The sequence below is a fragment of the Nocardia sp. NPDC050799 genome, from assembly GCF_040654015.1.
Lineage (GTDB): Bacteria > Actinomycetota > Actinomycetes > Mycobacteriales > Mycobacteriaceae > Nocardia.
Map to the genome: position 1 here is coordinate 318 of NZ_JBFAHF010000011.1, position 55754 is coordinate 56071.

General features: G+C 68.7%; 57 protein-coding genes (1 of these 57 only partly in view). 40 read left to right on the forward strand and 17 right to left on the reverse strand.

The window, feature by feature from the left end:
- Nucleotides 1-259: 259 nt before the first annotated feature.
- The 3 genes from AB0H42_RS13460 to AB0H42_RS13470 all read right to left on the reverse strand — a co-directional run bounded on the left by AB0H42_RS13460 (nt 260) and on the right by AB0H42_RS13470 (nt 3060).
- The gene (locus AB0H42_RS13460) at nt 260-754 is read right to left on the reverse strand and encodes a DUF3830 family protein (RefSeq protein ID WP_357054563.1); all 495 of its coding nucleotides are present in this window, start codon (nt 752-754) and stop codon (nt 260-262) included.
- A 63-nt stretch (nt 755-817) separates the two neighbouring features.
- Nucleotides 818-2065 (reverse strand): aminotransferase class III-fold pyridoxal phosphate-dependent enzyme, encoded by a 1248-nt coding sequence (locus AB0H42_RS13465; RefSeq protein WP_357054566.1) that lies wholly within the window; start codon nt 2063-2065, stop codon nt 818-820.
- A gap of 251 nt (nt 2066-2316) precedes the next feature.
- Nucleotides 2317-3060: a metal-dependent transcriptional regulator gene (locus AB0H42_RS13470; RefSeq protein ID WP_357054570.1), complete on the reverse strand. Its 744-nt coding sequence runs from the start codon at nt 3058-3060 to the stop codon at nt 2317-2319.
- A gap of 272 nt (nt 3061-3332) precedes the next feature.
- Between AB0H42_RS13470 and AB0H42_RS13475 the strand changes: the two genes are divergently transcribed.
- From AB0H42_RS13475 to AB0H42_RS13490, 4 genes are all read left to right on the forward strand, one after another.
- Nucleotides 3333-4298, forward strand: a complete 966-nt coding sequence (locus AB0H42_RS13475) for a bifunctional riboflavin kinase/FAD synthetase (protein ID WP_357054573.1) — start codon at nt 3333-3335, stop codon at nt 4296-4298.
- Nucleotides 4299-4484: 186 nt separating this feature from the next.
- Nucleotides 4485-4754 carry a 30S ribosomal protein S15 gene (gene rpsO / locus AB0H42_RS13480; RefSeq protein WP_030521700.1) on the forward strand — a complete coding sequence of 90 codons (270 nt, stop codon included), beginning with the start codon at nt 4485-4487 and terminating at the stop codon, nt 4752-4754.
- A gap of 399 nt (nt 4755-5153) precedes the next feature.
- A complete protein-coding gene (locus AB0H42_RS13485) occupies nt 5154-7451 on the forward strand; it encodes a polyribonucleotide nucleotidyltransferase (RefSeq protein WP_357054576.1) in 2298 nt (765 codons plus the stop codon).
- A gap of 79 nt (nt 7452-7530) precedes the next feature.
- Nucleotides 7531-8841: a pitrilysin family protein gene (locus tag AB0H42_RS13490; RefSeq protein WP_357055089.1), complete on the forward strand. Its 1311-nt coding sequence runs from the start codon at nt 7531-7533 to the stop codon at nt 8839-8841.
- A gap of 99 nt (nt 8842-8940) precedes the next feature.
- Here AB0H42_RS13490 and AB0H42_RS13495 read toward each other — a convergent pair whose 3' ends face one another.
- Nucleotides 8941-9279, reverse strand: a complete 339-nt coding sequence (locus tag AB0H42_RS13495) for a helix-turn-helix domain-containing protein (RefSeq protein ID WP_357054579.1) — start codon at nt 9277-9279, stop codon at nt 8941-8943.
- A gap of 91 nt (nt 9280-9370) precedes the next feature.
- On the opposite strand from AB0H42_RS13495, the gene AB0H42_RS13500 reads away from it, so the two are divergent.
- The gene (locus tag AB0H42_RS13500; RefSeq protein WP_357054582.1) at nt 9371-10570 is read left to right on the forward strand and encodes an MFS transporter; all 1200 of its coding nucleotides are present in this window, start codon (nt 9371-9373) and stop codon (nt 10568-10570) included.
- Nucleotides 10571-10572: 2 nt separating this feature from the next.
- Here AB0H42_RS13500 and AB0H42_RS13505 read toward each other — a convergent pair whose 3' ends face one another.
- Nucleotides 10573-10968, reverse strand: coding sequence for a VOC family protein (locus AB0H42_RS13505; RefSeq protein WP_357054585.1), 396 nt, complete (start codon nt 10966-10968; stop codon nt 10573-10575).
- Nucleotides 10969-11106: 138 nt separating this feature from the next.
- Between AB0H42_RS13505 and AB0H42_RS13510 the strand changes: the two genes are divergently transcribed.
- The 7 genes from AB0H42_RS13510 (at nt 11107) to AB0H42_RS13540 (ending at nt 17672) form a co-directional block, all read left to right on the forward strand.
- Entirely contained in the window at nt 11107-12207 is a 1101-nt protein-coding gene (locus AB0H42_RS13510; protein ID WP_357054588.1) for an alcohol dehydrogenase catalytic domain-containing protein, read from the forward strand.
- A gap of 595 nt (nt 12208-12802) precedes the next feature.
- Nucleotides 12803-13555 carry a 4-hydroxy-tetrahydrodipicolinate reductase gene (dapB, locus tag AB0H42_RS13515; protein ID WP_357054591.1) on the forward strand — a complete coding sequence of 251 codons (753 nt, stop codon included), beginning with the start codon at nt 12803-12805 and terminating at the stop codon, nt 13553-13555.
- Nucleotides 13556-13602: 47 nt separating this feature from the next.
- Nucleotides 13603-14046: a hypothetical protein gene (locus AB0H42_RS13520; protein WP_357055092.1), complete on the forward strand. Its 444-nt coding sequence runs from the start codon at nt 13603-13605 to the stop codon at nt 14044-14046.
- Nucleotides 14047-14077: 31 nt separating this feature from the next.
- A complete protein-coding gene (locus AB0H42_RS13525) occupies nt 14078-14530 on the forward strand; it encodes a flavodoxin family protein (protein ID WP_357054594.1) in 453 nt (150 codons plus the stop codon).
- A 100-nt stretch (nt 14531-14630) separates the two neighbouring features.
- Nucleotides 14631-15323: a LuxR C-terminal-related transcriptional regulator gene (locus AB0H42_RS13530; RefSeq protein WP_357054597.1), complete on the forward strand. Its 693-nt coding sequence runs from the start codon at nt 14631-14633 to the stop codon at nt 15321-15323.
- Nucleotides 15320-16633 carry an ATP-binding protein gene (locus AB0H42_RS13535; protein WP_357054600.1) on the forward strand — a complete coding sequence of 438 codons (1314 nt, stop codon included), beginning with the start codon at nt 15320-15322 and terminating at the stop codon, nt 16631-16633. Before AB0H42_RS13530 ends, AB0H42_RS13535 begins: the two co-directional genes overlap by 4 nt.
- Complete coding sequence (locus AB0H42_RS13540) at nt 16614-17672, forward strand: hypothetical protein (protein WP_357054603.1); 1059 nt, start codon at nt 16614-16616, stop codon at nt 17670-17672. Before AB0H42_RS13535 ends, AB0H42_RS13540 begins: the two co-directional genes overlap by 20 nt.
- Here AB0H42_RS13540 and AB0H42_RS13545 read toward each other — a convergent pair.
- Entirely contained in the window at nt 17642-18091 is a 450-nt protein-coding gene (locus AB0H42_RS13545) for a hypothetical protein (RefSeq protein WP_357054606.1), read from the reverse strand. The two genes, AB0H42_RS13540 and AB0H42_RS13545, sit on opposite strands and share 31 nt — an antisense overlap.
- A 148-nt stretch (nt 18092-18239) precedes the next feature.
- Between AB0H42_RS13545 and dapA the strand changes: the two genes are divergently transcribed.
- Nucleotides 18240-19148 carry a 4-hydroxy-tetrahydrodipicolinate synthase gene (dapA, locus tag AB0H42_RS13550; RefSeq protein WP_357054609.1) on the forward strand — a complete coding sequence of 303 codons (909 nt, stop codon included), beginning with the start codon at nt 18240-18242 and terminating at the stop codon, nt 19146-19148.
- Entirely contained in the window at nt 19145-21121 is a 1977-nt protein-coding gene (locus AB0H42_RS13555) for an RNase J family beta-CASP ribonuclease (protein ID WP_357054612.1), read from the forward strand. The genes dapA and AB0H42_RS13555 overlap by 4 nt, the downstream gene beginning before the upstream one ends.
- Before the next feature lie 71 nt (nt 21122-21192).
- Here AB0H42_RS13555 and AB0H42_RS13560 read toward each other — a convergent pair whose 3' ends face one another.
- Both AB0H42_RS13560 and AB0H42_RS13565 read right to left on the reverse strand, forming a co-directional pair.
- The gene (locus tag AB0H42_RS13560) at nt 21193-21753 is read right to left on the reverse strand and encodes a hypothetical protein (protein ID WP_357054615.1); all 561 of its coding nucleotides are present in this window, start codon (nt 21751-21753) and stop codon (nt 21193-21195) included.
- Nucleotides 21754-21820: 67 nt separating this feature from the next.
- Entirely contained in the window at nt 21821-22204 is a 384-nt protein-coding gene (locus AB0H42_RS13565) for a DUF4189 domain-containing protein (protein ID WP_357054618.1), read from the reverse strand.
- Between the two features lie 135 nt (nt 22205-22339).
- Here AB0H42_RS13565 and AB0H42_RS13570 point away from each other — a divergent pair, with 135 nt between their 5' ends.
- From AB0H42_RS13570 to AB0H42_RS13580, 3 genes are all read left to right on the forward strand, one after another.
- Nucleotides 22340-22963, forward strand: a complete 624-nt coding sequence (locus AB0H42_RS13570) for a TIGR03085 family metal-binding protein (protein WP_357054621.1) — start codon at nt 22340-22342, stop codon at nt 22961-22963.
- Nucleotides 22964-23176: 213 nt separating this feature from the next.
- Nucleotides 23177-25801: a DNA translocase FtsK gene (locus AB0H42_RS13575; protein WP_357054624.1), complete on the forward strand. Its 2625-nt coding sequence runs from the start codon at nt 23177-23179 to the stop codon at nt 25799-25801.
- A gap of 127 nt (nt 25802-25928) precedes the next feature.
- Nucleotides 25929-26933 (forward strand): TerC family protein, encoded by a 1005-nt coding sequence (locus AB0H42_RS13580; RefSeq protein WP_357054627.1) that lies wholly within the window; start codon nt 25929-25931, stop codon nt 26931-26933.
- Between the two features lie 48 nt (nt 26934-26981).
- On the opposite strand, the gene AB0H42_RS13585 is transcribed toward AB0H42_RS13580, so the two are convergent.
- Nucleotides 26982-27266 carry a YciI family protein gene (locus AB0H42_RS13585; protein WP_357054630.1) on the reverse strand — a complete coding sequence of 95 codons (285 nt, stop codon included), beginning with the start codon at nt 27264-27266 and terminating at the stop codon, nt 26982-26984.
- Between the two features lie 80 nt (nt 27267-27346).
- Nucleotides 27347-27898 (reverse strand): amino-acid N-acetyltransferase, encoded by a 552-nt coding sequence (locus AB0H42_RS13590; protein WP_357054633.1) that lies wholly within the window; start codon nt 27896-27898, stop codon nt 27347-27349.
- 131 nt (nt 27899-28029) lie between these two features.
- Between AB0H42_RS13590 and pgsA the strand changes: the two genes are divergently transcribed.
- From pgsA to AB0H42_RS13635, 9 genes are all read left to right on the forward strand, one after another.
- Complete coding sequence (gene pgsA / locus AB0H42_RS13595) at nt 28030-28662, forward strand: CDP-diacylglycerol--glycerol-3-phosphate 3-phosphatidyltransferase (protein WP_245713173.1); 633 nt, start codon at nt 28030-28032, stop codon at nt 28660-28662.
- Nucleotides 28659-29174, forward strand: coding sequence for a CinA family protein (locus tag AB0H42_RS13600; RefSeq protein WP_357054636.1), 516 nt, complete (start codon nt 28659-28661; stop codon nt 29172-29174). Before pgsA ends, AB0H42_RS13600 begins: the two co-directional genes overlap by 4 nt.
- Before the next feature lie 107 nt (nt 29175-29281).
- Nucleotides 29282-29716: a helix-turn-helix transcriptional regulator gene (locus AB0H42_RS13605; RefSeq protein WP_357055095.1), complete on the forward strand. Its 435-nt coding sequence runs from the start codon at nt 29282-29284 to the stop codon at nt 29714-29716.
- A 221-nt stretch (nt 29717-29937) separates the two neighbouring features.
- Entirely contained in the window at nt 29938-30771 is an 834-nt protein-coding gene (gene pspA, locus AB0H42_RS13610) for a phage shock protein PspA (protein ID WP_357054639.1), read from the forward strand.
- Between the two features lie 29 nt (nt 30772-30800).
- Nucleotides 30801-31742 (forward strand): hypothetical protein, encoded by a 942-nt coding sequence (locus AB0H42_RS13615; protein WP_357054642.1) that lies wholly within the window; start codon nt 30801-30803, stop codon nt 31740-31742.
- Between the two features lie 109 nt (nt 31743-31851).
- Nucleotides 31852-32025, forward strand: coding sequence for a hypothetical protein (locus AB0H42_RS13620; protein WP_030521672.1), 174 nt, complete (start codon nt 31852-31854; stop codon nt 32023-32025).
- Nucleotides 32026-32121: 96 nt separating this feature from the next.
- Nucleotides 32122-32835, forward strand: a complete 714-nt coding sequence (locus tag AB0H42_RS13625; RefSeq protein ID WP_357054645.1) for a PIG-L deacetylase family protein — start codon at nt 32122-32124, stop codon at nt 32833-32835.
- A 128-nt stretch (nt 32836-32963) separates the two neighbouring features.
- Nucleotides 32964-34127 (forward strand): nucleotide disphospho-sugar-binding domain-containing protein, encoded by a 1164-nt coding sequence (locus AB0H42_RS13630; RefSeq protein WP_357054648.1) that lies wholly within the window; start codon nt 32964-32966, stop codon nt 34125-34127.
- Between the two features lie 43 nt (nt 34128-34170).
- Nucleotides 34171-34365 carry a DUF3046 domain-containing protein gene (locus AB0H42_RS13635; RefSeq protein WP_063126610.1) on the forward strand — a complete coding sequence of 65 codons (195 nt, stop codon included), beginning with the start codon at nt 34171-34173 and terminating at the stop codon, nt 34363-34365.
- 19 nt (nt 34366-34384) lie between these two features.
- Here AB0H42_RS13635 and AB0H42_RS13640 read toward each other — a convergent pair whose 3' ends face one another.
- Entirely contained in the window at nt 34385-34900 is a 516-nt protein-coding gene (locus tag AB0H42_RS13640) for a CGNR zinc finger domain-containing protein (RefSeq protein WP_357054652.1), read from the reverse strand.
- A gap of 150 nt (nt 34901-35050) precedes the next feature.
- On the opposite strand from AB0H42_RS13640, the gene AB0H42_RS13645 reads away from it, so the two are divergent.
- The 5 genes from AB0H42_RS13645 (at nt 35051) to AB0H42_RS13665 (ending at nt 39844) form a co-directional block, all read left to right on the forward strand.
- Complete coding sequence (locus tag AB0H42_RS13645; RefSeq protein WP_357054655.1) at nt 35051-35512, forward strand: VOC family protein; 462 nt, start codon at nt 35051-35053, stop codon at nt 35510-35512.
- A 12-nt stretch (nt 35513-35524) separates the two neighbouring features.
- Nucleotides 35525-36394 (forward strand): pyridoxamine 5'-phosphate oxidase family protein, encoded by an 870-nt coding sequence (locus AB0H42_RS13650; protein WP_357054658.1) that lies wholly within the window; start codon nt 35525-35527, stop codon nt 36392-36394.
- A gap of 12 nt (nt 36395-36406) precedes the next feature.
- Nucleotides 36407-36856 carry a nuclear transport factor 2 family protein gene (locus AB0H42_RS13655; protein WP_357054661.1) on the forward strand — a complete coding sequence of 150 codons (450 nt, stop codon included), beginning with the start codon at nt 36407-36409 and terminating at the stop codon, nt 36854-36856.
- A gap of 152 nt (nt 36857-37008) precedes the next feature.
- A complete protein-coding gene (gene recA / locus AB0H42_RS13660; RefSeq protein ID WP_357054664.1) occupies nt 37009-39138 on the forward strand; it encodes an intein-containing recombinase RecA in 2130 nt (709 codons plus the stop codon).
- Nucleotides 39139-39142: 4 nt separating this feature from the next.
- On the forward strand, nt 39143-39844 hold the full coding sequence (locus AB0H42_RS13665; RefSeq protein ID WP_357054667.1) for a regulatory protein RecX: 702 nt from the start codon (nt 39143-39145) through the stop codon (nt 39842-39844).
- Between the two features lie 376 nt (nt 39845-40220).
- Here AB0H42_RS13665 and AB0H42_RS13670 read toward each other — a convergent pair whose 3' ends face one another.
- The 4 genes from AB0H42_RS13670 to AB0H42_RS13685 all read right to left on the reverse strand — a co-directional run bounded on the left by AB0H42_RS13670 (nt 40221) and on the right by AB0H42_RS13685 (nt 43583).
- Nucleotides 40221-41114, reverse strand: a complete 894-nt coding sequence (locus AB0H42_RS13670) for an amino acid ABC transporter permease (protein WP_357054670.1) — start codon at nt 41112-41114, stop codon at nt 40221-40223.
- 64 nt (nt 41115-41178) lie between these two features.
- Complete coding sequence (locus AB0H42_RS13675; protein ID WP_357054673.1) at nt 41179-41859, reverse strand: amino acid ABC transporter permease; 681 nt, start codon at nt 41857-41859, stop codon at nt 41179-41181.
- Nucleotides 41860-41943: 84 nt separating this feature from the next.
- The gene (locus AB0H42_RS13680; protein ID WP_030521659.1) at nt 41944-42783 is read right to left on the reverse strand and encodes a glutamate ABC transporter substrate-binding protein; all 840 of its coding nucleotides are present in this window, start codon (nt 42781-42783) and stop codon (nt 41944-41946) included.
- A gap of 71 nt (nt 42784-42854) precedes the next feature.
- Nucleotides 42855-43583: an amino acid ABC transporter ATP-binding protein gene (locus tag AB0H42_RS13685; protein WP_085995427.1), complete on the reverse strand. Its 729-nt coding sequence runs from the start codon at nt 43581-43583 to the stop codon at nt 42855-42857.
- A gap of 366 nt (nt 43584-43949) precedes the next feature.
- Between AB0H42_RS13685 and miaB the strand changes: the two genes are divergently transcribed.
- Both miaB and AB0H42_RS13695 read left to right on the forward strand, forming a co-directional pair.
- Nucleotides 43950-45503 carry a tRNA (N6-isopentenyl adenosine(37)-C2)-methylthiotransferase MiaB gene (miaB, locus tag AB0H42_RS13690; protein WP_357054676.1) on the forward strand — a complete coding sequence of 518 codons (1554 nt, stop codon included), beginning with the start codon at nt 43950-43952 and terminating at the stop codon, nt 45501-45503.
- Nucleotides 45500-46207, forward strand: coding sequence for a hypothetical protein (locus AB0H42_RS13695; protein ID WP_357054679.1), 708 nt, complete (start codon nt 45500-45502; stop codon nt 46205-46207). Before miaB ends, AB0H42_RS13695 begins: the two co-directional genes overlap by 4 nt.
- Nucleotides 46208-46275: 68 nt before the next feature.
- On the opposite strand, the gene AB0H42_RS13700 is transcribed toward AB0H42_RS13695, so the two are convergent.
- On the reverse strand, nt 46276-47664 hold the full coding sequence (locus AB0H42_RS13700; RefSeq protein ID WP_357054682.1) for a DUF349 domain-containing protein: 1389 nt from the start codon (nt 47662-47664) through the stop codon (nt 46276-46278).
- 384 nt (nt 47665-48048) lie between these two features.
- On the opposite strand from AB0H42_RS13700, the gene AB0H42_RS13705 reads away from it, so the two are divergent.
- The 7 genes from AB0H42_RS13705 (at nt 48049) to AB0H42_RS13735 (ending at nt 55608) form a co-directional block, all read left to right on the forward strand.
- Complete coding sequence (locus AB0H42_RS13705) at nt 48049-48849, forward strand: hypothetical protein (RefSeq protein ID WP_357054685.1); 801 nt, start codon at nt 48049-48051, stop codon at nt 48847-48849.
- Nucleotides 48846-49829, forward strand: a complete 984-nt coding sequence (miaA, locus tag AB0H42_RS13710) for a tRNA (adenosine(37)-N6)-dimethylallyltransferase MiaA (protein WP_357054688.1) — start codon at nt 48846-48848, stop codon at nt 49827-49829. Before AB0H42_RS13705 ends, miaA begins: the two co-directional genes overlap by 4 nt.
- Nucleotides 49826-50662, forward strand: coding sequence for a TrmH family RNA methyltransferase (locus tag AB0H42_RS13715; RefSeq protein ID WP_357054692.1), 837 nt, complete (start codon nt 49826-49828; stop codon nt 50660-50662). Before miaA ends, AB0H42_RS13715 begins: the two co-directional genes overlap by 4 nt.
- Nucleotides 50663-50772: 110 nt before the next feature.
- Nucleotides 50773-51651, forward strand: coding sequence for a diaminopimelate epimerase (gene dapF / locus AB0H42_RS13720; protein ID WP_357055099.1), 879 nt, complete (start codon nt 50773-50775; stop codon nt 51649-51651).
- Between the two features lie 62 nt (nt 51652-51713).
- Nucleotides 51714-53270, forward strand: coding sequence for a GTPase HflX (gene hflX / locus AB0H42_RS13725; RefSeq protein ID WP_357054695.1), 1557 nt, complete (start codon nt 51714-51716; stop codon nt 53268-53270).
- 123 nt (nt 53271-53393) lie between these two features.
- A complete protein-coding gene (locus AB0H42_RS13730; protein WP_357054698.1) occupies nt 53394-54296 on the forward strand; it encodes a lysophospholipid acyltransferase family protein in 903 nt (300 codons plus the stop codon).
- A 166-nt stretch (nt 54297-54462) separates the two neighbouring features.
- Complete coding sequence (locus AB0H42_RS13735) at nt 54463-55608, forward strand: acyl-CoA dehydrogenase family protein (RefSeq protein ID WP_357054701.1); 1146 nt, start codon at nt 54463-54465, stop codon at nt 55606-55608.
- A gap of 106 nt (nt 55609-55714) precedes the next feature.
- On the opposite strand, the gene AB0H42_RS13740 is transcribed toward AB0H42_RS13735, so the two are convergent.
- A protein-coding gene (locus AB0H42_RS13740; protein ID WP_357054704.1) for a diacylglycerol kinase crosses the window boundary here: on the reverse strand, nt 55715-55754 show its end. The gene runs 1031 nt beyond the window's last position; the window shows 40 of its 1071 coding nt (coding positions 1032-1071); the start codon falls outside the window, past its right edge; the stop codon is at nt 55715-55717.

Below are 55754 nucleotides of genomic sequence, written 5' to 3' on the forward strand. Positions count from 1 at the left end.
CCGTTTCGGCCTCGAAAGCGCATGCGCCGAAGGCGCGAGTCTCGAGGCCGAAACGGCGAGACCAAGGGGGCCTCAACCCCGCGCGCCGAAGGCGCGCAAATAAACACAGCACCTTCACGAGCAGGCCCGCATCTCGGCTATCGCGCGCCGGTGTCGTGTACCCACCTCATGGGGCCCGGTTCGCCTTTTCGCTGTCGTGAGCCGGCCTGCTTTTCGCCGTCGCGGGCCGGCCCACTTTCACCGACCGTGTGTGCTGTTTTCAGGCCCGGGCGAAGGCGAGCGTTTCCCCGGCGACGCCGTGCAGCCACAGCGTGTTGCAGGCGGCGGCCAGTTCCGGCAGCCCCTCCTCGATGGTGGCGAAGACATTGCCGGGCACCCAGCCCAGATCGCCGTTGATGAGCAGGTTGTTGCGGCCGTAGAACAGTGCGAGATCGGTGGCGCCCTGTTCGTGGTGGGCGGTCGACCCCGATTCGTACCCGTAGGCGGGATTGCCGATCTCCCAGGGTTCGAAATCGAACAGGCAGACGTCACCCGGGATCGGGGTGACCGTGGGGTTCTCCCGGTGCGGGGCGCCGGGGATCCGGGGCACCAGCGTGTACAGCTCGTTGCGGGCGTACTTGGCGTGGAAGGCATCCCCTTCCTGGGGGAGGGCCTCCCATACCGCGGCGCAGGTGCGCGGCGCTTCGTCGTCGAGCAGGCGGGCGCGGCAGGTGAGTCCGGTCTTGGTGAGGGTGATCGTGAGGTAGCGGGCCATCGATCCGTCCTGGCGTCGTACGGGTGGGGTCCGGCGACGTTGCCGGGGATTTCGCGAGCGGGGTCAGCCGCCCAGTTCGGCGAGGACCTCGGACCAGATGGTCAGGGCGTCGGCGATCTGGGCCTCGGAGACGATGAGCGGCGGGATCATCCGCACCACGTTCATATGGGCGCCGCAGGTCAGTAGCAACAGGCCCTTGGTAGCGGCCAGCTGCTGTGCGGCGGTGGCGGTTTCCCGGTCCGGGGTGCCGTCGGGGGTGATGAACTCCGAGCCCACCAGCAGGCCGAGACCCCGGACGTCGCCGACGGCTTTCGTTTCGGCCGCGCGCACACCGGCCAGCAGCTGTTCGCCGCGGACCGCCGCGTTCTCGACCAGCCCTTCCGATTCGATCACGTCGAGGGTGGCCAGGGCGGCCGCGCAGGCCACGGCGTTACCGCCGTAGGTGCCGCCCTGCGATCCGGGCCACGCCTTGCTCATCAACTCTGCGGAAGCGGCGATCCCGGAGATGGGGAAGCCACTGGCCAGACCTTTCGCCATGGTGATCACATCGGGGCGGACGTCGAAATGCTGGTGGCCGAAGAACTTCCCGGTGCGGCCGAAGCCGGTCTGGATCTCGTCGAAGATCAGCAGGATGCCGTAGCGGTCGGCGCGCTCGCGCAGGCCCTGGAAGAACTCGCGGTTGCCCGGGATGTAGCCGCCTTCGCCGAGTACGGGCTCCACGATGAACGCGGCGGTTTCCGCGGGGGAGGTGAGGGTGGCGAAGAGGTAGTCGAGTTCGCGCAGCGCGAAGGCGGTGGCCTCGGCCTCGGTCCAGCCGTACCGGAAGGCGGTGGGGAAGGGCGCTACGTGCACGCCCGACATCAGGGGGCCGAAACCGGCGGAGAAGCGGGTGCCGGAGGTGGTCATGGTGGCGGCGGCGACGGTGCGGCCGTGGAAACCACCGTGGAAGACGATCACATTGGGCCGGCCGGTGGCCTGGCGGGCCAGCCGCAGTGCCGCTTCGACGGCTTCGCTGCCGGAGTTGGCGTAGAACACCGAGTCGAGTCCCGCGGGCAGCACGCTGCCCAGGCGTTCGGTCAGTTCCAGCATCGGCCGGTGCATCACGGTGGTGTACTGGCCGTGGATCAGCTTGCCGACCTGCTCCTGCGCCGCTGCGACGACCCGGGGATGGCAGTGGCCGGTGCTGGTGACGCCGATACCGGCGGTGAAGTCGAGAAACCGGCGGCCGTCGACATCGTAGAGGTAGCAGCCGGCGCCGTGATCGACGGTGACCGGTGTGGCCTGCTTCAGGATCGGAGAAAGTTCGGCCATGGTGTTCCGCCTCCCGGGACAGTCGGTGCGGCGCGCCGGACCGACGGGTGTGCGAGGCCGAGTGGAAGCCACTCGGAAATTGTCGGATTGTTGACAATATGAATAGCACGGCGGCACTGCCCGCGGCAATGGTTCACGCCGGGTGGGTTGGCGGTGGATCCGTTCGGCCGGCCGGTCGTCGCCCGCGTGTCGCGCGGCGGTGCGCTATGTGCGCGCCCCGGCCGTCCGCTCCGGTCGCGGCGGGTCCGGGATCATTCCCGCAGCCAGATGGCCTCGGCGGCGATACTGCCCAGATCGGTGAGGGATTTCTCGCGCCCGATCCGCACCGCGATGGTGCCCGCGAAATCTCGCCGCTCCACCACGACGATCACCGTGTCCAGGGCGATTCCCACCGAATCGAAGTACCGCAGCATCTCCGGATCGGCATCGGAGATACGGGCCACCCGGCCCGACTCACCGGCCTCGAAATCGCTCAACCGGCGCGCGTGCGGCGTGGGTACCGCACCGTCCACCGACGGGATCGGGTCACCGTGTGGATCCCGATCGGGGAACCCGAGTTTCGCGTCGATCCGGGCCATCAGCAGATCCGAGACCGCGTGTTCGAGGATCTCCGCCTCGTCGTGCACCTCGTCCCAGCCGTAACCCAGCTCGCTCACCAGGAAGGTTTCGATCAAGCGGTGCCTGCGCACCATATCGATGGCGGCGCGGCGGCCGTCCTCGGTCAGGGTGATGGAGCCGTACCGGGCGTGCTCGACCAGGCCCTGGTCCGATAATTTGCGCACGGCCTCCGACACCGTGGAGGCGGAGACGCCGATCCGCTCGGCGAGCAGTTTGGTACTCACCCGCTCCTGCGACCACTCCTGGGCGGTCCAGATGACTTTCAGATAGTCCTGGGCCACCGACGACAGTCCCGGAGTGACCGATTCCCCGGCGTCGGCGAGGTCCCGTCGGGTGGCGATATCTCGTTTTCCGGGCACAATCACGAGCTTAAGCATTTCCGTGGCACAACACCTAGATGGCGCTGGTGGGCGTAGCCCACCCGCAGTACGCGCACGGCCGGAGCGGATGCGGAGGTACGCCGAGGTTTCGTTCGGGTGGGTGGTTGTGTGCGGTCGTCGGCATGTGGATGCGCACGGCCGGAGCGGATGCGGAGGTACGCATATTGCGCAGTCTCCGGGAAACCCGGTGTTCGCCCGGGCGTTGCGCAGGAGAACACCGGCCGCACCCGAATACGGTACGGCCGCATGTTTGCGTAGGCTTGGCGTCTGTGCAGAGGTGGCGAAGTCTCGACGACGTACCCGCGGACTGGGGGCGGTGCGTTCTCACGATCGGCGTGTTCGACGGTGTTCATCGCGGACACGCGCAGTTGATCAGCCGGGCGGTGAAGTCCGCTGCCGCCCGTGGTGTCCCGGCGGTACTGATGACTTTCGATCCGCACCCCATGGAGGTGATCCGGCCCGGTTCCCATCCGGCGCAGCTCACCACGCTCACCCGGCGCGCCGAACTCGCCGAGGAGCTGGGCGTCGACGTCTTCTGCGTCATGCCCTTCACCCACGACTTCATGAAGCTCACCCCCGGCGAGTACGTGCACGATCTGCTTGTGGAGCGGTTGCATGTCAGCGAAGTGGTGGTCGGCGACAATTTCACCTTCGGCAAGAAGGCCGCGGGCACCGTGGAGACCATGCGCGAACTCGGCGGCCGGTTCGGGTTCGAGGTCGACGGCGTGACCTTGCTGGGCGAGCATGCCGTCACCTTCTCCTCCACCTATATCCGCGCCTGTGTCGACGCCGGCGATATGGCCGCCGCCGCCGACGCGCTGGGCCGCCCGCACCGGGTCGAGGGTGTGGTGGTGCGCGGCGACGGCCGCGGCCGCACGCTGGGTTTTCCCACGGCCAATGTCGCACCCCCCATGCATGCCGCCATCCCGGCCGACGGGGTCTACGCGGGATGGTTCACCGTGCTGGGCCCCGGGCCGACCATCGGCACCGTGACTCCCGGCGAGCCCGTGATGGCCGCGATCTCGGTCGGCACCAACCCGACCTTCTCCGGCCGGGCCCGGACGGTCGAGGCCTACGTCCTGGACCGCGAGGCCGATCTCTACGGGCAGCATGTGGCCGTGGATTTCGTGGACCATCTGCGCGGGATGCGGAAATTCGATTCGGTCGACGAACTGGTCGCGGTCATGGGCCGGGATGTGGACGCGACCCGCAAGGTGCTCGGTTCCGGAAGCTGAACCCGGCCCGGTGCGGGCGGGTGGTGACGGCTCGGGTAGGGTGGCCCGTCGGGTCTGCTGCGGTCCGCGGCGGCACCCATCCCGGATATCCGGCCGGATCATCACGATATGCGCTGTCGGTGAATATCGAGTGCTGCGGTCCCCGGGCCTTGTGCGCGGAACTGAGAAAACAGGAGTGGATGCCCCATGGCGCTGACCACCGAGCAGAAGAAGACCATTCTCGCGGAGTACGGTCTGCATGAGACGGACACCGGTTCGCCGGAGGCCCAGATCGCGCTGCTGACCAAGCGTATCTCCGATATCACCGAGCACCTGAAGGTGCACAAGCACGATCACCACACCCGCCACGGGTTGATGGCGCTGATCGGCCGCCGCAAGCGGCTGTCGAAGTATCTGCAGAACAACGACATCAACCGCTACCGCAGCCTGATCGAACGCCTCGGCCTGCGGCGCTGATCGATCTTGAACACGCCCGGTTCCTTGAGCCGGGCGGTACGTATGCCGACGGGGCGCATACAATCGCCTCGTCGGCATTTTCGTGTACCGGGGGTCTCCCGGGCACGGAACGACAGAACCAGCCGTGCACACCCGCGCTCGTGGCGTCGGTCTTCGGTAGTGGCTTTTCGGCCCGGACGTGATATGCCGGAGAGCTTCGATCGATGACCGCCTCCGCGTCGCCGGCTCCAAGGGGAGCCCGGCCGGGTGTACGCGCCGCAGCACGAATACGGCCACCGCTGACCCCGACGGTCACCGCGGTTCCGCCGACGCGCCGCGTTCGAACCTGGTACGGCTGACACAGCCGGATCGCGCCACCGGGCGCTGTATCCGGCGAGACGAGAGGTTGAGAACAGAGAAATGCCAGAAACGATTGAACGCTCGAAGAGCTCGGCCATCGAGGTCGAACCGGGTGTTTTCGAATCCGTCGCGCTGATCGACAACGGCGCGTTCGGCACCCGCACGGTTCGCTTCGAGACGGGCCGGCTCGCGAAACAAGCCGCCGGATCGGTCGTCGCCTACCTGGACGACGAAACCATGCTGCTGTCGGCGACCACCGCCGGTAAGCACCCCAAGGACCAGTTCGACTTCTTCCCGCTGACCGTCGATGTCGAGGAGCGGATGTACGCGGCGGGCCGGATCCCCGGTTCGTTCTTCCGCCGTGAGGGCCGTCCCTCCACCGACGCGATCCTCACCTGCCGGCTGATCGACCGGCCGCTGCGCCCGTCGTTCGTCGACGGCCTGCGCAACGAGATCCAGGTCGTGGTGACCGTGCTGAGCCTGGATCCCCAGGATCTCTACGACGTGGTCGCCATCAACGCGGCGTCGGCGTCCACCCAGCTCTCGGGCCTGCCGTTCTCCGGTCCGGTCGGCGGCGTGCGCGTCGCCCTGATCAATGATCCGGCCGTGGGTACCGCCGCGGGTGGCCAGTGGGTCGCTTTCCCGACCGTCGAGCAGCTGGAGAAGGCTGTTTTCGATATGGTCGTGGCCGGCCGGGTCACCGAGACCGGTGATGTGGCGATCATGATGGTCGAGGCCGAAGCCACCGACAATGTGATCGCGCTGATCGACGGGGGCGCGCAGGCGCCGACCGAGGCCGTGGTCGCCGAGGGACTCGAGGCCGCCAAACCGTTCATCGCGCGGCTGTGCCGGGCGCAGCAGGACCTGGCCGAGCTCGCGGCCAAGCCCACCGAGGAATTCCCGCTGTTCCCGCCGTACGCCGACGACGCGTACGCCGCCGTCGAAGACGCCGCGAAGGCGCCGCTGTCGGAAGCGCTGAACATCGCCGGTAAGCAGGAGCGCGACGAGAAGATCGACGAGATCAAACTCGACGTGCTGTCCCGCCTCGGCGAATCGTTCGAGGGCCGGGAGAAGGAGCTGGGGGCCGCGTTCCGCTCGGTCACCAAGAAGCTGGTCCGGCAGCGCATCCTCACCGACGGTTTCCGCATCGACGGCCGCGGTCTGGCCGATATCCGGGCGCTGTCGGCCGAGGTCGCCGTGGTGCCGCGGGCCCACGGTTCGGCGCTGTTCGAGCGCGGCGAAACCCAGATCATGGGTGTGACCACCCTCGATATGGTCAAGATGGCGCAGCAGGTCGATTCGCTCGGCCCGGAAACCTCCAAGCGCTACATGCACCACTACAACTTCCCGCCGTACTCGACCGGTGAAACCGGCCGTGTCGGTTCGCCCAAGCGCCGCGAGATCGGCCATGGCGCGCTGGCCGAGCGGGCGCTGATGCCGGTGCTGCCGAGCCAGGAGGAGTTCCCGTACGCGATCCGGCAGGTGTCGGAGGCGCTGAGCTCCAACGGTTCGACCTCGATGGGGTCGGTCTGCGCCTCGACCCTGTCGCTGCTCAATGCCGGTGTGCCGCTGAAGGCGCCGGTTGCGGGTATCGCCATGGGCCTGGTCTCGGACACCGTCACCAACGAGACCGGCGCGCAGGAGGTCCGCTATGTGGCGCTGACCGATATCCTCGGGGCCGAGGACGCTTTCGGCGATATGGACTTCAAGGTCGCCGGTACCCGGGGTTTCGTCACCGCCCTGCAGCTCGACACCAAGCTGGACGGTATCCCCTCGCAGGTGCTGGCCGGCGCGCTGAGCCAGGCGCACGACGCCCGCACCACCATCCTGGATGTGATGGCCGAGGCCATCACCACCCCGGACGAGATGAGCCCGTACGCGCCGCGCGTCACCGCCATCAAGATCCCGGTCGACAAGATCGGTGAGGTCATCGGCCCCAAGGGCAAGATGATCAACCAGATCACCGAGGACACCGGCGCCAACATCTCCATCGAGGACGATGGCACCGTGTTCGTCGGGGCCACCGACGGCCCGTCGGCACAGGCAGCGATCGACGCGATCAACGCGATCGCCAACCCGCAGCTGCCCAAGGTCGGCGAGCGGTTCCTCGGCACCGTGGTCAAGACCACCGCCTTCGGTGCGTTCGTCTCGCTGCTGCCGGGTCGGGACGGTCTGGTGCACATCTCCAAGCTGGGCAACGGCAAGCGCGTGGCCAAGGTCGAGGACGTGGTGAACGTCGGCGACAAACTGCGCGTGGAGATCGCCGATATCGACAACCGCGGCAAGATCTCGCTGATCCCTGTCGACGAGACCGCCGACGAGGCGCCCGCCGATGCGGACGCGGCGGCGACCGAGTAGTACTGGTCGTGTGACGGAGCAGAAAACGACGGCCCCCCTGCGCCCGAGTGGGCAGGGGGGTTCGTCATCGGCGTGGCGGATCGGCGAAACGGTCGATATCGACTACGGAGTACGGCGTACCGTCCTGCCGGGTGGTCTGCGCGTGGTGACCGAGCACGTACCCGGCGTGCGGTCGGCGTCCATCGGCGTATGGGTGGGAGTCGGCTCGCGCGACGAGGGCCCGACCGTCGCCGGTGCCGCGCATTTCCTGGAACATTTGCTGTTCAAGGCCACGCCGAGCCGTTCGGCGCTGGATATCGCCGAGGCCATGGATGCCGTCGGCGGCGAACTCAACGCGTTCACCGCCAAGGAGCAGACCTGCTACTACGCCCACGTGGTGGACGAGGATCTGCCGCTGGCGGTGGACCTGGTCACCGATGTGGTGCTCAACGGCCTGTGCCGGGCGGCCGATGTCGATGTGGAACGGCATGTCGTGCTGGAGGAGATCGCGATGCGCGACGACGATCCGGAGGATCTCGTCGGTGACGCCTTCCTCACCGCGCTGTTCGGTGATCACCCGATCGGACGGCCGATCATCGGCTCGGTGGAATCCATCGAGGGGATGCGCGCGAGCCAGCTGCGTTCCTTTCATCAGCGTCGCTACACCCCCGACCGGATGGTCGTCGCGGTGGCGGGCAATATCGAGCACGAGCACACCGTGGAGCTGGTACATCGCGCGGTCGCCGGCCGGCTCGACCCTGGCGCGCTGCCCGCACCGCGGCGCGAGGGCCGGTTCCGTACCCGGGACGAGCCGAGGCTGACCTGGTCCAACCGGGACAGCGAACAGGCGCATCTGGTGTTCGGGGTGCGGGCCTACGGCCGCCACGAAGGACAGCTGCGGTGGCCGCTGTCGGTGCTCAACACGGTGGTCGGCGGCGGCCTCAGTTCCCGGCTGTTCCAGCGGATCCGGGAGGAACGCGGGCTCGCGTACTCGGTGTACTCCAGTGTGGATACCTTCGCCGATACCGGCGCGTTCTCGGTGTATCTGGGCTGCCAGCCGGAGAATCTCGGTGAGGTGGCGACGCTGGCCCGCGGGGTGCTCGAGGAGATCGCCGCGGACGGTATCACCGATGCCGAATGTGCCCGGGCCAAGGGTTCGCTGCGCGGCGGGCTGGTGCTGGGGCTGGAGGATTCGGCGTCCCGGATGAACCGGATCGGCCGCAGTGAGCTCAGCTACGGCAACCACCGCAGTGTGTCCGAGACGCTGGCCCGGATCGACGCGGTGACCACCGAGGAGGTCGGCGAGGTCGCGGCGGCGCTGCTGTCCCGGCCGTTCGCCGCGTCGGTGGCGGGGCCGTATCAGCGGGTCCGCGATCTCCCGGCGCCGGTGCGCGGACTCGCCGCGAACTGAACGACTCGGCTCGAATACCGGGTCTCGCCCGGTTCGGTGCTTCAGGCGGTTACGGCCGTGAGACGAGCGGCCGCGCCGGCCGCCTCGCCCGCTCGGCCGTCAGTCTTCTCGGCGGGGGGCCGCGCGATTGGCGGCGCCGACGACGGAGTCCAGCAGGCCGGGCAGGGTCCGGTCGAGGTCGGCGATGCGCAATCGCTGATGGGTTTGTCCGTCGATCATCAGGCGTTCGATGACACCGGCCTCGCGCAGCACCTTGAAGTGGTGGGTGGCGGTCGACTTGTTGATCACTTCGTAGAGGGCGGCGCAGCGTATGGCGTCGTCCGCGTTGTACAGGCGGCGGACCATTTCCAGGCGCACCGGGTCCTGGAGCGCGGCCAGGACCACGGGAAGCGGGGCGACCGGGGCCGGGGTATCCGTGGTCGGTGTGGTCTGCGTCATGATCTACTCGCTTGGGTTTGATGATCATCGAACCTCGGTTTAGGCTCGATGCAGTTCGATCAACGTCAAACTTACCTGTTTCGGGGTTCTCATGGCAGCGACAGCGGCGGTACTCACCGACGACAGAACGATTCAACCCTGGGCCTACGGTCTCGTCCTCGGCGCGACGGGGGTCGCGCTCGGGGTGTCCGGTGTACCGGCCCCGCTCTACGGTCTCTACGAACAGCAGTGGCATCTCTCCCCGCTGACCACCACCGTCGTCTTCGCGGTCTACGCGATCGCGGCCCTCGGCGCCGTCCTCGTCTCGGGCCGGATCTCTGATGTGGTCGGGCGCAAACCGGTCCTGCTCGGGGCGTTCGCGGTGATGATCGCCGGCCTGGTGGTGTTCGTCCTCGCCGATACCGTGCCCATGCTGCTGCTCGCCCGCGCCCTGCACGGGATGGCCGTCGGTGCCACCGTGGTCGCCGGGGCGGCGGCGCTGCTCGACCTGCGACCGCATCGCGGCGCGCGCTCGGGTCAGCTCACCGGCGTCGCGTTCAATGTGGGCATGGCGGTGGCCATCATGGGCTCGGCGCTGCTGGCCCAGTACGCACCCCATCCGCTGCGCACACCGTATGTGGTGATCAGCATCGTCTGCCTGCTCGTCACCGCCGGGGTACTGGCATTACGCGAACCGCACGCGGCGCGGGTCGCCGGCCGGATCCGCATCGCCCGTCCCGCCGTACCCCGCGAGATCCGCGCCGATTTCTGGTTCGCGGCGATGGGGGTCATGGCCGCGTGGTCGGTGCTCGGCGTGCTGCTGTCGCTGTATCCGTCGCTGGCCGCGCAGCAGACCGGTATCCACAACCTCGTCTTCGGCGGGGTCGTGGTGGCGGCGACCGCGACGGCGGCCGCGCTCGTCCAGTTGTTCGCCACCGCTATCCCGGCCCGGCGCGCGGCCGTCGGCGGCGATATCGGAATGGCCGCCGCCCTGATCCTGACCGTGCCCGCGCTGGGTACGCACAACTGGGTCGCGGTACTGGCGGCCGGTGTCCTGCTCGGTGGCACCTTCGGACTCGGATTCGGCGGGTCGCTGCGCCACCTCTCCCATGTGGTGCCCGAACACCGGCGGGGCGAGACCATGTCGGCCTACTACCTGCTCGCCTACACCTCCATGGCGCTGCCGACCGTCCTCGCGGGCTGGGCCGCCACCACCTGGGGCCTGCATACGGTGTTCCCCTGGTTCGTGGGCGTCGTCGCGGTGGCCTGCCTGGGTGCCGCGACGCTGGGATTGCGCCGCGGCACCCGGTAGGGCTACGCCGGCCATCCCCCGTAGGGCACGGTGATCAACTCCACATAGTGACCGCTGGGGTCCAAGAAGTAGACGCCGCGACCACCGTCGTTGTGGTTGATCTCGCCCGCGGCTTTCTGCTGCGGGTCGGCCCAGTGCGCGAGACCGTACCGCTGGATCTTGGCGTAGGCGGCGTCGAACTCCTGCTCCGAGATCAGGAACGCGTAGTGCTGGCCCTGGATTTCGGTGATATGCGGAGGGACGTTCGCGAAATCGAACGTGACCCCGTTGCCGGTGACCAGTGGAATGAAGTGGCCCCATGGGGCGCCTGGTTCCACGCCCAGGATATCGCCCCAGAATTCGGCCGATTCGCGGTTGTCACGGCACCCGACAATGGTGTGGTTGAACTGAACGGACAAAGGAATATCTCCTCGAAGTCGTGATGGTCCCGACCCCGGGCTCGGTACAAGGCGGCCAACGGGAGCACCATCACGGCACAGGAGAATAGTCCGAACCGGATCATGATCGAAACCCGAGCGCGGCCTACCGTGGTGAGCATGAGAATTCGTGGGGCAGTCCTGGAACGGATCGGCGCGCCGGTGCCGTACGCCGAGTCGGCGCCGATCACCATCAGCGAACTCGACCTCGCCGACCCGGGGCCCGGCGAGATCCTGGTGCGCATCGAAGCCGCCGGCCTCTGCCACTCCGACCTCTCGGTGGTCGACGGCAACCGGGTGCGACCGGTGCCGATGCTGCTCGGACACGAAGCCGCAGGCAAGGTCGTCCAGGCGGGTCCCGGCGTAGACCTGCCCGTCGGCCGGCGGGTCGCGATGACCTTCCTTCCGCGCTGCGGCGAATGCGCCGGATGCGCCTCCGGCGGCCGGACCCCGTGTATTCCCGGCAGCGCGGCCAACAACGCGGGCGAACTGCTCGGTGGCGGCCGCCGACTACACCGCGACGGCGCCGAAGTACAGCACCACCTCGGAGTCTCCGGGTTCGCGACCCACGCGGTGGTGGACCGGCGTTCCGTGGTGCCGGTGGACGACGACGTGCCGCCGGAAGTCGCCGCCGTGCTCGGCTGCGCGGTCCTGACCGGCGGTGGAGCCCTGCTGAACTCGGCGAAACCGGCCGCGACCGACCGGGTCATGGTGGTCGGCCTCGGCGGTGTGGGCATGGCGGCCGTCCTGGTGGCGGTCTCCCTGGGTGTCCGGGAGGTCATCGCCGTCGACACGGTCCCGGACAAACTGGCGCTGGCCCGCGAGCTCGGGGCCGGGAGCGCGTACACGCCCGCCGAAGTCGCCGACGAAGGTATCCAGGCGGAAGTCGTCGTCGAAGCGGTCGGCGCCGCCCGGGCCTTCGAAAGCGCGGTCGCGGCCACCGCGCCCGGCGGTGTCACCGTGACGGTGGGCCTGCCCGCCCCCGACGCCCGCGCGACCATCTCACCCCTGGGCCTGGTGGCCCAGGGCCGTTCGATCGTCGGCAGCTACCTCGGATCGGCGGTCCCGTCGCGTGATATCCCCGAATACGTCCGGATGTGGCGCGACGGCCGGCTCCCGGTGGAAAAACTGATCTCCGCCCGGATCGGGCTGGCGGATATCAACGGCGCCATGGACGAGCTCGCCGCCGGACACGCCCTCCGCCAAGTGATCATCTTCTGAGCTGTGGCATGACAGCGCGGTCGGCGCCAGGGAGTCGCGGCCCTCGTGAGCCCGGGTGATGCACGCCGTCGCTCGGGGCCGCTGCGCTTCTTCGCTCCGCCGCGCGGGAACCGAGCGGGTCCCGACCACCGGCGCTGCACTTCGGAGCATGATGTGGGCGCCGGCAGGAATCCGATCGGTCTGATCCGCGGACCGCCCACCTGATTCCGTCACGAACAGGACACACCCGCCAGGCGCCGGGTTCAGCGAGGGTCACAAGGTCGAGCCCGCCCCATCCCGCCTTTGGCGGGAGGCGAGCAGACGTGCGCCTGGACCCGCTGGGAATCGCCATGGACCCAGCCCGGCACCGGCTACCCGACCGCCATCACCTTCGCGCCCCACGAACAGGCAACCGACCCGGTGCCGAGTCTTACGAGGCCCGCGAAGGGTCGAGGCCCGTCCCGCCGTTCAGGCCTCGAAGTGCATGTGGCGCAGCCGCGAGTCTCGAGGCCTGAACAGCGGGACCAAGGGGGCCTCGACCCCGCGCCGCCGGGGGCGGCGCCAATCAACACAGTAGGCTCGGACCGCAGGTCGACGACGAACAGGGAGTGGCGAGGTGACGGAACCGATTCGGGTTGGCGTTCTGGGAGCACAGGGCAAGGTCGGGCAGGCCATCTGTGCCGCCGTCGAGGCGGCCGCCGATCTCGAGCTCGTCGCCGCGGTCGACAAGGACGATCCGCTGAGCCGGCTCGTCGAATCCGGCACCCAGGTCGTTGTCGACTTCACCCACCCCGATGTGGTGATGGGCAATCTGCAATTCCTGGTGGAGAACGGAATCCACGCGGTGGTCGGGACGACCGGGTTCGACGAGGCGCGGCTCGATCAGGTGCGGGGCTGGCTGGCCGGGCGGGCGGAGGTCGGGGTGCTGATCGCCCCGAATTTCGCGATCGGGGCGGTGCTGTCCATGCGTTTCGCCGAACAGGCCGCCCGGTTCTTCGAATCGGTCGAGGTGATCGAGCTGCATCATCCGAACAAGGCCGACGCGCCGTCGGGTACCGCCTACCGGACCGCCGGGATCATCGCCGAGGCCCGGGAGAAGGCCGGCGCCGGACCGATTCCGGATGCCACCACCACCGAACTCGAGGGTGCGCGCGGGGCGGAGGTCGGCGGGGTACGGGTGCATTCGGTGCGGCTGGCGGGTCTGGTGGCGCATCAGGAGGTGCTGTTCGGGACCCAGGGAGAGACGCTCACCATCCGCCACGATTCGATCGACCGCTCGTCGTTCGCGCCCGGTGTACTGCTCGGGGTGCGCCAGATCGGTCTGCGGCCGGGGCTCACTGTCGGCCTCGATCCGTTCCTCGACCTGTGAGCGATTCCGCCGGTGAGTCCGGCCGCGAGGTATGGAAGATCGTCGCGATGGTGGCGGCGCTGGTGCTGGCGCTGGTCTTCTATTTCCTGTGGCTGGGCCGGATCGCGGTGGCGCTGCTGACCTCGGGGGATGTCGCGGCCATCGCGCTGGGTATCGGAGTGCTGATCCTGCCGCTGCTGGGGGTGTGGATGGTCGTGTCCACCCTGCGGTCGGCGCTGGATCATCAGCGGCTGGCCCGCCGGATCCACGACGCGGGCCTGGAATTGGATACCGCGGAGCTGCCGCGTCGCCCGTCCGGCCGGATCGAACGCGCGGCCGCCGACGAACTGTTCCTGTCGGTGAAGAAGGAGTGGGAGGCCGACCCCGACAACTGGCGGGTGTCCTACCGGCTGGCGCGTGCCTACGACTGCGCCGGCGACCGCTCCCGGGCCCGCGACACCATGCGCCGCGCGGTGGAGCTGGAGAAAAACGAGCGCCGCACCGGAGGCTGAACCGCCGCCGCGAGCCGTTAGGCTCGGCGAGGTGCCGAGGTTGCTGATCGTCCACCACACGCCGTCCCCGCATATGCAGGCGATGTTCGAAGCGGTCCTGGCGGGGGCGACCGACCCGGAGATCGAAGGGGTGGAGGTGGTCCGCCGTGCGGCATTGGCGCTCACACCCGACGAAATGCTGGCCGCCGACGGCTATCTGCTGGGGACCCCGGCCAATCTGGGCTACATGTCCGGCGCGTTGAAGCACGCCTTCGACACCTGCTACTACCCGTGCCTGGACAGCACCCGTGGCCGGCCGTACGGGCTGTACATCCACGGGAACGAGGGCACCGAAGGCGCCGAGCGGGGTGTGGCATCGATAACCACCGGACTCGGCTGGGTCAAGGCGGCGAATCCGGTGGTGGTGATGGGAAAACCGGCGAAGGACGATCTCGAGCGCTGCTGGGAGCTGGGCGCCACGGTGGCCGCCGGGCTGATGGGCTGACCTCATCGCTCACCCTCCCCGGAATAGGGGATGACCGGCCACGCCCGGATTGCCATACTTCTGGGACAGGGGGTCGGGTCGGGGTGACGGGAGTTCAGAGGTGAGCGACGCTGTCGCGAAAACATATGTGCCACGCCGGATCGGGTTGGTGGAGGACCACGAATCGGTGGCGATCGGATTGCGCGCGATGCTCGGGCCGCATCCGGATCTGAGGCTGGTCGCGACCGCCACCACGGTCGCCGGACTGCTGGAGGATCCGGCCTGCGTACTCGGCGGCACCTGGGTGCTGGACCTGGTCGTGCTGGATCTGCGGCTCGCCGACGATTCCGTGCCCGAGGACAATGTGCGGGCTTTGCGCGCCCGCGGCGTCGAGGTATTGGTGTTCACCGGCGCGGAGAATCCGTATCTGGTGCGTGCGGCCGCGCGGGCGGGGGTGCTGGGTGTACTGCGCAAGTCGGAGGATGTGGCCGCGGTGGTCGCGGCGGTCCGCCGCGCGGCCTCCGGCGAACAGGTGGTGACCACCGACTGGGCCGCGGCCATCGACGGTGACCCGCACCTGTCCAGTGTGGGTCTGAGCCCCCGGCAGGAAGAGGTGCTCACTCTGTACGCCTCCGGGGAGAAGGCCTCCCGGGTGGCCCGGCTGACCGGCCTGTCGGAACAGACCGTCAACGACTATCTGGGCCGGATCCGGCAGAAGTACGCCGATGCGGGACGTCCCGCCCCTACCAAGACCGACCTGTACAAGCGGGCGGTGGAGGACGGCTGGTTGCCGGTCCCCGAACGCCGCCGGTGAGGCCCGGGTTCGGCACCGCTGCGGCGGGCGACCCGGTCGCGGCGTGGGGCGGGCCGGGCGTCGCGCGCCGGGTGCGCGCGGTGCTTGCGCCCGGTCGCGGCGCGGGACGGGAACCGGCCGCCGATCGGGTGCTGCGTGCGTTCGGCCTGGTGGTCGGCCTGGCCGGTACGATCGCCGCGCTGCTGGAACTGCCCGAAATCGTCCTGCAGCATCGCGGGATGCCGCTGCTGTGGTCCTTGCTGACCGTATCGGTCGCGTTCGGGATGCTGCCGGTGCTCGCAGGGGTGTCGCTGCTCGCCGGGCCGCGGTGGATCCGGCCGGTGGCCGGAGCCGCCGCGCTCGGCAATCTCGCCGCCATGGTTCTACTGCTGGCCTATCTTCCGCCGATCGCGGCGGCCCCGGGACCGGTGTGGGCCTACCGCTTGATGGCGATCGGTGTCCTGGCGGCCGCGCTGGCCTGGCATCCGCTGCTCGCGGGCGGATATCTCGTGCTCGTGGTGGCCTTGCCGGGCGTTTCTCTGCACTTCCTGCTCGGCGCCACCACGCTGCCGCAGGCTCTCGACGCCTTCGCGCGCGACGCGGCACTGTGCCTGCTGGTGCTGTGGTGCGTCGTGTACGCCCGTCGCGCGGGCGCCCGGGTGGACCGGGAAACCCTGCGGTCGAGCGAGCTGGCGGCGGCGGTCGCGGGCGCCGCCGCCCGGGAACGGGAGCGCGCCCGGTTCGCCGCCCTCATCCACGACGCGGTGCTGTCCACGCTGCTGGACGCGTCCCGTACCGCGGGTCCGGCACCGGTCCTGCGGGACCAGGCCCAGCGCGCCCTCGACCAACTCGACGAGACGCGGATCGTCGAGTCCCGGCCGGAGATCCTGGATGCCGATTCGGTGGCCGGATTCCTGCGCTCGGCAGTGCACGAGGTGAGCCGGAGCGTCGAATTCACGGTGCGGCAGTGCGATAGCAGGGCCACGTTGCGGATGCCCTGGCACGCGGCGGGCACGGTGGCCGCGGCGCTCGCCGAGGCCACCCGCAACAGTCTGCGTCATGCGGCCGTGCCCGGGCGCACTGTCCGGCACACGGTGGCGGTCACGGTCGATGCGGACGCGCTGCGGGTCGTTGTGCGCGACGACGGGGCAGGTTTCGACCGGCACGCCGTGCCGTCCGACCGGCTCGGTGTCTCGGTCAGCATCCTGGGCCGGATGCGGCAGCTGCCCGGCGGCGCCGGGTTCGTGGACTCGGCACCGGGAGAGGGCACCACGGTCACGCTGATGTGGGACAGCCACGGACAGGACGGCGATGCCCGAGCGGGACGGTGATACCGAACTGCGCGCACTGCTCGGTATGCGCGGCCGGGCCGGCTGGTTCTTCCTGGCCGGGCTGGCCACCACGATCGCGCTGCACATGCTGCCGACCTTCCGGGCCGTCCCGCCCGCGCAGGCCGTACCTGCGTCGGTCGCGATGCTGGCCGGTGCGGTGATCGTGGCTCTCGTGCCCGGCGAGCCGCTCCCGTGGCCGGCCACGGGCGCCGCGCTGCTGGCCGGGCTCGCCGCGGTGGTGTCGACCAATCTGAATTCCCACGACGGCGCGGTACGGGGGCAATGGGCCGCCTTCGCCTTCTCCTACGTACTGGCCGTGCTCGCGCTGCGCGGCCGGATCGGTGCGGCCTGGGCCGGCGCGGCCGCAGTGGCCGCGACCCTGGCAGGCCTCGATATCGCACTGGATGTCCGGATCGGTTCACTGGTCATGCCGATCATCGCACTGTGTGCCGTGGCCGGGACCTCGGTGTGCGCGCTGATCCTGCGCCCGACGCAGCGGTCGCTGCGAGTGCTGCACGAGGACACGGCGATGCGCGCGGCCGCGGAGGCGACCATGGCGGCGGAGCATGCCGAGCGTGTCCGCCAGCTCGCCCGGCTGGATCGGGTCGCCCGCCCGCTTCTCGAACGGATCGCCTGCGGTGCCGAATTGTCGGCAGCAGAACGGAAGCAGTGCCGGCTACTCGAGGCCGAGTTGCGAGACAGCCTGCGCGCGCCGCAACTGGTGACCGAACAGCTCATCGGCGCGGCGCGCGGGGCCCGGTCCCGCGGGGTCGAGGTGCTGTTGCTCGACGACGGCGGTTTCACGCAGGCACCGGCCGCGGACCGGGCGGAGGTCGTGCGAATCGCGATCGAGGCACTGGAGGCCGCCACCACGGGCGCGGTGACGGTCCGGGTACTTCCCGCGGGCCGGCGTCTCCTCGCGACAGTGCTGGTCAGCGCCGGGGGAGACGACCGGCGTACCGATATCGCGGCGTCAGATCCCGGTCGCGGAACGAGCCGGGCCGGGGACTACGACTGCTCGTCGCGTTTGGGGCCGTAGCCGCCACGCATCTGGTCGCGCAGCGCGCCGGAGACCACTCCGGACATCCAGGAGTTCAGCGACTGCCCGCTTTGCGCGGCGGCTTCCTCGGCGCGCGCCTTCACCTGTTCGACCAGACGCAAGGTCACCCGGCTGATATCGCCGGTCATCTCCTCGAAGCTCGGGTTGTCGCCGGCCGGGGCGCGGCGCACCTCGATATCGGCTTCGGTGCCGTGCAGGGAGACACGCACGGTGCGGTCCCCCAGTTCGGCGCTAACGGTATCGGCGAGTTCGGTGAGGGCCGCGAGCAGGGCCAGCCGGGCCGAGTTCTCCACCGCGCCGGCCAGCGCGGCGGCCGTGGCCTGCGTCTTCTCGTCACCCAGGGCGGCGGCGGCCACCAGGTCCTCGCGAATGCGGGCGGTGTATTTGGTCAAATCCATGACACCAGTGTGACGCCATTTCTGATGTCGTTCAAGGACGGAAATGACGGCGAAATGGCGGTATAATGCTGTCGGCGGTCGGTGCGGCGGCCGAGAACACAGACGAGGGTGTCGAGCCGTACCAGGTGACCGGGTAGCCTTTCTGACCATGACGAACGGTGAATCGACGCCCCCGGTGTTGAGCGCGTCCGGCACAGTAGGTGTCGCGCTGGTGACCCCCTTCAGTGCCGAGGGCAAGCTCGACATAGACACCGGCGTCTCCCTGGCACATCGTCTGGTCGATCGGGGCGTCGACCTGCTCGCGATCTCCGGAACCACCGGCGAATCGCCGACCACCACCGAATCGGAGAAGGCGGATCTGCTGCGTGCGGTCGTCGACGCGGTCGGCAACCGGGCCACCGTGATCGCCGGCGCCGGCACGTATGACACGGCGCATTCGATCGAGCTGGCCCGTAACGCCCAGCGCGCGGGCGCGCACGGCCTGCTGGTGGTGACCCCCTACTATTCGCGACCCACCCAGGAAGGCCTGTACGCGCATTTCACCGCGGTCGCCGACGCCACCGACCTACCGGTCACCCTGTACGACATTCCGCCGCGATCGGTCGTGCCGATCGCCTCCGACACCATTCGCCGGCTCGCCGAACACCCGCGGATCGTCGCGGTCAAGGACGCCAAGGGTGATCTGAACGCGGGGGCGGCACTCATCGCCGAAACCGATCTGGCCTTCTACTCCGGCGACGATATGTTGAACCTGCCGTGGCTGGCGATGGGCGCGGTCGGTTTCATCAGTGTGATCGGGCATCTGGTCCCGGAGCGGCTGCGCGAGATGGTGGACGCGTTCACTGCCGGAGACGTGGTGCGGGCGCGCGATATCAACACCAGTCTGCTGTGGCTCAATGCCGCGATGGCCCGCCTCGGCGGCGTCGCGATGACCAAGGGCGGGCTGCGCCTGCTCGGTATCGACGCCGGTGAACCGCGACTGCCGCAGATCATGCCCAGTCCGGAACAACTCCAGGATCTGGCCGCGGATCTGCGGGCTGCCGGGGTGCTCGAATGAGTGAACCCGTCGCCCGTCGCCCCCGTCGCACCGCCCGGCGTGGGGCCGGCCCGGCCGCCCCCGCGCCCGAACCGCAACAGGAACCCGTGCCCACGCCCGTGGTGGCCGAGCCCGCCGAACCCACTGTCGAAAGGGAAACCGAGACGGTGGCAACCGAATCCGCGCCCGTGACCGAAACCGCCGCCCCGGAAGCCCGGAGCCAGCGGTCGCGTCGCGGCGGGAAGGGCCGGCAGTCCGGCCGCGGCCGCGGCGATCAGGCCCGTTCCGCGCCCGCAGTCACCCCGGAGGCCGCCGCCCAGGACCGGCTCTCGCTGCCCCCGAAACTCCCGAAGCAGGGCCTGCGGGTCTTCGCGCTCGGCGGTATCGGCGAAATCGGGCGCAATATGACCGTTTTCGAATACGGCGGCAAACTGCTGATCGTCGACTGCGGAGTGCTCTTCCCCGAGGACCAGCAGCCCGGTGTGGACCTGATCCTGCCCGATTTCCGGCCGATCGAGGACCGCATCGACGATGTGGTGGCCGTGATCCTGACGCATGGGCACGAGGACCATATCGGCGCCGTACCGTTCCTGCTGCGGTTGCGCCCGGATATCCCGGTGGTCGGCTCCAAGTTCACCCTCGCGCTGGTCGCCGCGAAATGCCGGGAGCACCGGCTGCATCCGCGGCTGCTCGAGGTCACCGAGGGGGAGCGCACCGAGCACGGGCCGTTCGAATGCGAATACTTCGCGGTCAACCACTCCATCCCGGACGCCCTCGCGGTGGCCATCCGCACCCCCGCGGGGACGGTGCTGCATACCGGGGACATCAAGCTCGATCAGCTGCCGCTCGACGGCCGGCTCACCGACCTCGCCGGTTTCTCCCGCCTCGGCGACGAGGGCGTGGACCTGTTCCTGGTCGATTCCACCAACGCCGAGGTGCCGGGTTTCGTGACCCCGGAACGCGAGATCGGCGGTGTGCTGGACACCGTGATCGGCAAGGCGCGCAACCGGGTGATCGTGGCGTCCTTCGCCAGCCACGTGCACCGGATCCAGCAGGTGGTGGACGTAGCGCAGAAGTACGGGCGCCGGGTGTGCTTCGTCGGCCGGTCCATGGTCCGCAATATGCAGATCGCGCAGGATCTGGGCTATCTGTCGGTGCCCGACGGGATCGTCGTCGATCTCGATCAGGCGGCCACCCTGCCGGGCAACAAACTGGTGCTCATCTCCACCGGTTCGCAGGGCGAGCCGCTGTCGGCGCTGTCCCGGATGGCCCGGGGTGAGCACCGGCAGATCCATATCCGGGCCGACGATCTGGTCGTGCTGGCCTCCTCGCTGATCCCGGGCAACGAGAATTCGGTGTTCACGGTCGTCAACGGGCTGGCCCGCCTCGGCGCCACCGTCATCACCCAGCAGAACGCGAAGGTGCACGTGTCCGGGCACGCGTCGGCCGGGGAACTGCTGTACCTGTACAACGCGGTCCGGCCGACCAACGCCATGCCCGTGCACGGGGAATGGCGGCATCTGCGCGCCAATGCCGCGCTCGCCGTCGCCACCGGGGTCCCCGAGGAACGGGTGGTGCTGGCCGAGGACGGTGTGGTGGTCGATCTGGTCGACGGAATCGCCTCCATCGTCGGCCGTGTCCCGGTCGGGCACGTCTACGTGGATGGTCTGTCGGTCGGTGATGTCGGCGAATCCACGCTGTCGGACCGGCTCGTGCTCGGCGAGGGCGGTTTCATCGCCATCACGGTGGCCGTCGACGAGACCACCGGTAAGGCGGTGAGTCCGCCGGAGGTCAGCGGGCGCGGGTTCTCCGACGATCCGACCGCGCTGGCGGGGGCGGCGGAGCTGGTGGAAGCCGAACTGCTGCGGCTGGCCGGTGAAGGCGTCACCGATACGCATCGCATCGCGCAGGCCGTGCGACGGATCGTGGGCCGCTGGGTCGCCGATACCTACCGGCGGCGCCCGATGATCGTGCCGACCGTGATCGGCGTCTAGCCGAACGAACGAAAACCGCCGGAGCGCTCGGCCCTCCGGCGGTTTCTCGTCTTTACGGAGCTACGCGTAGCTCAGGCGTCGGGCTGGCAGGCCGCCGAATCCAGCTGCGCGGATTTGACGATATTGCACGCGAATCCGTGCGCGATCTTCCACTGATCGCCTTCGGCCACGAAATCGACGGTCGCGTTCTCCACCGGGCTGCCGCCGATGGTCACATCGGCATCGGCGGTCACCTTGCCGCCGGTCGGTTCACCGACATTGGTGATCTTGACGGTGACCTCGTTCTTCTTGGCCGCCTCGACCAGCTTGTCGACCAGCTGCGGATCCTGTTCGGCGTCCTCGATCCAGGCCAGCTTCTCGTCTTCGCCGACCGAGCCGTCGAGCGCCCGGTTGATCTTGTCGTTGAGTTCCTCGGCCGTCGGCTTGGGCAGATTCGGCGCGGGTGTGGTGGTCGGCGCCTTGCCCTCCTCCCGGCCGTCCTGGGTTTTACCCGATTCGAACTCGGCGGCGGCCTCGGTACTGGTGGCGGCCGCGCCGGTGGAGGTGTCCTCGGTGGAGGAGCACGCGGTGAAGGTGAGGGCGGCGGCGGCCATCGTTATGGCGGCCATGACCCGGATCGGTCGAATGTTCACAGTTCTGATTCCCCTACGGAGTAGTCGGCGAGTTCGGCGCGGGCCGGACTGAGTGGTCGGTACGAACTCACAGGCCGTAGCCGGAAGTGCAGTTCCAGTGCTCGATATAGGCATTGCCCGGGTTGTTGGCGAGCGCCTCGGAGCGGGCCGCGGCCCGGGTGGACCCGGATCCGTAGCTCAGCCAGTTGTCCGAAACCGCCAGCGCGCCACAACCGTTGCGCCACGAGATCTTGGCGACACAGTCGGCGGCCCCGCACCGGTCCTCGGCAGCCTGCTCTGCCTCGGAGTAGCTGTCGTAGTCGTAGGACCAGCCGTAGTCGCCGGTGGACAGCGATACCGCGATGGCGCCGTAGTAACTGCTGTACTGGGCGTGCGCCGGCGTCACCGAAGCGGCGAACATCGAGCCGATGGTCGCCACCAGAACGGCGGCAACGGTGAGAATCTTCTTCAAGGTGTTCCCATCTGTGTATTTCGGTCCACGACCCTTATGGACCGAATGACAAAGTACAGAGCATCTCTGCCGGTGAGCAACCGGATCGGCAACACGTTCCCTCCCCGATGGCTGGGTCTCGGCTAGATTCATCGTGTGAACATGGCTCAGCGTGAACGCCGTGCATTGGTCGAAACGATGAAGGGCACCGGCCCGGACGCGCCTACCCTATGTGGTGCGTGGACGGTACGCGACCTCGCGGCGCACCTGGTGGTCCGGGAGCGACGGCCCGATGCCGCACCGGGAATCATGTTGGCGCCCTTCGCCGGCTATCTGCAGAAGGTGCAGGATAAAGCGGCCGCCCGGGAGTTCGACGAACTGCTGGACAAAATCCGTACCGGGCCGCCCTGGTGGTCACCGCTGCGACCCGTGGACGCGTTCGCCAATCTCGGCGAGATGTTCGTGCATCACGAGGATGTCCGCCGGGCGAGCCCGGGCTGGGAACCGCGGGAACTGCCGGCCGAGGATCAGCAGCGGCTATGGGCGACGGTGCGCAAGACGGGGAAGATGACGTACCGGAAATCGCCGGTGCCGGTGGAGTTCTCGACGCCCGGCGGGGAACACGCCCGGATCGTGGACGGCACCGGCCCGGTGGTGACGCTGACCGGTGAACCGTCCGAATTGCTGCTGCACGCCTTCGGGCGCGATCAGGTCCGGATCGACACGGCCGGCGAACCCGACGCGGTCCGGCAGGTACTCGAACTCGACCGTTCCATCTGAACGCCGTCGGCAAAGAATTCGACCGCGGGCGAGGCGGCGCCGACCGGTCCGCCCGCCACGTCCCGGGCCGGATATCGACGGCGGTCGAGGCACGAATCGCCGCCGCCGATCACCGCGCGGCGACCGGCGCGGGCCGCCGGCGCACACCGCCGGGGCGGCGGTAACCAGTGTTGCGGATGGTCCGGATGGGGTTGTTGCGGCTAGCCTGAGGCCATGGCAGGTAAGTCCCGCGGCACGACCACACCTGGTGCGCGGGCGGGATCGGCTCGGGGGCGGACCACCGCGGCACGTTCTCGTTCGGGTAGTACACGCGGCGCGGCCGGTGCGGCCGCGGCCCAGGGTCCGGCTCGTAGAACCACACGTAAGGCGGCCGCGCGCCCGGCCAACGGCGCCCGTCCCCGCCGCACCGCGGCGCGCCGGCCCACCGCCGCACGACGTTCCGACACGGCGCCACTGGCGGTGTTCGGCCGGATGGTGGGCGGCGGCTGGACCATGGCCGCCCGCGGGCTGGGTGCCACCACCCGGGCCCTCAGCAGAGCCGGGGAGATCGAACACGGTCATCGGCGCGACGGGGTCGCTCTCGGTTTGATCGCGCTCAGCGCGGTGATCGCGGCCGCTGTCTGGCTGTCCGCCGGCGGGCCGATCGGGCGTGCGGTGGACGCGGTCATTCGTGCGGTCGCCGGTTCGGCCTCGGCGCTGCTGCCGTTCGTCGCCTCCGGTATCGCGGTGGTGCTCATGCGTACCGAACCCCGCCCGGATATCCGGCCCCGGCTGGTGCTGGGCGGTCTGCTGATCGGGTTGCCGTTGCTCGGACTGTGGCATATCGCCGACGGCGCCCCCACCGACGCCGCCGGGCGTGCGGATGGGGCCGGGTTCGTGGGATTCGTGATCGGTGGTCCGGTGACCGATGGCCTCACCGCCTGGCTGTCGGTGCCGATACTGCTGCTGGCGATGGTGTTCGGTGTGCTGCTGGTGACCGGCACGACGGTGCGCGAGGCGCCTCAGCGACTGCGCGAATTCTTCGGCGCTCCCGGTTACGAGGGCGCGGCGGACTATCGGGACGGTTACGACCCGGTCGACGAGTACGAGACCGGCGCCGGGGAGACTCCCACCAGATCTCGTCGCCGCAGCCGGACTCCCGTCGAGAACTACCCGGCCGACGAATTCGCGGGATCCGCGGCCGAGCCACCCCTGCGCGACGCCAAACCGATCCCCGCCGCCCCGGAGGACGAACGACCCGCACAGCGCAAGAAGCGCAAACCCGCCGCGCCCGCGGTGGTCGATCAGACTCCGCCGCCGCTTCCGGATCCGGAGTTCGTCACCGACCGGGTCACCGAGGGCGATTACACGCTGCCGCCGATCGATCTGCTGGTCGAAGGCGACCCGCCCCGGAAACGCAGCGCCGCCAACGAATCGATGATCGAGGCGATCACCGAGGTGCTGGTGCAGTTCAAGATCGATGCCGCGGTCACCGGGTTCGTCCGGGGGCCGACCGTCACCCGCTACGAGGTGGAACTCGGGCCCGGCGTGAAGGTCGAGAAGATCACCGCGCTGACCCGCAATATCGCCTACGCCGTGGCGACCGAGAACGTGCGCCTGCTCGCGCCGATCCCCGGGAAATCCGCCGTCGGTATCGAGGTGCCCAATGCCGATCGGGAACTGGTCCGCCTCGCCGATGTGCTCACCGCACCGGCCACCCGCAACGATCACCATCCACTGGTCATCGGCCTCGGCAAGAACATCGAGGGCGAGTTCGTCTCGGCAAATCTGGCCAAGATGCCGCATCTGCTGGTCGCGGGTTCCACCGGTTCCGGTAAGTCGAGTTTCGTGAACTCGATGCTGGTGTCGCTGTTGCAGCGGGCCACCCCGGACGAGGTCCGGATGATCCTGATCGACCCGAAGATGGTGGAACTGACCCCCTACGAGGGGATCCCGCATCTGATCACGCCCATCATCACCCAGCCGAAGAAGGCCGCCGCGGCGCTGGCCTGGCTGGTGGAGGAGATGGAACAGCGGTATCAGGACATGCAGGCCAGCAAGGTCCGCCATATCGACGACTTCAACCGCAAGGTGAAATCCGGCGCCATCACCACGCCGCTGGGCAGCGAACGGGTGTACCGGCCCTATCCCTACATTCTGGCCATCGTCGACGAACTCGCCGATCTGATGATGACCGCGCCCCGCGACGTCGAGGACGCCATCGTCCGGATCACCCAGAAGGCGCGGGCCGCCGGTATCCATCTGGTGCTGGCCACCCAGCGGCCGTCGGTGGATGTGGTGACCGGCCTGATCAAGACCAATGTGCCGTCCCGGCTGGCGTTCGCGACCTCCTCGCTCACCGATTCCCGCGTGATCCTCGATCAGCCCGGCGCCGAGAAACTCATCGGTATGGGCGACGGCCTGTTCCTGCCGATGGGTGCCGGTAAGCCGACCCGGTTGCAGGGCGCCTTCATCAGCGACGAGGAGATCCAAGGGGTCGTCGAGTTCACCAAGAACCAGGCCGAACCGGAATACACCGAGGGCGTCACCGCGGCCAAGGCCGGGGAGAAGAAGGACGTCGACCCCGATATCGGCGACGATCTCGACGTGTTCCTGCAGGCGGTGGAACTGGTGGTCACCTCGCAGTTCGGGTCCACGTCCATGCTGCAGCGCAAGTTGCGGGTCGGGTTCGCGAAGGCGGGCCGCTTGATGGACCTGATGGAGACCCGGGGCGTGGTCGGGCCGAGCGAAGGTTCCAAGGCGCGCGATGTGCTGATCAAACCGGACGAACTCGACGGCCTGCTGTGGTCGATCCGGGGCGGCGGCGACGAGGGAGCGCCGGCACCGGACGCCGGATGACCGGCGTGCCGACGGCCGCCGGGCGCGCTGATATGCGAGGATAGCGGGCAACCACCCCGCAAGTCGGCTGAAACGGGCATATCGGGCATGATTGGTATATGACTCGCACCGCTGAACGGATCGCCGTATGCAGGTAGCCGCTCTCGTCTGGGGAATCACCATCGCGGTGATCCTCGGGTTGTTCGTCTTCGACTTCTTCGCTCATGTGCGGACCCCGCACGAACCGACCTTCCGTGAATCCGGCTTCTGGTCCGCGGTCTACATCGGCTTGGCGCTGGCCTTCGGCGGGGTGATCGCCTGGAAATGGGGCGGGACCTTCGCCGGTGAGTACTACGCCGGTTTCGTCACCGAGAAAGCGCTCTCGGTGGACAACCTGTTCATCTTCCTGATCATCATGTCCACCTTTGCGGTGCCCCGGATCTACCAGCAGAAGGTGCTGCTCATCGGCATCGTGGTGGCGCTGGTCATGCGCGGTATCTTCATCGCGGTGGGCGCCGCCGCCATCGGCGCCTTCAGCTGGGTTTTCTACCTGTTCGGATTGTTCCTGGTCTACACCGCGGTCAAACTCCTGAAGGAGAGCGGCCACGAGGTCGAAGAGGAACAGAAACGTGACAGCCGGATCGTCGCGCTCATCAAGCGCTTCGTGCCGACCACCGAGACCTACGATGGCGACAAGCTGGTTACCCGGATCGACGGCCGGCGCGCGCTCACACCGATGCTGCTGGCACTGGTGGCCATCGGATTCGCCGATCTGCTGTTCGCGCTCGACTCGATTCCGGCCATCTACGGCCTCACCGAGGAGCCCTACATCGTGTTCACCGCGAACGCGTTCGCGCTGATGGGGCTGCGCCAACTCTTCTTCCTGATCGGCGGCCTGCTGGACCGGTTGGTCTACCTGTCCTACGGTCTCGCGGCCATTCTGGCCTTCATCGGCGTCAAACTGGTGCTGCACGCACTGCACGAGAACAACCTGCCGTTCATCAACGGCGGCGAGCACGTGAGCGTCCCGGAGATCTCCACTGCGCTGTCGCTGTCGGTGATCCTCGGCATCCTGGTCGTCGCGACCGTCGCCAGCCTGCTGCGCACCCGTGGGCAGGCCCGATCGAAGTCGGCCGCCGGTCCGGGCGAGTAGCCGGTGCGGTCCCGGCCGGGCGCCGGCCCGGCCGGGACGCGGTACCGCTCAGTCGGCGAACGCGCCGAGTACGGGCTGCCATTCGACGGCCCGCACATCATCGATCAGCTTCTCCTGAGCGAACGGGTCCTGGGCCAGCAGTTCGTCCAGCGCCGCGGCGTCGGTCGCGCGGAACAGCAGCAGGGCGCCGGAACCGTCCGGATACGGCCCGCTGCTCAGCAGCTCGCCCTCCGCAAGCCGGTCGGCCAGCCACGTCCGGTGATGCGGGCGATGGGTGTCCCGAGCGGGGACAGTGGCTTCGGAATAGGTGTAGTGAACAGCGAAAAGAGGCACCCGTCGACTCTAGTGCGCGGGGTGGTGCCGCGGTGCCGTCCGTCCACCGAAAGCGGTGGGTACTGCCGCGCCGGTAAATATCAGAGGGTGAGCAGCATTCGGGTGTTTCCGAGAGTGTTGGGTTTCACAAAGCTGAGGTCCAGGAACTCCGCCACACCGGTGTCGTAGGACCGGCACATCTCCGCGTACACCTCGGCGGTCACCGGGGTGCCCTCGATCTCCGCGAAACCGTGCCGGGCGAAGAACTCGACCTCGAAGGTGAGCACGAACAACCGCCGCAGCTCGAGTTCCCGCGCCACCTCGACCAGCTGCTCCACGATGACTCTGCCCACACCGTGGCCCTTCACCTCGGGAAGAACCGCCACCGTGCGCACCTCACCGAGGTCGGCCCACAGCACGTGCAGCGCCCCGCAGCCCACCACGCGGTCGTCGAGTTCGGCCACCCAGAACTCCTGCACCGACTCGTACAGATTGACGAGATTCTTCTCCAGCAGGATGCGGCCCGCGTACACATCGACGAGCGATTTGATCGCCGGGACATCGGAGGTGCGGGCGCGACGCACTCGCACGGTGGCGGTCTGTGTACCGGGTGCGTCGCTGGTCGAACCACTCAGTGGTCCCCGTGAGGTCATGGGGTGCACAGTAGTCGGCCGGGCTACCGATAGTCTGAGTGTGTGCCGCCGACTCCGCCCTCCCGCTCGACCTCGCGCGCCTGTCCCGGCGCCGCGGCGCAGAGGCGGCCATGAGCGTGCACCCCGAGGAAATGGACCGGCGTCTGACCGTACCCGGACCACCACGCGGTGGTCTGGTGCCCGCACCCGCCGAATCCGCGGTTCCGCTGCTGAACATCGCGAACATCCTCACCATGATCCGGATCGCGCTGGTGCCGCTGTTCGTCCTGGCGCTTTTCGCCGGTGGCGGGCATCAGACCGGCTGGCGGATCACCGCGACACTGCTCTTCGCCCTCGCCGCGATCACCGACCGGTTCGACGGTCAGCTCGCCCGCAAATACGGCCTCGTCACCGATTTCGGCAAACTCGCCGACCCCATCGCGGACAAGGCGCTCATCGGTGCGGCGCTCATCGGGCTCTCGATGCTGGGCGATCTGCCGTGGTGGATGACCGTCGTCATCTGCGCGCGCGAGATCGGCATCACCCTGCTGCGGCTGGCGGTGGTGCGCCGCGGCGTCATCCCGGCCGGTCGCGGCGGGAAACTCAAAACTCTCGTCCAATCGGTGGCCATCGGGGTACTGCTGCTACCGCTCTCGGGTGGTTTCGCGACCGCGGGAATGACGCTGATGTGGATCGCGTTGGTTCTGACCGTGGTCACGGGCTTGGATTACGTCGGCCAGGCGGCCCGGCTGTGGCTCGCCGGACCGCACCGGACCCGCGGATGACGGCCGGTCACACCGGCCCGCTCACCGCCGGCAGCGCGGCCGCCGATCTCGTCGCCGTCCTGAAGGGCAGCGGACAGACCGTCGCCACCGCCGAATCACTGACCGCGGGCCTGGTGTCCGCCACGATCGCCGGTGTGCCCGGTGCCAGTGCGGTGCTGCGCGGCGGGCTGGTGGTGTACGCGACAGACCTCAAACACAGCCTGGCCGGGGTCGATGAACAGGTTCTGGCCGCCGAGGGTCCGGTGGCCGCGAGTACCGCACAACAGCTCGCGGTCGGCGCCCGGACCCGCTGCGTCGCCGACTGGGGAATCGCGCTCACCGGGGTCGCCGGGCCCGACCCCCAGGACGGGGTCGAGGTCGGCACCGTCTTCCTCGGACTCGCCGGGCCCGGGCATACCGAGGTGATGCGGTTGAAACTCACCGGCGACCGGTGGAATATCAGGTTCACAGCGACACAGGCCGCGGTTCGGGAACTGCTGCGGTGCGTGCGGGGCGAATCACCCACCCGGTGAGCGATTCCGCGACCGGCCCGGGAACCCTCGGGGCCGGTTCCGACGTTGTGCGAAGAGAGAACCGCGTGCGTGCCGTGGGCGACGCCTACCGGGAGAAGGAGAACTCGATGACGCTGCTGCGAGAAGCGATCGGGGACAGTCTGCGGCGTGCGCGCCTCGCCCAGAGCCGGACCCTGCGCGAAGTGTCCACCTCGGCGCGGGTGAGCCTGGGCTACCTCTCCGAAGTCGAGCGGGGTCGTAAGGAAGCGTCCAGCGAACTGCTGGCCGCGATCTGCGAGGCGCTCGACGTACCGCTGTCCCGGGTGCTGTGGGACGTGAGCACCGCGATCGCCGGCGAGGATCTGCCGGCGGGTGCCGCCCCGGCCCGCGAACCCGCCGAAGCGGCCACCCCGGCACCGGCGGAGCCGGCCGCCGAGCCCGCGGCCGCCGAACCCGCCGCCGCGTCGGCCGCGACCGGCACCCGGACCCAGGTCGACGGCGAGACCCGGATCGTCATCCCGGCGCCCACCAACGGCCCGCTCGTGCTGGTCGAAGCGGCCTGATCGGTTATAGCCGTCGTATACCCGATCGTGACAATGCGCGTGGCGCCGGGGACCGGATAGATTCGTAGTATGCGTCGGCGCGGCGGTTTCGGCGAGACGCGGCGTCGTTCGGTGGCCGGGACCCGGCGCCGCATGGTGGAGGATAGGCAGATACCGAGTGCGTGACGGTCGCGCACTCCGAGTCGCCCAGGCGGCACAGTAGATGGAGGCGGGATCAACCGATGGCTAATCCGTTCACGAAGGCCTGGAAATATCTGATGGCCCTCTTCGATTCCAAGATCGAGGAGCACGCGGATCCGAAGGTCCAGATTCAGCAGGCTATCGAAGAGGCCCAGCGTCAGCACCAGGCCCTGTCCCAGCAGGCCGCCTCGGTGATCGGGAACCAGCGTCAGCTGGAGATGAAGCTGAACCGGCAGCTCGACGAGGTCGAGAAGCTCAACGCCAATGCCCGTCAGGCCGTCGTCCTCGCCGACCAGGCCAATGCCGCGGGTGATGCCGAGAAGGCCATCCAGTACACCAACGCCGCCGAGGCGTTCGCCGCGCAATTGGTCACCGCCGAACAGTCGGTCGAGGACCTGAAGGTGCTGCACGATCAGTCGCTGCAGGCCGCCGCGCAGGCCAAGAAGGCGGTGGAGCAGAACGCGATGCTGCTGCAGCAGAAGGTCGCCGAGCGCACCAAGCTGCTCAGCCAGCTCGAACAGGCCAAGATGCAGGAGCAGGTCAGCGCCTCCCTGCAACAGATGGACAGCACTTTGTCCGCCCCCGGCAGCGTCCCCAGCCTGGACGCGGTGCGGGAAAAGATCGAACGCCGCTACGCCACCGCGCTGGGGTCCGCCGAACTCGCCCAGAACACCGTCCAGGGGCGCATGCTCGAAGTCCAGCAGGCCAGCGTCCAGATGGCCGGCCACAGCCGGCTCGAGCAGATCCGCGCGTCCATGCGCGGCGATTCCCTGCCCGCCGGGAACACCAGCTCGGCGCTCGACGCCGGAAAATCGGCGGCCGAACCCGCACAACCACAACCACAGATGGACAAGGGCCGGACCGCACAGCAGTAGCGGCTCCACCGAGTTCGGCGAGGACAGTGATGAAGTCTGACAGGTCCCGATTCCGCACCGGGTCCCGGGAGTTCGCCCGTGCCTGGCCCGAACTGCAGCCGCAGGCGGCCTACGTCGCCGGCAATCTGCGGGAAGCCGGCGAGAACGCGCTCGTCGCGGTCCGTCGCTGGGCCGATCCGCGGGAACGCGAGCTCCGTCGGCGGCGCCGGGTCCGGCGGCGCAGTATCGGTCTCGGCACGGTCTCCGGTCTCACCACCGCCGGGGCGGTCGGGCTGGTGATCCTGTCCGCCCCCGCCTGGGCGGTCGTGGTGCTCGGCGGCGGGGCGGTCGTCCTGGTCACCGGCGCCGCCCTGAGTACCCGCCGTTACCTGCGGTTGCGGCGGGCGCCGCTGCCGCCGGCCGGCTATCTCCCGCGCAAACTTCCCGCCGGCCGGTCCGCCGCCCGGCCCGCCATGGCTCGATTGGCGCGGGCCGAACGAGCGTTGCACGAGGTGGCCGGGCAGATCGCCCGGTCCCGCCGGCTGCCTGCCGACGAACTCGAGGATCTGATCGCCACCGCCGGCTCCGGTGCCGCCGCGCTGACCGCGCTGGCCGCCGATATCGCCACGATGGAAGGCGCGGTCCGAGCCCTCGGCGGGGGCGCGGCCGAGATCGCCGACGCGGCCGACGTGCATCGGCTCGGCGAGACACTGCAGTCGATCGTCGCCCGGCTCGACGGCGGCGTCGCCGAGTACGAGCAGGTGGTCGCCGCGGCGACCCGGGTCCTCGCCGTCGACGAAACAGGGGCGCTCCGCTACGAGTTCGACGGTATCGTCGCCGATCTGCGGCATGCGGCCGATCGGATGGACGGCTGGGCGCAGGCACTCACCGAACTCGCCGACCGGGCTCCCGGTCCGCTGCCGCCCGCCGCGGGCCACCCTTCGTGGCAGCCGTCCATGGCCGAGGTGCCCCGCGGTCGTGCGCGCCCGTAACGGTCTCAGGGTCAACCCTGATCTTCCCCGGATATTGCCCTTCACCTGGTGATTTCCCGTGTCCGCGGTGCCATGCTCGGAGCAGGGGACAACCGCTGGGAGGCACAAAATGCTGTGGAAGATCATCGGCGTGGTCGCCGTCGTCTGGATCGCGCTGGCGGTGATCGGCGCACTGATCAAAGGGCTGTTCCCGATCCTGGTGATCAGCGCGGTGGTGTTCGGGCTGTATCTGCTCTACAAGGCGATCTCCGGCTCGGACGACAACTCGGTCACCAAGGTCTGACCCGCCCACGCGACGATGCGGCCGGATGCCTCTCCGCCCGGAGGGGCATCCGGCTTTTCTGTGCCATCGGGCGGGCGCCTGTGTTCGAATGGCGCCATGCAGCACCTTCCGGAGGATTGGCAGCGGGCCCTGGTGATCGTCGCTCACCCCGACGATATCGAGTACGGAGTCGCCGCCGCGGTGGCCCGCTGGACCGGGCAGGGCAAAGATGTGCGCTACCTGCTGGTGACCTCCGGGGAGGCGGGGATCGCCGGTATGCCGCCCGCCGAGGCGGGGCCGTTGCGCGAAGCCGAAGAGCGTGCCGCGGCGGCCGTCGTCGGGGTGAGTGAGGTGCAGTTCCTCGGCCATCCGGACGGCCGGATCGAAGCGAACCCGGCCCTGCGCCGCGATCTGGCCGCGGCGATCCGCCGGCACCGTCCGGAACTGGTGGTGCTGGGACATTTCGGGCCGACCTGGGCCCCCGGCATCGTCAACAGCGCCGACCACCGGGCCGTCGGCCGCGCGGCGCTCGACGCGGTATCCGATGCCGGCAACGAGTGGATCTTTCCCGAGCTCACCGAGCCACCGCCGTGGACCGCGCGCTGGGCGGCCGTGGCCGTCCCGGCCGACGCCACCCACGCGGTGGATGTCACCGCCACCGTCGGCGCCGCCGAGGCGTCCCTGGCCGAACACCGGCGTTACCTGGGGGCGTTGAGCCCGGAACCGGTGGTCGATCAGGTGCGCGCGGTGGTCACGATGACCACGGGACCGGTGGACGGTTTCACCGGCGCACGCGCCGTCGGGTTCGAGCTGTACACCTTCGCCGGCTGAGTTGCCGGTGCGCGGCGCGGTACCGCTGTGGCCGACCACGCCCAGAAATGGGCCGGCGCCCGACGCGGCGCGGCCACAGAAGCACGGCCCGGACTCGGCGCCTGCGGGCGCGCCGATAGCATGACCGGATGCGAGTGGCTGTCGTCGCCGGTCCCGACCCGGGTCATGCGTTTCCCGCTATCGCGCTCTGCCTGCGTTTCCGGGACGCGGGTGACGATCCTGTCCTCTTCACCGGCCCCCGCTGGTTCGAGGCCGCGCGGGCGGCCGGTATCGGGGTGCGGCGGCTGAAGGGGCTGGCGCCCAGGCCGATCGACGACGACGGCGACGCCGGTGCGCGAATCCATCAACGGGCGGCCTATATCTCGACCGAGATCCTGCCCGAACTCGGTGCGATGCTGCCGGAACTGGTTGTCTCCGATGTGCTCACCGCGGGGGGCGGTATGGCGGCCGAGCGGTTGCGGGTGCCGTGGGTCGAACTGTCACCGCATCCGCTCTACCTTCCGTCGAAAGGGCTGCCGCCGATCGGCAGTGGGCTCGCGCCGGGCGCCGGTGTGCGCGGTCGTGCCCGGGACTCGGTGCTGCGGATGTTCACCGCGCGGGCATTGCGGACCGGGCAGCGACAACGGGAGGCCGCCCGGGCCGGCGTGGGTCTACCGGCCACCGACCCGGGTCCGGCGGCGCGGCTCGTCGCCACCCTGCCCGCGCTGGAGGTGCCGCGGCCGGACTGGCCCGAGGAGGCGGAACTGGTCGGCCCGCTGTTGTGGGAGCCCACCGACCGGCGCCTGGAGTTACCGCCGGGGGACGGCCCCTTGGTGATGGTGGCGCCGTCCACCGCGCACACCGGGGTGGCCGGGATGGCGGAGACGGTACTGGAGGCTTTGGCGGGAGCCGGGGTCCGGGTGGCGATCTCGACGCTCGACGAGCCACCGGAATCGTTGCCGGAATGGGCGACCGCCGGGCTCGGCCGACAGGACGAACTCCTCACCCACGCCGCCGTCGTGGTCGGTGGCGGTGGACACGGGCTCCTGGCGAAATCATTGGCCGCGGGAGTACCCGTGGTGACCGTCCCGGGTGGCGGCGACCAGTGGGAGCTCGCCAATCGCGCGCAACGCCAGGGTTCGTCGCTGCTGGTCCGCCCGCTCACCCCGGAGGCGGTGCGCGCCGCGGTGCTGCGGCTGCTGGCCGAGCCGGGTTTCACCGCCGCGGCGCGGACGGCGGCCGCGGGAGTCATCGAGGTGGCCGATCCGGTACAGATCTGCCACCGGGTTCTGGACTCGGTGCGGACGCACTGACCGCTCCGAGCCCGCCGGCGCCGGTGCGGGTATCTTGTGCACGGTGCGGTTGACGGAATTCCAGGAACTCATGCACACCGAATTCGGCGAGGCCCGGGGCGACACCTTGCTCAACGATCACGTCATCCCCGCGCTCGGCGGCCGGACCGGCGCCGACGCCATCGAATCCGGTGTCGATCCGCGTGATGTCTGGCGTGCGCTGTGCGCCGAATTCGATGTGCCGCGCTCTCGCTGGTGAGGTCGTGCGCCTGGGGCGGTCAGCTCCGGCGCGCATGATGGCGCGCCGCTTTCGCCCGGTTGCCGCAGGTCGCCATCGAATGCCAGCGGCGGGTGCCGTTCTTGGACGTGTCGTAGAAGAACAGCACGCAGTCGGGGTGGGCGCAGCGGCGGATACGGGCGGGCGCCCCGTCCAGCAGATGCAGCAGGTTGTCCGCCGCCAGCCAGCCGGGTAGCCAGGCGGGATCGGCGACCTCGGGGGTGCCGATCGGCCCGGTCTCGTCGAGGTGACGCCGGATCCGTCCCCGGTCGAGTACCTCGTTGAGGGCATCGCGGGAGCCGTGCACGACCGCGTCGTACACGGCGGAGCGGGCAGTGAGCACGGCTTCCAGGGTCCGTTCGTCCACGGGAGCCGTTCCGGCCAGGCCCGCCGACTCCAGCCAGATCCGTAGACCGGCCACGTCGGTGAGCAGGTCGCGCGGGCCGTGCTCCAGCCACCGCGTGTTCAGCAGATCGAGAGCCGGCGGTTCACCGAGGTGGGGGCGTGGATCGAGCATGTCTGAGGGTAACGGTCTCCTTGTCTGTGTCGGAGTATCCGAACCCAGTGTAACCATCTATCGCTATTTTACCAGTTGACGATGGGTGACCGCATACGCTAGGTTCTAACCGTTCAAACAAATTGAACGGTTACATCAGGAGGATTCACCATGACGACAGCCGTCACCCCGCGACTCGCTACCGGGCATATCGGGTTGAACGTGTCCCAGCTGGATCGCTCGCTGCGCTTCTACCGGGATGTTCTCGGCTTCGAAGAGCTCGCCACCGGAGCCGATGCCGAACGGCGCTGGGCCTTTCTGGGCTCGAGGAGTGAACTCGTACTCACGCTGTGGCAGCAGAGCGCGGGGGAGTTCCCGGTGGATCGGCCCGGGCTGCACCATCTGTCTTTCCGGGTTCCGTCCCTCGAGCAGGTGCGGCAGGTGGAAGCCGCGCTGGCCGAGCACGCGGTCACCTTTTTCCACGACGGGGTGGTCGCGCACGGCGAGGGTGCGGCGTCCGGCGGTATTTTCTTCGCCGATCCCGACGGTATCCGGCTCGAGGTCTATACGCCGGCCGGCGCGGAATCCGCGCCCGCACCCAGCGGTGCGGCGCCGACCTGCGGGTTCTTCTGAGCGGCACCCGCGATGAACGTTTTCCATCCGGGCGAACTGGCGGTGCAGCGCCGGGCGGGTCAGGCCGATATCGCCGAGAAGGTGGGGCGGACGGTCCATACCGCCATACCCGGGGCCGCCGCCCGCTTCCTGGCCGAACGGCCGATGGTCGTGCTCGCCGCGGTAGACGACGAGGGCCGCCCGTGGGTGACCCAGCTGACCGGTGCGCCGGGCTTTCTCCGGGTCCTCGACGAATACACCCTCGAGATCGCGGCGGTACCGCGGCGCGGTGACCCGCTGGCCCCGCCCGACCGCCCGTGGCGGGTCGGCCTCCTCGCCGTCGAACCGGATCGCCGCCGGCGGATGCGGGCCAACGGCACGGTGCGCCGGATCGGCGATCGGCTCCGCATGACAGTGGATCAGGTCTATTCGAACTGCCCGAAGTACATCTCGCGGCGGCATATCGTGGCCGTCGCGGAGCAGCCGCCGACGGACGTACGCCACGGTATCGAACTGGATGCCCGGCAGCGCGCCGCGATCGCGGCGGCCGATGCCTTCTTCGTGGGCAGTACGGACACGGCGGGTCGCGCCGACGCCTCGCATCGCGGGGGAGACCCCGGCTTTGTGGAGGTGCGCGCGCCGAACCGGCTGTACTGGCCGGAATATCGCGGTAACTCGATGTTCATGACGCTCGGCAACCTCATGGTGGAGCCGCGCTGTGGTGTGCTGATCCCGGACTGGAACACCGGCGGCCTGCTACACCTCACCGGTACGGCCGAACTGTCCTGGGCGGACGGCCCGGGCGGTCCCGCCGGTGTCGAGTTCACCGTGCACGCGGTGGCCGAGCGGCTCGCGGGGCCACTGCGCTGGAGTCCGCCCGAACTCTCCCCTGTCAACCCGTGAAAGGAGTCACCGATGCGACCACCGCTGCCCCCGTTCGATGCCGTGACCGCCGCCGTCAAGGTGCGTGCGGCCGAGAACGCGTGGAACACCCCTGATCCCGAGACGGTCGCCGCCGCCTATACCGTCGACACGGTGTGGCGTAACCGCGACGAGTACTTCACCGGGCGTCCGGCCGTGATCGATTTCCTGGCGCGGAAATGGACGAAGGAGAACGGTTATGCCCTGCGCAAGGAGCTGTGGGCCTGGTCGGGCAACCGTATCGCGGTGCGCTTCCAGTACGAATGGCACGACGAGGCCGGGCAGTGGTGGCGCAGCTACGGCAACGAGCAGTGGGAGTTCGCGCCGGACGGGTTGATGGCGCGGCGGGAGGCGAGTATCGACGACGTGCCCATCACCCGGGCGCAGCGGCGCATCCACGGACCCCGGCCGGAGGGAGATACGACCGAACTCCCGCAGTGGTGACCGGCGCGTGCCGAGGGGTCGCGACGCGCGGCCACGTCGCTTGACTCGAACACCTGTTCGTCTAGGCTGAGGCCGGAACTTGTCGGTGCCGCCCTCTACTCTGGGCGCCAACCACACCACCTACCTACCACCCGGTGAAAAGGGGAGTCACGATGGCGCCACAGCCCTATGACCGCGACAAAGCGCTCGAACTCGCGCTCGCGCAGGTCGAGAAGAGTTTCGGCAAGGGTGCGGTGATGCGCCTCGGCGAAGAAGCCCGCCAGCCGGTCTCGGTGATCCCGACCGGTTCCATCGCGCTCGACGTCGCACTGGGTATCGGGGGCCTGCCCCGCGGCCGCGTCGTGGAGATCTACGGCCCGGAATCCTCCGGTAAGACCACGGTCGCGCTGCACGCGGTCGCCAATGCGCAGGCCGCCGGAGGAGTCGCGGCCTTCATCGACGCCGAGCACGCACTCGATCCCGATTACGCCGCCAAACTCGGCGTCGATACCGACGCGCTGCTGGTGTCCCAGCCCGATACCGGTGAACAGGCCCTGGAAATCGCCGATATGCTGGTCCGCTCCGGCGCCATCGACATCATCGTCATCGACTCGGTGGCCGCCCTGGTGCCCCGCGCCGAAATCGAGGGCGAAATGGGTGACAGTCACGTCGGCCTGCAGGCCCGCCTGATGAGCCAGGCGCTGCGCAAGATGACCAGTGCCCTGAACAATTCCGGCACCACCGCCATCTTCATCAACCAGCTGCGCGAGAAGATCGGTGTCATGTTCGGGTGTTTCAATTACGCCACCCGGGTTCAGCTGGCCGACGGTACCACCGAGAAAATCGGGAAGATCGTCAACCAGAAGATGGATGTCGAGGTCCTTTCCTACGACCCCGAAACCGATCGGGTCGTTCCCCGGCGCGTGGTCAACTGGTACGACAATGGACCGACGGACTCCTTTCTCCAGTTCACCGTGGAGAAGTCCAGTGGTAATGGCAGGTCTCAGTTCGCCGCCACTGCGAACCACCTGATCCGCACTCCCGGTGGATGGACCGAGGCGGGCGAGATCATCGCAGGCGATCGGGTCCTGGCCGCCGAGGATTTCCGGCTGGGTGATCAGCAGTTCCAGGTCGTGCTCGGTTCTCTCATGGGCGATGGTAATTTGTCGCCGAACCGCCGGGATCGTAATGGTGTTCGGTTCCGGATAGGGCACGGATCGCGCCAGCACGAGTACCTGGACTGGAAGGTCGGTCTCCTCGGAAACATCGAGCATTCGATCCGGATCAACGACAAGGGTGCGAAATTTGTCGATTTCACGCCGTTGCCCGAACTGGCTGAGTTGCAGCGCGCGGTCTACCTGGGTGATGGAAAGAAATTCCTCTCCGAAGAATTCTTGAAAGCGCTTACACCGCTCGCGCTGGCCATCTGGTACATGGACGACGGATCGTTCACTGTGCGCTCGAAAGGAGTGCAGCAGCGTACCACTGGGGGGAGCGGCCGGATCGAAATATGCGTGGAAGCGATGAGCGAAGGATCGCGTACTCGTCTGCGTGACTACCTTCGTGATACTCACGGTCTCGACGTCCGGCTTCGTGCTGCCGGTAGCGCGAGTAAAGCCGTGCTCGTCTTCACCACCGCGGCGACCGCCGAGTTTCAGGAGTTGGTGGCGCCGTATATGGCCCCGTCCATGGAGTACAAACTTCTGCCCCGCAACCGTGGTGCGGGTATCGTCCGCCCGGACTTCGTGGCTCCGGTCAAAAGGCTTGTACCGGCACGCGTCCTGGATGTTCGCGTGAAGCCGCAGACCAGGTCGATGCATCGGTTCGATATCGAGGTAGAGGGCAACCACAACTACTTCGTCGACGGTGTCATGGTGCACAACTCCCCGGAAACCACCACCGGTGGTAAGGCACTGAAGTTCTATGCATCGGTTCGCCTGGATGTCCGGCGGATCGAGACGCTGAAGGACGGGAGTGACGCGGTCGGTAACCGGACCCGGGTCAAGGTCGTGAAGAACAAGGTCTCCCCGCCGTTCAAACAGGCCGAATTCGACATTCTGTACGGACACGGAATTTCGAAGGAGGGCTCGCTGATCGATATGGGGGTGGAGCACGGGTTCATCCGCAAATCCGGCTCCTGGTACACCTACGAGGGCGATCAGCTCGGCCAGGGTAAGGAGAACGCCCGCAAGTTCCTCCTGGAGAACACCGATATCCGGGACGAGGTCGAGAAGAAGATCAAGGAAAAGCTGGGGATCGGTGCGGATGTGACCGCGACGGAAGAGACCCCGGCCGATTTCTGACCTGATGGACGAACGGTCCGGGGCGCGCACCGAGACCACCGATCCGGTGGCGCAGATGCGGCGCCGACTCGACGAACTCCGGGCGGCCGGTGGCGTGGCCACCGATCCCGCCCGGAGTCCGCGGCCGGGCGAGCCCGATCCGCAGCGGGCTCGTCCGGCCGGCTCCGGTTCACCGGATGACGCGCCGATCGGCGGCCGCGCCGACGCGCAAAGCGGCCTCGAACAGGCGAAAGAGGCCGCCCTGCGGTTACTGGCCGTCCGCGCCCGTAGTCGAGCCGAGCTCGCACAGCGGTTGTCCGCCAAGGGGTACCCGATCGAGGTGATCGAGCAGGCACTCGGCCGGCTGGCCGAGGTCGGGCTGATCGACGACGCCGATTTCGCGCGGCAGTGGGTACGGCAGCGGCACGGTTTCTCCGGGAAGGGGCGGCGTGCGCTGGAGCAGGAGCTGCGGCGTAAGGGAGTTTCGCAGGAGGACTCCGCGGCGGCGCTGGACACCGTCACGGCCGACGACGAATACGAGCGTGCCACCGAACTGGTGCGCCGCAAACTGCGGAGCCTGCCGGCGGGGCTGGACCGGGAGAAGGCCATCCGGCGGCTGGTCGGAATGCTCGCCCGGCGCGGCTACGGGCATTCGGTGGCATTCGCGGTGGTCAAGTCCGAATACGAGTCCGCCGGGTTCGGCGACGAGGACGCACCGCTGGATTGAGCGGTGCCTCGCGCCGATCACGGCGGCCGGTTTCGTGAAGACCGGGGCCGGCCTCCGAAGCGGAGTGGACCAAGAACACAGGATCGCGATCGGCGGAGTGCCGTCCATCGCCCTCTCCGGTCGAGGTGCCACACGTCCGCCGCCCGAGCAGCCGAGGTGCTGCTCGAGTTCGGCCGCCGGTCGAACGCGATCGACGTCCGGAAATCGCCCGGTCGACCAGCGAGCCGGCACGAGGTCGAGTGCCGGGGTCGGGACACCCGACGGGGGTGGGGGTAGGCCTCATGGAGATTTTCGGCCGGCCCGGCTCCCCTTCGCGTGGTGGTTTCTTACCGACCACCCGCTGTGCCGGACCCCACGAGGCCGGCACAGCGGCGGATTACTTGGTGATATCCACTCCGGGAACAGCGTCGGCGATGACCGAATCGGCCGCCACGACCGCGCTGCCACGTTTGCGGCGGCCCGCCCGCAGGCGCTTCTCCAGTCCGGTGGCGATCGTCGAGAGCAGCACGTTGAGCACGATCATGATGATCGCGACCACGATCAGCGCGGGAATCGTATTGGATTCCGCCGCGCCGAGCTGCTGGGCGCTGCGAACGACCTCCTCGTAGGTGATCACATAGCCCAGCGCCGAATCCTTCAGCGCGACCACCATCTGGGAGATCAGGGCCGGCAGCATCGCCGTGATCGCCTGCGGAAGCAGGATGAGCCGCATCAGCTGACCCTTACGCAGACCCAGCGCCACCCCGGCCTCGGTCTGCCCCTTGGGCAGCGACAGGATGCCGGCGCGCACGATCTCAGCGATCACCGACCCGTTGTAGATGGTCAGTGCCGTCACCACGGCGCCCAACGCCAGGTACTCGGATTCGAAGAGGTCGTATTCGGAGTACAGGGCGAACAGGAAGATCATCAGGATCAGCACCGGGACGGCGCGGGCGATCTCGACGATCGTGCCCGCCGTCCAGCGCACCCAGCGGTGATCCGAGAGCCGGGCGATACCGAAGATCATCCCGATCACCAGGGCGAACACAATGGACAGCAGCGCGGCGACCACCGTGCCGCGCAGGCCGGGCAGGATGTAGGTGCTCCAGACCTCCCCGTCCAGGAATGGCTCCCATTTCTCGGCCGTGAACTGTCCTTTGTCGGCGAAGCCGCGGTAGACGAACCAGCCCGCGGCCACGACCACCACGAATACAACAACCGAGTAGACGATATTGCGGACTCGGGCGACGGGCCCCGGGGCGTCGTACAGAACAGAAGCCTGGCGTGTCATTTAGCCTCCCACGGAGCAGGTTCATACGGTCCGCGGAGTCCGCAGCGAAGGCGGAGGTACCGCATCATCGGGCCACCTCGAATCGTTTGGCCAGATGTCCGAACAGCAGGCCGGCGGGCAGCGTCAGGACCACGAAGCCGAGTGTGAAGATCAGGCCGATGGCCAGCAGCGCCGCTTCGGTTTCGATCATGTTCTTCATCAGGAACGACGCCTCGGCGACGCTGATCGCGGACGCGACCGTCGTATTCTTGGTCAGTGCGATGAACACACTGCCCAGTGGGGCGATCACCGAGCGGAACGCCTGGGGCAGCACGATGATCCGCAGATTCTGCAGGAAGCCGAGCCCCAGCGAGCGACCGGCCTCCGACTGGCCCATCGGCACGGTGTTGATACCGGCCCGCAGTGATTCACAGACGAATGCCGCCGTGTACACGCTCAGGCCGATCACGGCCCAGCGGAAATTGTTGTCGGCCAGCGAGGTGGGCCCCTCGGAGGCCAGGTTCATTCCGAGGGTGGAGTACAGGCCCAGGGAGCAGAACACCAGAATGAGGGTGAGCGGGGTGTTGCGGAACACGGCCACATAGGCCGTGCCGACCCAGCGGGCCACGGGGATTGGCGATACCCGCATTCCGGCGACAACGGTACCCAGCACCAGGGAACCCACCGCCGAGAACACGGTCAGTTTTATGGTCATCCAGAATGCTTCGAGCAGCTGGGTGTCGTATTCCGAGATCAAATCGAACACGGTGGTTGCGCGCCTCCGATCGGCAGGATGGGCCCGGACCGGAGGGCCGGGCCGCGATCGCGGCCCGGCCCTCCGATGCGGTGGTCAGTACCGGTCCACCTGCGGGGCCTGCGGGGTCTCATAGCTCGCGGCCTTACCGACCGTCTCCTGGAACGCGGTGTCCCAGGCGCCCGAGCTGATCATTTCCTCGATCGCGTCGTTGATCTTGTTGCGGGTATCCTGATCGCCCTTCTTCAGGCCGATCCCGTAGTTCTCGGTGGTGAACTTCTCGCCGACGACCTTGTACTTGCCGGGCGACTGCGACGCGTAACCGGCCAGGATGATGTCATCGGTGGTCACCGCCGCGACGGCACCACTGTTCAAACCCTCGAGGCACAGCGAGTAGGTGTCGTAGGTCTGCAGCTGGGTGTCGGGATACTTCTTCTGGATGTTCTGCGCGGGCGTGGAACCGGTCACCGAGCACACCGTCTTGCCTTTGAGGCTCTCCGGGCCGGTGACATCGTTGTTGTCGGCCCGCACCAGCAGGCTCTGCCCCGCGACGTAGTAGGGGCCGGCGAAATCGACCTTCTCCTTGCGCGCGTCGGTGATCGAGTAGGTGGCGACCACGAAATCGACCTGCCCGTTCTCGATCAGGGTTTCGCGCTGTGCGGAAGGGGCTTCCTTGAAGGTGATGCCGTCCGGCTGGACGCCGAGTTTCGAGGCCACATACTTGGCCACCTCGACATCGAAGCCGCTGTAGGTCCCGTCGGTGTTACGCAGGCCCAGACCGGGCTGATCGTATTTGATGCCGATGGTGAGCTCGCCCTCCTGGGCGTTCTCCAGCGCGGTCTTGTCGCTGCCGCCGCCACAGGCCGCGGTGGTTGCGGCGGTGACGGCCACCGCGACCGCGCCGACCGCGATGCGGAGTGCTCGGTTGATCCTCATCGGTTTCCTTCCCTCATCTCCTCGACGGCGCGATGCCGTCGAGTCTGTGCCTATCTATCCGCCGGGCAGATTCAGTGACTGAGAATCTTGCCCAGGAAGTCCTTGGCACGATCGGACTTCGGTGCGCTGAAGAATGTCTCCGGGTCGGTGTCCTCGACCACCTGGCCGTCGGCCATGAACAACACCCGATCGCCGGCACGGCGGGCGAAGCCCATCTCATGGGTTACCACCAGCATGGTCATGCCCTCTTTGGCCAGCGAGACCATCACATCGAGGACTTCGTTGACCATCTCGGGGTCGAGAGCCGAGGTCGGCTCGTCGAACAGCATCACCTTGGGGTTCATGGCCAGGGCCCGGGCAATGGCGACGCGCTGCTGCTGACCGCCGGAGAGCTGGGCGGGATACTTGTCGGCCTGGTTGGCGATACCGACCCGCTCCAGCAGTTCCATGGCGTGCCGGCGGGCCTCGTCCTTTTTGGTTCCGCGAACTTTCATCGGCGCGAGCATGACGTTGTCCACGATCGTCTTGTGCGCGAAGAGGTTGAACGACTGGAAGACCATGCCGACATCGGCGCGCAGGGCGGCGAGGGCGCGACCCTCGGCCGGCAGCGGCACGCCGTCGACGCTGATCTCGCCCGAATCGATCGGCTCCAGCCGGTTGATGGTGCGGCAGAGCGTCGATTTCCCGGAGCCCGACGGTCCGAGCACGATCACGACCTGCCCACGGGGCACCTCGAGGTTGATATCGCGCAGCACGTGCAGGGCACCGAAGTGCTTGTCGACGGCGCGAAGGGTGATCATGGGCACAGCAGTAATGTCGCCGGCCGCCTCTGGCGTGTCGGCGTCGGTGTCGGTCATGGAACTGACCTTAAGCCGAAATTTCGGTTTTGCGAGCCTTTCGGCGACACTCCCCGGCGCCACACCGAGCCGAAATTCGGGTTTAACCCGGTGGTCATCCGCTGTAATCCGTTCGCTCGGCCGGGATTTGCCCGCCGCGGGGCGGACGGGGAGATACCGGCGGACCGGTCGGCCGATTCCCCATATGTGGGAAGTGCCACGGCGGGCGCACCCTCTGCGCGCCGTCGCGGGTGGGCCGGGCCCGGCCGTCGTGGCGGGAGGTGCGGATCTGCTGGGAAACGCCCCGACGGCGGCCCGTACCCTGGACGCGTGGATTCGATCGGACAGGTAGCGCTCCCCACCCGGTTCGAGTCGGCCGGCGCGCGCAGTTACGAGGTCCGCACCTTCGGTTGCCAGATGAACGTGCACGATTCCGAACGCTTGTCCGGCCTGCTCGAGGATGCGGGCTATCGGAAGGCCGCGCCCGGCGCGACGGCCGATCTGGTGGTCTTCAACACCTGCGCGGTACGGGAGAATGCGGACAACAAGCTCTACGGAACCCTTGGCCATCTCGCGCCGGTCAAGGCATCCCGACCCGGTATGCAGATCGCGGTCGGCGGCTGCCTGGCCCAGAAGGACCGCGACTCGGTCCTGAGCCGGGCGCCCTGGGTGGACGTGGTGTTCGGTACCCACAACATCGGTTCGCTGCCGGTGCTACTGGAACGCGCCCGGCACAACGACGAAGCCCAGGTCGAGATCCTGGAATCGCTCGAGGCGTTCCCCTCGACCCTGCCCGCGCGCCGGGAATCGGCGTACGCGGGGTGGGTGTCGATCTCGGTCGGCTGCAACAACACCTGCACCTTCTGCATCGTGCCCGCCCTGCGCGGCAAGGAAGTGGACCGTCGCCCCGGTGATGTGCTGGCCGAGGTGCAGGCGCTGGTGGACCAGGGTGTGCTGGAGGTGACGCTGCTCGGGCAGAACGTCAACGCCTACGGTGCCTCCTTCGCCGACCCCGAGCAGCCCCGCGACCGCGGCGCGTTCGCCAAACTGCTGCGGGCCTGCGGCGGGATCGAGGGCCTGGAACGGGTGCGCTTCACCTCACCGCACCCGGCGGAGTTCACCGACGATGTGATCGAGGCGATGGCCGAGACCCCGAACGTCTGCCCGCAGTTGCACATGCCGCTGCAGTCGGGTTCGGACCGTGTGCTGAAGGCCATGCGCCGGTCCTACCGGCAGGCCCGCTATCTGGGGATCATCGAGAAGGTGCGGGCGGCGATGCCGCATGCGGCGATCACCACCGATATCATCGTCGGTTTCCCGGGGGAGACCGAGGAAGACTTCCAGCAGACCCTCGACGTGGTGCGGCAGGCCCGGTTCACCAGCGCCTTCACCTTCCAGTACTCCCCGCGACCGGGCACTCCGGCCGCGGAGATGGCCGATCAGGTCCCCAAGAAGGTGGTCCAGGAGCGCTACGACCGGCTGATCGCGCTGCAGGAGCAGATCTGCGTGGAGGCCAACCACGCCCTGATCGGCACCGAGGTAGAACTGCTGGTCGCCGACGGCGCGGGCAAGAAGAACGCCGCGACCGCCCGGATCAGCGGGCGGGCCCGGGACGGGAGACTGGTGCATTTCCGGCCCGACGGGGCCGGCGCGCCGATCCGGCCGGGCGACCTGGTCACCGTCGAGGTGACCGGTGCGGCACCGCATCACCTGGTCGCGGACTCGGGGATCCGGGCGCATCGCCGGACCCGGGCCGGTGACGCGCACGAGGCCGGTACCACGCCGAAGACCGCGCCGATCGGTGTCGGGCTCGGGCTGCCGCGGATCGGGGCGCCCGCACCGGAGCCGGTCGCCGCGGGTTGTGCCACCGGATGCGGGACATGAGCGGGACCGGCGACGACGACCGGCGCGACGAGGATCGCGCGGCGGAGGATGCGCGGGACGCGACCCCGCCGGCACCCGACGCGCCGACTCCGGGAGACCGATCAGGCGAGGGAAACGAGGACCAGGTGAATCCGGCCGAGACCGAGCAGTTCGAAGAATTCCGCGAAGACCTCGACGCGGTGGAGCGCCGGATCGCGGGTGAGATCGACCCGGGTGCACGCGCCATGGTGGTGGCCGGTGCGGTGTTCCTGCTGCTGCTGTCGCTGGTGTTGCCGCATACCGGCGGCGCGCGCGGTTTCGATGTGCTGCTCGGTTCCCAGGCGGCGGCGGCCGAACACATCGGGTTGCCGTCGCGGATCTTCGTCTGGTTCGTACTGATCTTCGGAATCGGTTTCTCGCTGCTGGCACTGATGACCCGGCGCTGGGTGCTCGCGTGGGTCGCGGTGGCCGGATCGGCGATCGCCAGTGCGTTCGGGGTGTTCTCGATCTGGCACCGGCAGACTCCGGGCCTGAACAATTATGTGGGGTCCGGGCCCGGTATCGGTTTGGTGCTGGGCACCCTGGCGATCATGGTGCTGACCTTTCACTGGGTGAAGGTCGTCTGGAGCCGGACCGCGTTGCAACTGGCGGCCGAGGAACAGCGGCGGCTCGCCGCGGCCCGCGAGGAGGAGCGGCAGCGGCGCGATCGGTTCGGCAAGGACTGACTTCCGCGCACGCGGGCCGTCCGCCGCGACCGGGGCCACGACGGACGGATCGCTGATCGCGGGGCCGATCAGAGGTTGCTGACCGCGCCCTCCGCCGCGTCGGCCCATTCCCGCCACTGCTGTGCCTGCGCGAGAGCCTTCTCCGCATCGCGAGTTTTACCGGCGGCGGTGGCCTTGGCCGCCTGCTCCTCGAACTGGGCGACCCGCTCCCGGAACTGCGCGGCCCGAGCCAGCGCCTCCGGGTCGGTGCGGCGCCACTGGGCGTCGGCGGCCTGCCTGACACGCTTCTCGATGGCACGCAAGCGGCCTTCGAGATCGTGCATCCGCTCCCGGGGAACCTTGCCGACGGCGTCCCAGCGTTCCTGCAGATCGCGCAGTGCGGCCCGGGCGCCTTCCAGATCGGTATCGGGATCGATGGCCGGTTCGTAGCTGCTCAGCAATTCTTCCTTGGCGACCGCGTTGTCGGAGAACTCGGCGTCACGTTCGGAGGCCGCCGCGTTGCGCGCGGCGAAGAAGACGTCCTGGGCGCTCTTGAACCGGCGCCACAGGGCCTCGTCGGCTTCCCGGGGTGCCCGGCCCGCGTTCTTCCATTCCACCAGCAGTTCCCGGAACACCGCCGCGGTGCCGGGCCAATCGGTGGACTCGGCCAGTTCCTCGGCCTGGACACAGAGTTCTTCTTTGCGGGTCTTGGCCGCGGCCCGTTCCCGATCCAGTTCGGCGAAATGAGCGCCGCGGCGACGGTTGAAGGCCTCCCGGGCCTTGGAGTACCGGCGCCAGAGGGCGTCGTCGACCTTGCGGTCCACTCCGCGGATGGTCTTCCACTCGTCGAGAATTTCGCGCAGCCGGTCGCCGGCGGCCTTCCACTGAGTGGATTCGGCGGCGATCTGTTCGGCTTCGGCCGCCAGCGCCTCCTTGCGCTCGGTGTGCTCGTGCCGGGTGCGCTCCTTCTCCTCCTTCGCGTGGGCGGCCGCCTCGTCGGAGTGTTCGGCGATCGCGCGGAGCCGGGCGGCCAGGCCCTCGATATCGCCGATCACCGCGGCCGTCGGCAGCGTTTCGGCGAGGGCGAGGGCAGCGGCCTTGGTCTTGCGGGCATCGGTGCCGGCGGCCAGCCGCGCCTCCAGCAGGGCGACCTCGGTGGCCAGGTCGTCGAAACGGCGGCCGAAATGCGCCAGCCCCTCGGCGGCGTCCCCGGCCTGCCAGGAACCGATGATCCGCTCGCCGTCGGCGGTCTTGACCCAGGCGGTGCCATCCTCGTCGACCCGGCCCCAGGCGCTGGGGTCGGTGGCGCTGGGTACGACCACCGGATGCGGGTGTTCGGTGGCGGGCCCGAACGTTTTCATAGCGGCCGGGGTGGGGTGCGCCTCGCCGGGTTTGGGACGGTTACCGGGCTTGGGAGCGCTGGACGGGCGACCGGGCTTGCCCGGGCCGGGTTTGGCGGTTCCGTTGCTGTGGGTCATTGCTCCTCGTCCCTGCCGCGCGTCACGGCTGCCTGGTTTACGCGCTGCGCATGCTGGCTATGCTCTGCTCATTCTGGCTACGCCCGCTGATTCTGGCTATGTCTGCCCGTCTCGGCCGTGCTGGGGTCGACGGGTCGTGCGTTGCCCGTGCGGCCGCACGTTCCACCATTCAACCCGGCCGCACTTCCGGTAACCACACCGCCGACAGCGGCGGCGACCAGCCGGACCTGCGGATCCGGACCTGTCGGACCTGGTCCGGATACTTCGCACCCTAGCAATTGCCACCCGGTTTCCGGGAGAGACACTCGTACCGCGGGCGGGGCGCGGCGCTGCCGGAGAACCGGCCGCGTCCCTGGTCGGCGGGTACGGGCTACGGTTGACGGCGTGTTCTGTCTAGCGGCTCTGATCCCCTCGCCGCCCGTCCTCGTCCCCGAGTTGTGTGGCGGCGCGCCGGTGGCCGGTGGAGGTTCGGCTCCCCAACCGGCCGGTGCGCCGGGCGGGGCGCAGCCGGAAGCAGCGGTGAACGAACTCCGCGCGGCCGTGCTCGCCGTGGGGGCGGCCCTGGCGGAGGCGACACCGCACTGGACCGTGCTCGGGGTCGGGCCCACCGAGCAGACCTACGACGCCGATACGACGGGTACCTTCCGCGGCTTCGGTGTGGATGTGCGGGTGAGTCTGGGTGGACCGGGTGCGGAGACGACCGGGGACCCGGACCTGCCGCTGGCGGTCCTCGTCGCCGGCTGGCTGCGCGCGGCGGTGGCCCCGCACGTGCCGGCGCCGGCACGGGTGCTCGCCGCCGATACGCCGGTGCGCAAGTGCGCGGAGTTCGGTGCGAAGTTGCGCGCCGAACTCGACGCCGAGGACGAGCCGCAGGGGGTGCTGGTGGTCGCCGATGGCGCCGCGACCCTGTCCACCGCCGCCCCCGGATATTTCGATCCGCGGTCGGCGCCGCTGCAGACCGCGGTCGACCGGGCGGCCGGGGCGGGCGATGCGGAGGCCCTGCTCGCCCTGGACCCCACCCTGTGTGCCGACCTGATGCTGTCCGGCCGCGCCGCCTACCAAGCGCTCGCCGGGCTCTTCGCCGTCGACACCGCGGCCCCGCTGGCGACCGAGCGGTATCGGGGCGCGCCCTTCGGCGTCGGCTGGTTCGCCGGCCTGTGGCGGCCGGCCGCCGTGGCTCGGTGAGCGGGGGCCCGCGCCCGGTCGCGGTGGTCGGACCGACCGCGACCGGTAAAACGGATCTCGCTCTCGACCTGGCCGAACAGCTCGGCGGTGAGATCGTGAACATCGATGCGATGCAGCTGTACCGAGGTATGGACATCGGCACCGCGAAACTGCCGCCGGACCAGCGGCGCGGGATCCCGCACCATCAGCTCGACGTCCTCGATATCACCGAAACGGCGACCGTCGCGGCGTACCAGGCCGCCGCATCCGCCGATATCGAGGCGATCATGGCCCGCGGCCGGGTACCCGTGGTGGTCGGCGGTTCGATGATGTACGTCCAGGCGCTGCTCGACCAGTGGGAGTTCCCGGCCACCGATCCCGCGGTCCGGGCGAAATGGGAAGCGGTGCTGGCCGGGCAGGGGGTGGCCGCCGTGCACGAAGCGCTGCGCCGGGCCGACCCGGCCGCCGCCGCCACCATCCTGCCGACCGACGGCCGCCGGATGGTGCGCGCGCTCGAGGTCGTCGAACTCACCGGACGGCCCTTCGCGGCGTCCGCGCCGGCGATCGGTGCGCCGCGCTGGAATACCCGCATCCTCGGGGTGGACCGCGAGACTGCCGAACTGGACGAGCGGATCGCCCGGCGTACCGCGGCGATGTTCGAGCAGGGCCTGATGGAAGAGGTGCGCGGGCTGGTGGACCGCGGGCTGCGTGCGGGGCAGACCGCGCGCCGAGCCATCGGCTACGCCCAGGTGCTGGCCTGTCTCGACGGCGAGTACGACGAGGCGCAGGCGCGCGAGCGCACCTTCATCGGGACTCGCCGCTACGTCCGGCGGCAGCGGTCCTGGTTCCGGCGTGATCGCCGGGTGCGCTGGGTGGACGGCGCCGCCCCGGACTCGACCGCGACCGCCCTGACGCTGCTGGCAGACTCTGCGGTGTCCCATCCTCCGGCGCCCGGTCCGCGGGCATCCGATCGCCTACCCGAGGAGCGAACCCGCTCGTGACCCGGCAGATCCATCGCCGCAACGCCGCTGTCCAGGTGTGGACGGCCTATTTGGACAATCGCGCCAAACGTCATCGGGACAGCCGCTTCCTGGTGCACGGGGTCCGGCCGATCACGCAGGCGCTCGCGCACGACTGGCCGCTGGAAACCCTGCTGTACCGCCTGGGTGATCCCGGGTTGTCCGCGTGGGCGCGCGAGATCCTGGAGACGAGTGCCGTGCCCGCTGTCGGATTGGCGCCCGAGCTGATGGCCGACCTGGGCGAGAAGACGGGTGGGCCGCCCGAACTGGTGGCGGTGGCGGAGTGCGCCGGTGGCGACCTGACCGGCTACGAACTGGGCGAGCCAGGGGAGGCGCCGCCCGTGGTCGTCGTCTTCGACCGGCCGAATTCGCCCGGGAACCTCGGCACCGTGATCAGGTCCGCCGACGCGTTCGGTGCGTCGGCGGTGGTGGTCGCCGGGCACGGCGCCGACCAGTACGACCCGCGCTGCGTCCGGGCCTCGACCGGATCGCTGTTCGCGGTCCCGGTCTTCCGGGTGCCCGGCCCCGCCGAGGTACTGGAGTTCCGGGACCGGCAGGTGGCGCGCGGTGTGCCCACCCGGATCGTGGGGACCGACGAGAACGGCGAGTGCGCGATCTTCGACGAGGATCTGATCGACGCCACGATTCTGGTCGTCGGTAACGAGACCAGCGGTATGAGTGCCGCCTGGCTGGCGGCCTGCGATCGGACGGTCACCATTCCGATGGGCGGCAGTGCCAGTTCGCTGGGGGCGCCGTCGGCCGCGGCCGTGGCACTGTACGAAATTTCCCGGCAGCGCCGGACGTTTGCCCGGTGAGAACAGTGGACGAGGAGACCCGAACCGACGTGCAGAACAGCCCCGACGTGCAGAACAGCCCCGACGTGCAGGAGAGTCCTGACGTGCCGCAGAGTCGGAACGGCAAGGACGTGGAGTTCACCAAGGGCCACGGCACCCAGAACGATTTCGTGGTGCTGCCCGATCCGGAGGTACGGCTCGACCTGACCGTGTCCCGGGTGGCCGCGTTGTGCGACCGGCGCCGCGGGCTCGGCGCCGACGGTGTACTGCGCGTGGCCCGGGCGGGCGAGTTGCTCGCCGCGGGAGTACTCGGCGGATACCCCGAGGGTGTGGGCCCGGGCGATTGGTTCATGGACTACCGCAATGCCGACGGTTCGATCGCGGAGATGTGCGGGAACGGGGTGCGTGTCTTCGCGCACTATCTCGTGGCCCGCGGTCTGGCCGACGGCGCGGAGTTCGTGGTGGGCAGCCGGGCCGGGGCGCGCCCGGTTGTCGTGCATTCGGCCGGGGCGGTCGCGGGGGAGGTGACCGTCGATATGGGTCCGGTGCGGGTGCTCGGCGCCTCGACCGCCACGGTGGCCGGGTGGGGATACCCCGGACTCGGTATCGATGTCGGCAACCCGCATCTGGCGTGCGTCGCGGATCTGTCGGCCGGTGCGCTGGCCGAACTGGATCTCACGGCGCCTCCCGGATACGACCCCGATTTGTTCCCGCGAGGCGTGAATGTCGAGATCCTGACCGGGCTCGATGCCGAAAGCACGGTCGATATGCGGGTCTACGAGCGCGGCGTCGGCGAGACCCGCTCATGCGGCACCGGAACCGTCGCCGCGGCCGCCGCGGCCTTGGCGGCCGACGGGTTCGACCTCGCGGACGGGACCGGCGAGGTCGGCGTCCGGATTCCGGGCGGGGAAGTGCGCGTCGGGGTGGCCGCAGGCGCGGCGTGGCTGCGCGGGCCCTCCGAACTGCTCGCCACCGGCCGGCTCGCCGCGCGGTGGTGGGACGCGCTGTAGCGGCGTCCGGGCGGAAAAATCATATGCGCCGACCAGCGCATCAGTGGCAGCATGGATGGTGTATGAGAAATTCTGACATTTCCGGGACCACGAAGTCCCCTGAATCGTTCGACGCGCACTCGCCGGAGACAGATCCGGGCGTCACCGTCGACGATATCGACTCGGGCGAATCCGAGGCGAACGGAGCCACGCCGAGTACGCGGCGCGCCGGCTGGTCCAGCGATCCGACCACCGGCGAATTGCAGCTGGACGAGCGGAGCGCGCTCCGCCGTATCGCGGGTCTGTCCACCGAGCTCACCGATATCACCGAGGTCGAGTACCGACAGCTGCGACTGGAGCGTGTCGTGCTGGTCGGGGTGTGGACCGAGGGCAGTGTGGCGCGGGCCGAGGCGAGTATGGCCGAACTGGCCCGGCTCGCCGAGACCGCCGGGTCCGAAGTGCTCGAGGCCCTGATCCAGCGGCGCGACCGGCCCGATCCCGCGACCTATATCGGATCGGGCAAGGCCGAGGAACTGCGGGCGGTGGTGCTGTCCACCGGCGCGGACACTGTGATCTGCGACGGTGAGCTCACCCCGGCGCAGCTGACCGCGCTGGAGAAGGTAGTCAAGGTCAAGGTGGTCGATCGGACCGCGTTGATCCTGGATATCTTCGCCCAGCACGCCACCTCCCGCGAAGGTAAGGCGCAGGTCGCGCTGGCCCAGATGGAGTACATGCTGCCCCGGCTGCGCGGCTGGGGTGAATCCATGTCGCGGCAGGCGGGCGGCCGGGCCGGCAGCAACGGTGGTGTGGGTCTGCGCGGCCCCGGTGAGACCAAGATCGAAACCGATCGGCGGCGGATCCGGGAGCGGATGGCCAAACTGCGCCGCGAGATCCGGGAGATGAAGACCGCTCGCGACACCAAGCGCGCGCGGCGCACCTCCAGCGGGGTGCCGTCGGTGGCCATCGTGGGCTACACCAACGCCGGAAAATCGAGCCTGATGAACGCGCTCACCGGCTCGGGTGTACTGGTACAGGACGCGCTGTTCGCCACCCTGGACCCCACCACCCGTCGCGCCGAATTGGAGGACGGCCGCGAGGTGGTGTTCACCGATACCGTCGGCTTCGTCCGCCACCTGCCGACCCAGCTCGTCGAGGCGTTCCGCTCCACCCTGGAAGAGGTCACCGGTGCCGATCTGCTGCTGCATGTGGTGGACGGCTCCGACGCGCTGCCCGCCGAGCAGATCAAGGCGGTCCGGGAGGTCGTCACCGAGGTGATCCGGGAATCGGGACAGCCCGCGCCGCCCGAACTGCTGGTGGTCAACAAGATCGACGAGGTCGATCCGGTGGAGCTGACCCGGCTGCGCGGCATGCTGCCCGGCGCCGAATTCGTGTCTGTGCACAAGGACCTCGGTATCGACCGGTTGCGTACCAGGCTTGACGAGGTTCTCGGCGGGCTGGATGTGGAAGTGAGCGTACTTCTTCCGTATACTCGCGGCGATCTGCTCGCCAGAATCCATGCCGACGGCAGGATTTCGCGATCCGAGCACACCGAGAACGGCACCCGTGTCCAAGCGCGCGTACCGAGTGCGCTGGCAGCGGCGCTTTCCGGCTACGCCAACGCGGGCACTGCTTCGGCGTGACCGGCGGGAGCGCACCCCGCGCGAGCTGATCTAGGTCGCGAAAATGTGGGACATTGCATAACCCTGTGGGATATCGATCCATGTTGATTCACAATCGGCATGAATCGACCTCAGGAGGGTTTTATGTCACAGAATGGCCGCACCGCTCTCGGCGGCGACGACCGACAGCGCAGAGCGCTGATGGACCGAACCGGGCTCAGTGACGGCGCGCCGGTATCGGTCGAGCTGAGTGCGATCGACCTCCGGGTCCTGGAGGCGGCCCTGGCGCCGCTCCGGGCCTGGAGCAGTCCCCGTTTCTTCGGTTTGGACAACATCCCCGCCGAGGGGCCGGTGCTACTGGTCGCCAATCACAACCTGCTCGGCTTGATCGACGCGCCGTTACTGTTACCGGAAGTGTTCCGTACGCGCGGCCGGTTGATCCGCGGTCTCGCCGAGAATCTGCTCATCTCCGTTCCGGGTGTGCGGCACCTGCTGCACTACTACGGGTCGGTGCGCGGGACCCGGGACAATTGCCGGACGCTGCTCGACCAGGGCGAGGTGGTTCTCGTCTTTCCCGGTGGGGGCCGGGAGGCGATCCGCCGCAAGGGAGAGAAGTACGCGCTGCGGTGGGAGGGCCGCACCGGCTTCGCGCGGATGGCGATCGAATGCGGTGCGCCGATCGTGCCGGTGGCGATGATCGGAATCGACGATGCCTACGACATCGTCGCCGACAAGGACGACCGGTTGCTGCGGCCGCTGCGGCTGCTGGTCGAATCGCTCGGCCTCCATACCGAGCTCACCCCGCCACTGGTACGCGGTATCGGTCTCACGCCGACTCCGCGTCCCGAACGGTTCTATTTCACCGCCGGAACGCCCATCGATACCGGGCCGTGGCGGGACACCGGCGATATCGACGAGGCCGCCGAGCAGCTCGCACAGGTGGTGCAGAAGGCGGTACGGGAGGAACTGCTGTTCCTGCTCGGACATCAGACCGTCGACCGCGGCCGCACGCTCGGTGGGCGGTTGCGCGAACTGCTGCCCGTCTAGGGGCGGGTCCGCCGGGTGAATGGCAAGGCGGTGCGACTACTGGGCGTGGGAGGGGAGCACCAGGTAATTTGGACAGTGAAGTGAACACCGATTCACACTCCGGGTACGGTAGGTCACAGTGACGGGCCGGCGCGGTCCCGTCCGGAGTGTTCACTAGGAGGTTGGTGTGGAGCGCACACTGTTCGAGCCCGAGCACGATCTGTTCCGGGAGTCGTACCGCAAGTTTCTGGAGACGCATGTGGCGCCGTTCCACGACCAGTGGGCGGAACAGGGCGTCGTGGATCGTTCGGTCTGGCTCGAGGCCGGTAAGCAGGGCTTCCTGGGTATGGCGATGCCGGAGGAGTACGGCGGCGGCGGAGTGAAGGATTTCCGATACAACTCCATCATCACGGAGGAATCGGTACGCGGACAGTACTCCGGCCTCGGCTTCGGCCTGCACAACGACGTCATCGCGCCGTACCTGCTGGAGCTGGCCAATGAGGAGCAGAAGCAGCGCTGGCTGCCGAAGTTCTGTTCCGGTGAGCTCATCACCGCCATCGCCATGACCGAGCCCGGCACCGGTTCGGACCTGCAGGGCATCAAGACCCGCGCGGTCCGCGACGGTGACGACTGGGTTCTCAACGGTGCCAAAACCTTCATCACCAACGGCATCAACTCCGATATCGTCATCGTGGTCGCCCAGACCGACCCCTCGGCCGGCGCCCTGGGCTTCAGCCTGCTGGTGGTGGAACGTGGGATGCCGGGCTTCGAACGGGGCCGCAACCTGGACAAGCTGGGCCTGAAGGCGCAGGACACCGCCGAACTCAGCTTCAGCGATGTCCGGGTCCCCGCCGCCAACCTGCTCGGTGAAGAGGGCAAGGGCTTCATCCACCTGATGCAGAACCTCCCACAGGAGCGGCTGTCGATCGCGGTGATGGCGGCCGCGGCGATGGAAACCTGCCTGGACTACACCTGCCAGTACGTCCGTGACCGCAAGGCCTTCGGTAAGCCGATCGGCGCCCTGCAGAACACCCGGTTCGTGCTCGCCGAACTGGCCACCAAGGCCACGGCCGTACGGGTGCTGGTCGACCGGTGCATCACCGAACTCAACGCGGGCACCCTCTCGGCCGAGGATGCCGCCATGGCCAAATGGTGGAGCACCGAGGAGCAGGTCGAGCTGATCGACCGCTGCCTGCAGTTGCACGGCGGTTACGGCTATATGCGCGAATATCCGATCGCCCAGGCGTACCTCGACGCGCGTGTGCAGACGATCTACGGCGGCACCACCGAGATCATGAAGGAGATCATCGGGCGGTCGCTGAAACTGTCCTGACCGGCTGAAGTTCGAGGGCCCGGTAGGGTCCTCGCCCCTTCTGCGTTCCTCTCCGGGGCGCCGGCCGGAAACCGAAATACCTGTACCCGTCGGGGTACAGGTATTTTCAGTCTGCCCGACCCGGCCCGCTGATCAGCGGGAGGTCC

Excerpts from the sequence above, each read along its gene's own strand:
- AB0H42_RS13540 (WP_357054603.1), top strand. The coding sequence starts at position 16,614 with ATGCCCGAGCGGGACGGTGATACCGAACTGCGCGCACTGCTCGGTATG.
- AB0H42_RS13605 (WP_357055095.1), top strand. The coding sequence starts at position 29,282 with ATGACGCTGCTGCGAGAAGCGATCGGGGACAGTCTGCGGCGTGCGCGC.
- AB0H42_RS13545 (WP_357054606.1), bottom strand. The coding sequence starts at position 18,091 with ATGGATTTGACCAAATACACCGCCCGCATTCGCGAGGACCTGGTGGCC.
- pspA (WP_357054639.1), top strand. The coding sequence starts at position 29,938 with ATGGCTAATCCGTTCACGAAGGCCTGGAAATATCTGATGGCCCTCTTC.
- dapA (WP_357054609.1), top strand. The coding sequence starts at position 18,240 with ATGACGAACGGTGAATCGACGCCCCCGGTGTTGAGCGCGTCCGGCACA.
- AB0H42_RS13630 (WP_357054648.1), top strand. The coding sequence starts at position 32,964 with ATGCGAGTGGCTGTCGTCGCCGGTCCCGACCCGGGTCATGCGTTTCCC.
- pgsA (WP_245713173.1), top strand. The coding sequence starts at position 28,030 with ATGGACCGGCGTCTGACCGTACCCGGACCACCACGCGGTGGTCTGGTG.
- rpsO (WP_030521700.1), top strand. The coding sequence starts at position 4,485 with ATGGCGCTGACCACCGAGCAGAAGAAGACCATTCTCGCGGAGTACGGT.
- AB0H42_RS13555 (WP_357054612.1), top strand. The coding sequence starts at position 19,145 with ATGAGTGAACCCGTCGCCCGTCGCCCCCGTCGCACCGCCCGGCGTGGG.
- AB0H42_RS13645 (WP_357054655.1), top strand. The coding sequence starts at position 35,051 with ATGACGACAGCCGTCACCCCGCGACTCGCTACCGGGCATATCGGGTTG.
- AB0H42_RS13625 (WP_357054645.1), top strand. The coding sequence starts at position 32,122 with ATGCAGCACCTTCCGGAGGATTGGCAGCGGGCCCTGGTGATCGTCGCT.
- AB0H42_RS13485 (WP_357054576.1), top strand. The coding sequence starts at position 5,154 with ATGCCAGAAACGATTGAACGCTCGAAGAGCTCGGCCATCGAGGTCGAA.
- AB0H42_RS13680 (WP_030521659.1), bottom strand. The coding sequence starts at position 42,783 with ATGAGGATCAACCGAGCACTCCGCATCGCGGTCGGCGCGGTCGCGGTG.
- AB0H42_RS13670 (WP_357054670.1), bottom strand. The coding sequence starts at position 41,114 with ATGACACGCCAGGCTTCTGTTCTGTACGACGCCCCGGGGCCCGTCGCC.
- AB0H42_RS13620 (WP_030521672.1), top strand. The coding sequence starts at position 31,852 with ATGCTGTGGAAGATCATCGGCGTGGTCGCCGTCGTCTGGATCGCGCTG.
- AB0H42_RS13640 (WP_357054652.1), bottom strand. The coding sequence starts at position 34,900 with ATGCTCGATCCACGCCCCCACCTCGGTGAACCGCCGGCTCTCGATCTG.
- AB0H42_RS13650 (WP_357054658.1), top strand. The coding sequence starts at position 35,525 with ATGAACGTTTTCCATCCGGGCGAACTGGCGGTGCAGCGCCGGGCGGGT.
- hflX (WP_357054695.1), top strand. The coding sequence starts at position 51,714 with ATGAGAAATTCTGACATTTCCGGGACCACGAAGTCCCCTGAATCGTTC.
- AB0H42_RS13665 (WP_357054667.1), top strand. The coding sequence starts at position 39,143 with ATGGACGAACGGTCCGGGGCGCGCACCGAGACCACCGATCCGGTGGCG.
- AB0H42_RS13470 (WP_357054570.1), bottom strand. The coding sequence starts at position 3,060 with ATGCTTAAGCTCGTGATTGTGCCCGGAAAACGAGATATCGCCACCCGA.
- AB0H42_RS13590 (WP_357054633.1), bottom strand. The coding sequence starts at position 27,898 with ATGACCTCACGGGGACCACTGAGTGGTTCGACCAGCGACGCACCCGGT.
- AB0H42_RS13695 (WP_357054679.1), top strand. The coding sequence starts at position 45,500 with ATGAGCGGGACCGGCGACGACGACCGGCGCGACGAGGATCGCGCGGCG.
- AB0H42_RS13700 (WP_357054682.1), bottom strand. The coding sequence starts at position 47,664 with ATGACCCACAGCAACGGAACCGCCAAACCCGGCCCGGGCAAGCCCGGT.
- AB0H42_RS13495 (WP_357054579.1), bottom strand. The coding sequence starts at position 9,279 with ATGACGCAGACCACACCGACCACGGATACCCCGGCCCCGGTCGCCCCG.
- AB0H42_RS13600 (WP_357054636.1), top strand. The coding sequence starts at position 28,659 with ATGACGGCCGGTCACACCGGCCCGCTCACCGCCGGCAGCGCGGCCGCC.
- AB0H42_RS13615 (WP_357054642.1), top strand. The coding sequence starts at position 30,801 with ATGAAGTCTGACAGGTCCCGATTCCGCACCGGGTCCCGGGAGTTCGCC.
- AB0H42_RS13575 (WP_357054624.1), top strand. The coding sequence starts at position 23,177 with ATGGCAGGTAAGTCCCGCGGCACGACCACACCTGGTGCGCGGGCGGGA.
- AB0H42_RS13500 (WP_357054582.1), top strand. The coding sequence starts at position 9,371 with ATGGCAGCGACAGCGGCGGTACTCACCGACGACAGAACGATTCAACCC.
- AB0H42_RS13730 (WP_357054698.1), top strand. The coding sequence starts at position 53,394 with ATGTCACAGAATGGCCGCACCGCTCTCGGCGGCGACGACCGACAGCGC.
- recA (WP_357054664.1), top strand. The coding sequence starts at position 37,009 with ATGGCGCCACAGCCCTATGACCGCGACAAAGCGCTCGAACTCGCGCTC.
- AB0H42_RS13520 (WP_357055092.1), top strand. The coding sequence starts at position 13,603 with ATGGTGGCGGCGCTGGTGCTGGCGCTGGTCTTCTATTTCCTGTGGCTG.
- AB0H42_RS13465 (WP_357054566.1), bottom strand. The coding sequence starts at position 2,065 with ATGGCCGAACTTTCTCCGATCCTGAAGCAGGCCACACCGGTCACCGTC.
- AB0H42_RS13460 (WP_357054563.1), bottom strand. The coding sequence starts at position 754 with ATGGCCCGCTACCTCACGATCACCCTCACCAAGACCGGACTCACCTGC.
- AB0H42_RS13685 (WP_085995427.1), bottom strand. The coding sequence starts at position 43,583 with ATGATCACCCTTCGCGCCGTCGACAAGCACTTCGGTGCCCTGCACGTG.
- AB0H42_RS13655 (WP_357054661.1), top strand. The coding sequence starts at position 36,407 with ATGCGACCACCGCTGCCCCCGTTCGATGCCGTGACCGCCGCCGTCAAG.
- AB0H42_RS13510 (WP_357054588.1), top strand. The coding sequence starts at position 11,107 with ATGAGAATTCGTGGGGCAGTCCTGGAACGGATCGGCGCGCCGGTGCCG.
- AB0H42_RS13580 (WP_357054627.1), top strand. The coding sequence starts at position 25,929 with ATGCAGGTAGCCGCTCTCGTCTGGGGAATCACCATCGCGGTGATCCTC.